The 48,603-nt window shown below is 63.4% G+C and carries 43 protein-coding genes and 2 pseudogenes (1 of these 45 running past the window's edge); 18 read left to right on the top strand and 27 right to left on the bottom strand.

Annotated features, from left to right (window positions below; translation table 11 throughout):
- Window positions 1-200 precede the first annotated feature (200 nt).
- Window positions 201-1,202, bottom strand: coding sequence for a DUF58 domain-containing protein (locus B7X65_RS02660; RefSeq protein ID WP_293592430.1), 1,002 nt, complete (start codon window positions 1,200-1,202; stop codon window positions 201-203).
- Between the two features lie 82 nt (window positions 1,203-1,284).
- Window positions 1,285-2,205, bottom strand: coding sequence for a MoxR family ATPase (locus B7X65_RS02655; protein WP_293592429.1), 921 nt, complete (start codon window positions 2,203-2,205; stop codon window positions 1,285-1,287).
- 29 nt (window positions 2,206-2,234) lie between these two features.
- Between B7X65_RS02655 and B7X65_RS02650 the strand changes: the two genes are divergently transcribed.
- Genes B7X65_RS02650 through B7X65_RS02640 form a run of 3 tightly spaced genes read left to right on the top strand, consistent with a single transcriptional unit; the run spans window position 2,235 to window position 5,347 of the window.
- The gene (locus B7X65_RS02650; RefSeq protein ID WP_293592428.1) at window positions 2,235-3,188 is read left to right on the top strand and encodes a histone deacetylase family protein; all 954 of its coding nucleotides are present in this window, start codon (window positions 2,235-2,237) and stop codon (window positions 3,186-3,188) included.
- Window positions 3,189-3,242: 54 nt separating this feature from the next.
- Window positions 3,243-4,031, top strand: coding sequence for an enoyl-CoA hydratase (locus tag B7X65_RS02645; protein ID WP_293592427.1), 789 nt, complete (start codon window positions 3,243-3,245; stop codon window positions 4,029-4,031).
- Window positions 4,016-5,347: a mechanosensitive ion channel domain-containing protein gene (locus B7X65_RS02640; RefSeq protein WP_293592426.1), complete on the top strand. Its 1,332-nt coding sequence runs from the start codon at window positions 4,016-4,018 to the stop codon at window positions 5,345-5,347. The genes B7X65_RS02645 and B7X65_RS02640 overlap by 16 nt, the downstream gene beginning before the upstream one ends.
- 40 nt (window positions 5,348-5,387) lie before the next feature.
- Here B7X65_RS02640 and B7X65_RS02635 read toward each other — a convergent pair whose 3' ends face one another.
- The 3 genes from B7X65_RS02635 to B7X65_RS02625 form a co-directional block, all read right to left on the bottom strand.
- Entirely contained in the window at window positions 5,388-6,680 is a 1,293-nt protein-coding gene (locus B7X65_RS02635) for a TRAP transporter large permease (protein WP_293592425.1), read from the bottom strand.
- On the bottom strand, window positions 6,677-7,162 hold the full coding sequence (locus tag B7X65_RS02630; RefSeq protein WP_293592424.1) for a TRAP transporter small permease: 486 nt from the start codon (window positions 7,160-7,162) through the stop codon (window positions 6,677-6,679). Before B7X65_RS02630 ends, B7X65_RS02635 begins: the two co-directional genes overlap by 4 nt.
- An 84-nt stretch (window positions 7,163-7,246) precedes the next feature.
- On the bottom strand, window positions 7,247-8,257 hold the full coding sequence (locus tag B7X65_RS02625) for a TRAP transporter substrate-binding protein (protein ID WP_293592423.1): 1,011 nt from the start codon (window positions 8,255-8,257) through the stop codon (window positions 7,247-7,249).
- A 378-nt stretch (window positions 8,258-8,635) separates the two neighbouring features.
- Here B7X65_RS02625 and B7X65_RS02620 point away from each other — a divergent pair, with 378 nt between their 5' ends.
- From B7X65_RS02620 to B7X65_RS02595, 6 genes are all read left to right on the top strand, one after another.
- Entirely contained in the window at window positions 8,636-9,385 is a 750-nt protein-coding gene (locus B7X65_RS02620) for an electron transfer flavoprotein subunit beta/FixA family protein (RefSeq protein ID WP_293592422.1), read from the top strand.
- Between the two features lie 106 nt (window positions 9,386-9,491).
- Window positions 9,492-10,424 (top strand): FAD-binding protein, encoded by a 933-nt coding sequence (locus B7X65_RS02615; RefSeq protein ID WP_293592421.1) that lies wholly within the window; start codon window positions 9,492-9,494, stop codon window positions 10,422-10,424.
- A gap of 93 nt (window positions 10,425-10,517) precedes the next feature.
- The gene (locus B7X65_RS02610; RefSeq protein ID WP_293592420.1) at window positions 10,518-12,308 is read left to right on the top strand and encodes an acyl-CoA dehydrogenase; all 1,791 of its coding nucleotides are present in this window, start codon (window positions 10,518-10,520) and stop codon (window positions 12,306-12,308) included.
- A 103-nt stretch (window positions 12,309-12,411) separates the two neighbouring features.
- On the top strand, window positions 12,412-13,365 hold the full coding sequence (locus B7X65_RS02605) for a nitronate monooxygenase family protein (RefSeq protein ID WP_293592419.1): 954 nt from the start codon (window positions 12,412-12,414) through the stop codon (window positions 13,363-13,365).
- 12 nt (window positions 13,366-13,377) lie between these two features.
- On the top strand, window positions 13,378-14,475 hold the full coding sequence (locus tag B7X65_RS02600) for an acyltransferase (protein WP_293592418.1): 1,098 nt from the start codon (window positions 13,378-13,380) through the stop codon (window positions 14,473-14,475).
- 158 nt (window positions 14,476-14,633) lie between these two features.
- Complete coding sequence (locus tag B7X65_RS02595) at window positions 14,634-15,722, top strand: PA0069 family radical SAM protein (RefSeq protein ID WP_293592417.1); 1,089 nt, start codon at window positions 14,634-14,636, stop codon at window positions 15,720-15,722.
- A gap of 4 nt (window positions 15,723-15,726) precedes the next feature.
- Here the strand turns inward: B7X65_RS02595 and fghA are convergent, their stop codons facing one another.
- The 16 genes from fghA to B7X65_RS02515 form a co-directional block, all read right to left on the bottom strand.
- Complete coding sequence (gene fghA, locus B7X65_RS02590) at window positions 15,727-16,596, bottom strand: S-formylglutathione hydrolase (protein ID WP_293592416.1); 870 nt, start codon at window positions 16,594-16,596, stop codon at window positions 15,727-15,729.
- A complete protein-coding gene (locus B7X65_RS02585) occupies window positions 16,593-17,507 on the bottom strand; it encodes an alpha/beta hydrolase (protein WP_293592415.1) in 915 nt (304 codons plus the stop codon). The genes fghA and B7X65_RS02585 overlap by 4 nt, the downstream gene beginning before the upstream one ends.
- 16 nt (window positions 17,508-17,523) lie before the next feature.
- Window positions 17,524-18,630, bottom strand: a complete 1,107-nt coding sequence (locus B7X65_RS02580) for an S-(hydroxymethyl)glutathione dehydrogenase/class III alcohol dehydrogenase (RefSeq protein ID WP_293592414.1) — start codon at window positions 18,628-18,630, stop codon at window positions 17,524-17,526.
- A gap of 238 nt (window positions 18,631-18,868) precedes the next feature.
- Complete coding sequence (dnaJ, locus tag B7X65_RS02575) at window positions 18,869-20,014, bottom strand: molecular chaperone DnaJ (RefSeq protein WP_293592413.1); 1,146 nt, start codon at window positions 20,012-20,014, stop codon at window positions 18,869-18,871.
- A gap of 114 nt (window positions 20,015-20,128) precedes the next feature.
- Window positions 20,129-22,066: a molecular chaperone DnaK gene (gene dnaK / locus B7X65_RS02570; RefSeq protein ID WP_293592412.1), complete on the bottom strand. Its 1,938-nt coding sequence runs from the start codon at window positions 22,064-22,066 to the stop codon at window positions 20,129-20,131.
- A gap of 136 nt (window positions 22,067-22,202) precedes the next feature.
- Window positions 22,203-22,763 (bottom strand): nucleotide exchange factor GrpE, encoded by a 561-nt coding sequence (gene grpE, locus B7X65_RS02565; RefSeq protein ID WP_293592411.1) that lies wholly within the window; start codon window positions 22,761-22,763, stop codon window positions 22,203-22,205.
- A gap of 255 nt (window positions 22,764-23,018) precedes the next feature.
- A complete protein-coding gene (locus tag B7X65_RS02560; RefSeq protein WP_293592410.1) occupies window positions 23,019-23,342 on the bottom strand; it encodes a winged helix-turn-helix transcriptional regulator in 324 nt (107 codons plus the stop codon).
- A gap of 187 nt (window positions 23,343-23,529) precedes the next feature.
- Window positions 23,530-24,009, bottom strand: a complete 480-nt coding sequence (locus B7X65_RS02555) for a MarR family transcriptional regulator (RefSeq protein WP_293592409.1) — start codon at window positions 24,007-24,009, stop codon at window positions 23,530-23,532.
- 5 nt (window positions 24,010-24,014) lie between these two features.
- Window positions 24,015-25,724 (bottom strand): acyl-CoA dehydrogenase family protein, encoded by a 1,710-nt coding sequence (locus B7X65_RS02550; protein ID WP_293592408.1) that lies wholly within the window; start codon window positions 25,722-25,724, stop codon window positions 24,015-24,017.
- 4 nt (window positions 25,725-25,728) lie between these two features.
- Window positions 25,729-26,472: an ABC transporter ATP-binding protein gene (locus B7X65_RS02545; RefSeq protein ID WP_293592407.1), complete on the bottom strand. Its 744-nt coding sequence runs from the start codon at window positions 26,470-26,472 to the stop codon at window positions 25,729-25,731.
- A gap of 5 nt (window positions 26,473-26,477) precedes the next feature.
- Window positions 26,478-28,244 carry a branched-chain amino acid ABC transporter ATP-binding protein/permease gene (locus B7X65_RS02540; protein WP_293592406.1) on the bottom strand — a complete coding sequence of 589 codons (1,767 nt, stop codon included), beginning with the start codon at window positions 28,242-28,244 and terminating at the stop codon, window positions 26,478-26,480.
- Window position 28,245: 1 nt separating this feature from the next.
- Window positions 28,246-29,286, bottom strand: coding sequence for a branched-chain amino acid ABC transporter permease (locus tag B7X65_RS02535; RefSeq protein WP_293592405.1), 1,041 nt, complete (start codon window positions 29,284-29,286; stop codon window positions 28,246-28,248).
- Between the two features lie 87 nt (window positions 29,287-29,373).
- On the bottom strand, window positions 29,374-30,513 hold the full coding sequence (locus B7X65_RS02530; protein ID WP_293592404.1) for an ABC transporter substrate-binding protein: 1,140 nt from the start codon (window positions 30,511-30,513) through the stop codon (window positions 29,374-29,376).
- 82 nt (window positions 30,514-30,595) lie between these two features.
- Window positions 30,596-31,360 carry an SDR family NAD(P)-dependent oxidoreductase gene (locus B7X65_RS02525; protein ID WP_293592403.1) on the bottom strand — a complete coding sequence of 255 codons (765 nt, stop codon included), beginning with the start codon at window positions 31,358-31,360 and terminating at the stop codon, window positions 30,596-30,598.
- Window positions 31,357-33,240 (bottom strand): feruloyl-CoA synthase, encoded by a 1,884-nt coding sequence (locus tag B7X65_RS02520; RefSeq protein WP_293592402.1) that lies wholly within the window; start codon window positions 33,238-33,240, stop codon window positions 31,357-31,359. Before B7X65_RS02520 ends, B7X65_RS02525 begins: the two co-directional genes overlap by 4 nt.
- 29 nt (window positions 33,241-33,269) lie before the next feature.
- Window positions 33,270-34,064 carry a crotonase/enoyl-CoA hydratase family protein gene (locus tag B7X65_RS02515; RefSeq protein WP_293592401.1) on the bottom strand — a complete coding sequence of 265 codons (795 nt, stop codon included), beginning with the start codon at window positions 34,062-34,064 and terminating at the stop codon, window positions 33,270-33,272.
- Window positions 34,065-34,188: 124 nt separating this feature from the next.
- Here B7X65_RS02515 and B7X65_RS02510 point away from each other — a divergent pair, with 124 nt between their 5' ends.
- Window positions 34,189-35,067, top strand: a complete 879-nt coding sequence (locus tag B7X65_RS02510; protein ID WP_293592400.1) for an amidohydrolase family protein — start codon at window positions 34,189-34,191, stop codon at window positions 35,065-35,067.
- Complete coding sequence (locus B7X65_RS02505; RefSeq protein ID WP_293592399.1) at window positions 35,064-36,905, top strand: AMP-binding protein; 1,842 nt, start codon at window positions 35,064-35,066, stop codon at window positions 36,903-36,905. The genes B7X65_RS02510 and B7X65_RS02505 overlap by 4 nt, the downstream gene beginning before the upstream one ends.
- 4 nt (window positions 36,906-36,909) lie before the next feature.
- Here B7X65_RS02505 and B7X65_RS02500 read toward each other — a convergent pair whose 3' ends face one another.
- Together B7X65_RS02500 and B7X65_RS02495 are read right to left on the bottom strand one after the other, a co-directional pair.
- Window positions 36,910-37,533 carry a 2-hydroxychromene-2-carboxylate isomerase gene (locus tag B7X65_RS02500; RefSeq protein ID WP_293592398.1) on the bottom strand — a complete coding sequence of 208 codons (624 nt, stop codon included), beginning with the start codon at window positions 37,531-37,533 and terminating at the stop codon, window positions 36,910-36,912.
- A 374-nt stretch (window positions 37,534-37,907) separates the two neighbouring features.
- Window positions 37,908-39,413 (bottom strand): glycine betaine ABC transporter substrate-binding protein, encoded by a 1,506-nt coding sequence (locus tag B7X65_RS02495; RefSeq protein WP_293592454.1) that lies wholly within the window; start codon window positions 39,411-39,413, stop codon window positions 37,908-37,910.
- 252 nt (window positions 39,414-39,665) lie between these two features.
- On the opposite strand from B7X65_RS02495, the gene B7X65_RS02490 reads away from it, so the two are divergent.
- Both B7X65_RS02490 and B7X65_RS02485 read left to right on the top strand, forming a co-directional pair.
- Window positions 39,666-40,295 carry a glutathione binding-like protein gene (locus B7X65_RS02490; protein ID WP_293592397.1) on the top strand — a complete coding sequence of 210 codons (630 nt, stop codon included), beginning with the start codon at window positions 39,666-39,668 and terminating at the stop codon, window positions 40,293-40,295.
- Window positions 40,296-40,921: 626 nt separating this feature from the next.
- Window positions 40,922-41,098, top strand: a pseudogene (locus tag B7X65_RS02485) (glutathione binding-like protein); the annotation flags it as partial.
- A gap of 33 nt (window positions 41,099-41,131) precedes the next feature.
- Here B7X65_RS02485 and B7X65_RS02480 read toward each other — a convergent pair.
- Window positions 41,132-41,623 carry a hypothetical protein gene (locus B7X65_RS02480; RefSeq protein ID WP_293592396.1) on the bottom strand — a complete coding sequence of 164 codons (492 nt, stop codon included), beginning with the start codon at window positions 41,621-41,623 and terminating at the stop codon, window positions 41,132-41,134.
- A gap of 227 nt (window positions 41,624-41,850) precedes the next feature.
- On the opposite strand from B7X65_RS02480, the gene B7X65_RS02475 reads away from it, so the two are divergent.
- Both B7X65_RS02475 and B7X65_RS02470 read left to right on the top strand, forming a co-directional pair.
- Window positions 41,851-42,201 (top strand): nucleotide pyrophosphohydrolase, encoded by a 351-nt coding sequence (locus tag B7X65_RS02475; protein ID WP_293592395.1) that lies wholly within the window; start codon window positions 41,851-41,853, stop codon window positions 42,199-42,201.
- 56 nt (window positions 42,202-42,257) lie between these two features.
- The gene (locus B7X65_RS02470) at window positions 42,258-44,690 is read left to right on the top strand and encodes a DNA/RNA helicase domain-containing protein (RefSeq protein ID WP_293592394.1); all 2,433 of its coding nucleotides are present in this window, start codon (window positions 42,258-42,260) and stop codon (window positions 44,688-44,690) included.
- Between the two features lie 116 nt (window positions 44,691-44,806).
- On the opposite strand, the gene B7X65_RS02465 is transcribed toward B7X65_RS02470, so the two are convergent.
- Both B7X65_RS02465 and B7X65_RS02460 read right to left on the bottom strand, forming a co-directional pair.
- Window positions 44,807-45,316 carry a hypothetical protein gene (locus B7X65_RS02465; protein WP_293592393.1) on the bottom strand — a complete coding sequence of 170 codons (510 nt, stop codon included), beginning with the start codon at window positions 45,314-45,316 and terminating at the stop codon, window positions 44,807-44,809.
- A gap of 19 nt (window positions 45,317-45,335) precedes the next feature.
- Window positions 45,336-46,289, bottom strand: coding sequence for a hypothetical protein (locus B7X65_RS02460; RefSeq protein ID WP_293592392.1), 954 nt, complete (start codon window positions 46,287-46,289; stop codon window positions 45,336-45,338).
- 183 nt (window positions 46,290-46,472) lie between these two features.
- On the opposite strand from B7X65_RS02460, the gene B7X65_RS02455 reads away from it, so the two are divergent.
- The 3 genes and pseudogenes from B7X65_RS02455 (at window position 46,473) to B7X65_RS02445 (ending at window position 47,630) form a co-directional block, all read left to right on the top strand.
- Complete coding sequence (locus B7X65_RS02455) at window positions 46,473-46,745, top strand: hypothetical protein (protein WP_293592391.1); 273 nt, start codon at window positions 46,473-46,475, stop codon at window positions 46,743-46,745.
- A pseudogene (locus tag B7X65_RS02450) lies at window positions 46,742-47,185 on the top strand (DUF1801 domain-containing protein). Before B7X65_RS02455 ends, B7X65_RS02450 begins: the two are co-directional and overlap by 4 nt.
- A gap of 37 nt (window positions 47,186-47,222) precedes the next feature.
- On the top strand, window positions 47,223-47,630 hold the full coding sequence (locus B7X65_RS02445; RefSeq protein ID WP_293592390.1) for a DUF1801 domain-containing protein: 408 nt from the start codon (window positions 47,223-47,225) through the stop codon (window positions 47,628-47,630).
- A 26-nt stretch (window positions 47,631-47,656) separates the two neighbouring features.
- Here the strand turns inward: B7X65_RS02445 and B7X65_RS02440 are convergent, their stop codons facing one another.
- On the bottom strand, window positions 47,657-48,603 hold the 3' portion of the coding sequence (locus B7X65_RS02440; protein WP_293592389.1) for an alpha/beta fold hydrolase. The gene runs 82 nt beyond the window's last position; 947 of the gene's 1,029 nt are visible here — the last part of the coding sequence; the start codon falls outside the window, past its right edge — the gene reads right to left on this strand; it ends in the stop codon at window positions 47,657-47,659.

The following is a 48,603-nucleotide window of genomic DNA, read 5'->3' as shown; positions in this document are numbered from 1 at the left end:
GCGGAGGGACCCAGACCATCGGGTCGCCTTCTCTTTGCTTACTTTCTCTTGGCGAAGCAAGAGAAAGTGAGTCGCCCGCCGGGGCGAGACCCGGCTTGCTGGCAAACCACGAGCAGCGGAGGCAAAGACGGCTTCAACCAGCCCAGCCCAGACAAGTGGAGACAGCACCCAGGCCGGGTTCGCTGACAGGCCAGCGGCGCTCAACATAAAGCCAACGCCTCCAGACACTGCCGTTTGTGCGCCTCGCCACCGGACGGCTTGATCTCCAGCCCCGGCAGGCGCAGGCCGTACCGCAGACCCAGCCTGTCGGCCTGCAGCACCCAGGCGCACAGCCGCGACAGCCGCGCTTCGGTGCCCAGCGAGCCGGCCTGAGCGAAATCGAGCCAGAGTTCGTGGCGCTGGGCCTGCTGGGTGTCGCGCACCACCAGGCCATTGCCCTGGTCGTCGGCCTTGGCGGCTTTTTTCCACATGACGAGTTTGAGCGGGTCGCCGCGGCGGTAGCCGCGTACGCCGTCGAACTCACCGGCGCTTTGCCAGCGGGCCGAGGCGTCGGCGCCGCCCGAGCGCGGCTCGCCGGGGGGCAGGGGCGGCGGGCGCAACTCCGGCGCCGGGTAGACCAGTATCTGCGCGGCGGGGCGCCAGATGGTCCAGACGCGAAAGGTGCCGAGTGGGAAGCGGGTTTCGGCGGTCAGCGTGGGCAGGCGGTGCAGGCCGCGGTGCTGGGGCGTGAAGGCGACCTGCACCGTGGCGCTGTTCTGTGCCGGCACATCGGTCCAGGCCCAGTGCGGCTGGCCAGTCCCGCCGGGTGCGGCCAGCACGCTGATGCCGATGCCGTGCCGCACCGAGCGCCGGCTGTTCGTGAGTTTGACGTCAAAAATGGCTGCAGTGCCCGCGAAATGGGCGGGAGGTGCTATCAAATTCATGGCAAGCCCGCGCAGGGTGCCATGGCACACATGCATGCCGGTGAGGGCGCTGCCGGCCAGCAGAAAGGTCAGCAGGTAGCCCAGGTTGAGCTGGTAGTTGATGGAGGCAACCAGCAGCACCATCAGCGTGAGCGCCAGCATCAGCCCGGGGCGCGTCGGCAGGATGTAGACATTGCGCTGGGTCAGCAGCACGCTGTCGGTCAGCGGCAGGCGGCTTTGCCACCATTGCTGAAAGCGGCCGCGCACAAAGGTCAGGGGGTTGAGGACGGCCGCGTTCATGGACGGGTGGCCCTGCCATGCAGCACGTCGCAGGCCCTTGCCGCCGTGGATTGCGGGTCGGGCACGCAAGGAGAGGGCCGCCTCATGGCAAAGGCACGGCCTCGATCATGGCGCGTACCTGCTCGACCGAGCCGCGCCCGGCGTCGCTGACCGGGATCAGCCGGTGCGCCACGGTTTGCGGCAGCACGGCCACGATGTCGTCCGGTGCCACGTAGTCGCGCTCACTCAGGAAGGCCTGGGCGCGTGCGGCGCGGACCAGCGCGATGCCGGCGCGCGGGCTCAGGCCCTGCAGGAACCAGCGGCCCGAGCGGGTCGCCGCGATCAGGTCCTGCAGGTAGTTGAGCAGGGGCTCCGACGCATGCACCTGCTGCACCTGCTGCTGCAGGTCCAGCAGGTCATGCGGCATGAGCACGGTGGCCAGCTTGTCCACCATGTCGCGGCGGTCGCCGCCGCCCAACAGTTCGCGTTCGGCGGCGCGGTCCGGGTAACCCAGCGAGATGCGCATGTGAAAACGGTCCAGCTGCGACTCGGGCAGGGCATAGGTGCCCAGCTGGTCGTGCGGGTTCTGGGTGGCGATCACAAAAAACGGCACGGGCAGGGGACGGGTTTCACCCTCGACGGTGACCTGCTTTTCTTCCATGGCCTCGAGCAGGGCGCTTTGCGTGCGCGGGCTGGCGCGGTTGATCTCGTCGGCCAGCAGCACCTGGGCAAAAATCGGCCCGGGGTGGAACACGAAACTTTCCTTCTGGCGCTCGTAAATCGACACGCCGGTCAGGTCGCTGGGCATCAGGTCGGCGGTGAACTGCACCCGTGAAAACTGCAGTCCGAAGGAGCGCGACAGCGCGTGCGCCAGCGTGGTTTTGCCGACGCCCGGCACGTCTTCGATCAGCAGGTGCCCGCCGGCCAACAGGCAGGCGACGCAGTCCTGCACCTGGGCCGGCTTGCCCACAATGACCGTGTTAAGCTGATTCAAAAGCGTTTGAATTTTTTGTTTCGCGTTCATGCCATCAACCTTACCGCAAAATTTCTCCTATGAACGGCACCGCGTACTTCACCCATAAAGACTGCTGGAAACACGAGATGGGTGCCGGCCACCCGGAGTGTCCGGAGCGGCTCGACGCGATTGAAGACCGCCTCCTGATCACCGGCGTCGGCGATGCGCTGGACCGGCGTGAAGCGCCGCTGGCGTCCACCAGCGACCTGGAACTGGCGCATGGCCGCATGTTGATCGCCTCGCTGCGCGGCCTGAGCGACCAGCTCGCCGAAGAGATCCTGGCGGGCGGCCCGACCCACGCGCAGATTGACCCCGATACCTCGATGAACGTGCACACCTGGACAGCGGCCCTGCGCGCGGCCGGCGCCACCCTGGCCGCCACCGATGCGGTGCTGGCGGGCGAGGTTGAAAACGCTTTTTGCGCGGTGCGTCCGCCCGGCCACCACGCCTGCCGCGACAAGGCCATGGGCTTCTGTTATTTCAACAACATTGCAGTGGCGGCCAAATACGCACTGGAGCGGCACGGCCTGCACCGCGTGGCAATTGTCGATTTCGACGTGCACCACGGCAACGGCACGGAAGACATCATCCGCGGCGACGACCGCATCCTGATGGTGAGTTTTTTCCAGCACCCGTATTACCCCTATACCGGCGCCGAGACGCAGGCCCCCAACATGGTGAACCTGCCGGTGCCGGCCTACACCAAGGGCATGGACATCCGCGAGCTGATCGAGATGATGTGGATGCCGCGCCTGGAGGCGTTCAAGCCGGAGATGATTTTCATCAGCGCCGGTTTTGACGCCCACCGCGAAGACGACCTGGGCCAGATGGGCCTGACCGAGCAGGACTACGCCTGGATCACCATGCGTATCAAGGACGTGGCCAGTCGTTACGCCAAAGGCCGCATCGTCTCCTCGCTCGAAGGCGGCTACAACCTGGGCGCGCTGGCACGCAGCGTGGAGGCGCACATCCGCGTGCTTGCCGATTTATAGACCTGCAGCCTGTCGCTCTTGCCTGTTGCTTTTCCTACCCTGTAGAGTCCTGCCATGAATGATTCTCCGGCCCCCGTGCTGCATACCCGCGATGACCGCGGCGTGAACTGGCTGACGCTGAACCGTCCCGCCGCCTTCAACACCCTGAGCGAAGAGATGCTGGCCGCCCTGCAGGCCGCGCTCGATGCCGTGGCTGCCGACCCGGCTGCGCGCATCGTGGTGCTGGCCGCCGAGGGCAAGGCTTTCTGCGCGGGGCACAACCTCAAGGAAATGCGCGCGCAACCCGAACTGGCCTATTACCAGAAGCTGTTTGCGCAATGCACCCGCATGATGCTGAGCATCCAGGCCCTGCCGGTGCCGGTGCTGGCCCGTGTGCAGGGGGTGGCCACGGCCGCCGGTTGCCAGCTGGTGGCGCAGTGCGACCTGGCCGTGGCCGCCAGCCATGCCAGTTTTGGTGTCAACGGCATTGACGTGGGCCTGTTCTGCGCCACACCCAGCGTGCCGCTGGTGCGCAACATTCCCGCCAAGCAGGCGATGGAGATGCTGCTGACCGGCGGCTTCATCAGTGCCGAGGAAGCGCGCGTGCGCGGCCTGGTCAACCGTGTGGTGGCGCCCGAGGCGCTGGACGCAGAAATCGAGCAGATGTTGCAGGCCATTCTGGCGAAACCGCGCGAGGCCATTGCCATGGGCAAGGCCCTGTTCTACCAGCAACGCGAAACCGGCATCGCGGCCGCCTACCAGCTCGCCGGCCAGACCATGGCCTGCAACATGGTCCACCCGGTGGCGCAGGAGGGCGTGCAGGCCTTCATCGACAAAAGGAAGCCCCAATGGCCGGCCCTGTGAGCTCCCGGGCGGCGGCGTCAGTCCGGATCGATACGATCGACGAATGGTTTGCCGCACTGGCCCAGCCCACGGCGCTGACCGAGCTGGCAGCGCTGATCGCCTGCGTACTGCTGGCCTGGCTGCTGGTGCGGATGGCCAGCCGCGCCCACCTCGTGGCCGACGGCAACTCCATCCTGTTTGGCCGGCGCGTGGTCGACGGTGTGCTGTTTCCGCTGCTGCTGCTGACTTTTGCCTACGCCGCCCAGACCCTGCTGGCGCGGCTGTTCCCCGTGGCGGTGTTCAAGGTGGCGGTGTTCAAGGTGGCGGTTCCGGTACTGCTGGCGCTGGCGGTGATTCGCCTGGGCGTCAAGGTGCTGCAGGTGGCCTTCAAGGAGGCCCCGTTTGTGCGGGCCCTGGAGCGCACCATCTCGTGGCTGGCCTGGCTGGCGATGGTGCTCTGGGTCAGCGGCCTGCTGCCGGTGATTCTCGAAGAGCTGGACGACATCAAGTGGAAGGTCGGCAACTCGACGCTGTCGGTGCGCACCATGCTCGAGGGCGCGGTGACGGCCGGGGTGGTGCTCCTGATCACGCTGTGGATTTCCGCGGCGATTGAAACGCGCCTGTTGCGCTCGGCTACCGGCAACGAGCTGTCGCTGCGCAAGGCCATCAGCAACGCCACCCGCGCGATGCTGATGTTTGTCGGTCTGCTGATGGCGCTGTCGGCGGTGGGCATCGACCTGACGGCCCTGTCGGTGCTGGGCGGAGCGATCGGCGTGGGTATAGGCTTCGGCCTGCAGAAACTGGCCGCCAATTACGTCAGCGGTTTTGTGATGCTGGCCGAACGCAGCGTGCGCATCGGCGACAACGTGCGGGTCGACAACTTCGAGGGCCGCGTCACGGACATCAACGCGCGTTACACAGTGGTGCGGTCGCTGGGCGGCCGCGAGTCCATCGTGCCCAACGAGATGTTCATCAGCAACCGGATTGAAAACCTCTCCCTGGCCGATCCGCGCGTGCTGCAGTCCACCGTGGTGTCGGTGGGCTACGACAGCGACGTCGAACTGGTGATGCGTTTGCTGACCGAGGCGGCGCTCGCCCAGGACCGGGTGCTGCGCGACCCGGGCCCGGGTGTCAACCTGACCAACTTCGGTGCCGACGGCCTGGAGTTCACGCTGAACTACTGGATGACGGATCCCGAGAACGGCCAGCAGAACCTGCGTTCCCGCATCAATCTCGCCATCCTGCAGTCCCTGCGCGACAACGGCATCGAGATCCCTTACCCGCAGCGGGTGATTCACACGCGGGCCCTGCCGGTGCAAGACGTCAAGACTCCCTGAGGTCTCCCGTGCCGCGCCGGTCCCGGCGCGGCGCTTGCCTTTATTTCATGAAAGAGGGCAGCCAGAGGCTGAGCCCGGGGAAGGCCAGCAGGATGCCCAGCGCCACCACCTGCATGACCACAAAGGGCCAGACGCCGCGGAAGATGTGGCTCAGTCCGACCTTGGGCAGCAGGGTGTTGAGCACAAACAGGTTCATGCCCACGGGCGGCGAGATCAGGCCGATCTGGATCACCATCACGATCAGCACGCCGAACCAGACCGGATCGAACCCCAGCGACACCACAATCGGGAAAAACAGCGGAATGGTCAGCAGCACCATGGTGAGTTCTTCCATCACGGTGCCCAGCAGCACGTAAATCATCATCATCGCGGCGACGATCATCACCGGCGACAGGCCCAGGTGGGTGATCCACTCCTTGAGGTCATTGGGCATGGAGGTGAAGTTCATGAAGTTGGCAAAAATGGTCGCAGCGATCAGCAATGTGAACAACATGGCCGTGGTGCGCGCCGATTCCACCAGCACTTCGAACGTGGCTTTGACCGTCAACCGGCGCCGCGCCAGTGCAAACAGGAAGGCGCCCGCCGCACCGATGCCCGCGCCCTCGGTGGCGGTGAACACACCGCCATAAATGCCGCCCAGCACCAGCACCACCAGCACCAGCACCCCCCAGATGCCGCGCAAGGCCTTCCAGCGCTCGGACCAGCTCGACTTTTCGGCGGCCGGTGCATGCTCCGGGTCCATGAAGGTCATGAAAACCACGGCCACCATCAGCAGCAGGGCGATCAGGATGCCCGGAATCACGCCGGCCGCAAACAGCTTTCCGATGTTGGTTTCGGTCACGATGCCATAGATCACCAGGATGGTCGAAGGCGGAATCATGATGCCCAGCGTGCCGCCGGCGGCAATCACGCCGGTCGAGAGCGAGTCGCTGTAGCCCAGCCGTTTCATTGACGGGTAGGCGACCTTGCTCATGGTGGCGGCGGTTGCAATCGACGAGCCGCAGATCGCACCAAAACCGGCGCAGGCCGCGATGGTGGCGTGTGCCAGCCCGCCGCGCAGGTGGCCGATGAAGGCGTACGCGGCATGAAACAGCTCATGGGCCAACCCGGCGCGCGCGACAAAATTGCCCATCAGGATGAACAGCGGGATCACCGACAGCGTGTAGGCAAAACCGGTTTCATGGACGACCTGGGCCGTGCTGGCGAGAGCCGGGTACCAGCCGCGCGTCAGGCCCATGCCGGCAATGCCGACCAGCCCCATCGCAAAAGCCAGCGGCAGGCGCAGCAACGCCAGCACAAAAATGGCGGCAAAACCAAGCAGGGCTTCGGTCACAGCGTGGCTCCTTCACCCATGTCGGCATCGGAGGCCGGGCGAAACGCCATGCCCAGGTGGATCACGCCGGCCACGGCGCACAGCAAGGCCATGCCGTAGATGAACGGTGCCTTGAGGATTTTCAGCTGGGCGGTGGTTTCGCCGGTTTCCAGGTACTGGCCGCCGGTTTGCCACATCAGCCAGCCCAGGGCCAGCAGGACAGCCCCGCAGATCAGCTGCATCAGGGCGCGCTGGACCTTGCGGACGGTCTCGGGCAGGTAATGGTCCAGCGAGTCGAACACCACATGCTCGCCGCGCAGCGAGACCAGCGGCAGGGCCGCAAAAATCACCACCACCATCAGCAGCTCGGTGAGCTCCAGGGAGCCGGTGATGGAGTTGGAGAGCAGCTTGCGGCCCCCGACGTCAAAAAAAGTCAGCGCCATGATGGCGAACAGGGCAAGGGCGGCCAGCAGGCCGCAGACCCTCTCGATGAGCTTGTTCAATCTATGTGCCTCAATCCATGAAAAAAAGCGCGGCCCTCATTGTCCATGAGGCCGCGCCGGGGCTGGCGTTCGGACGTCAGCCGGTTATTTTTCCTGGCGGGCTATTTCCGCGCGGAACTCGGCCAGCACCTTGGCGGCGTCCTTCAGGCCCTTGGCTTCGGCGTCCTTGATCCACTTCTGCTCCAGCGGGGCGGTCTTGGCCTTGACGTCGGCGACAAACTTCGCATCGGCCTTGACGACCTGTACGTTGTTGGCCTGCATCAGGCCCATGGCGCGACGATCCACGCGGTCCCAGCCGCGACCGTAAATACGCGCAGCCACTTCGCCGGAGATGGCGTCAACGGCTTTCTTCTCGTCGGCCGGGAGCTTGTCGTATTTGGCCTGGTTCATCATGAAGACAAAGCTGGTGTTGTACAGGCCACCGGGGAAGGTGGTGGCGTGTTTGATCAGTTTGTCGATCTTGAACGACTCGGTGGACTCGGCCGGGAACAGCGTGCCGTCCATGACGCCGCCGGACAGCAGCTCGTACGAGTCGGGTGCCGGCTTGAGCGTCACGTTCATGCCCAGCGTTTTCGCGATCTCGTTGACCATGCCGCCGCCGACGCGCCACTTCAGGCCGCCCAGCTCGGCCACGTTGGTCACGGGCCGTTTGGTGTTGAAAACAATCCCGGGGCCGTGGGTGAAGAAGGACAGGACCTTCACGCCCTGGTGTTCCGCCTGGAACTGCGGGTTTTTCATGGCCACCTTGTTGAAGGCCACGGAAATCGGCTCGGAAGTGTTGCCCAGGAAGGGGAACTCGGCCATCTGGGTGTAGAGGAAGCGCCCCGGGGTGTAGCCGTGCACGGTGTAGGACACGTCGGCCAGGCCGTTCTTGACGGCGTCCATGGTGCCGGGCGCTGCGGTGACGCCGCGCGGCAGGATGTTGCACTTCATCTTGCCGGCGGTGTTTTTCTCCAGCAGGTCGCACCATTCCTTCTGGGCCATGCTCAGAGTGTGGGTCGGTGGCAGCCAGCTGGAAACGGTCAGCACGGTCTGGGCAGAAGCAAGGCCGCTGCAGACGGTGAGCAGGGCGGCGGCAATCGGTTTGATTTTCATAAACACTCCGGACGGTCAGAGGGCTGACCGGATGACGTTGTTGAGGGCTGACTCAGTGGCGGGGTTGCCCTGATTCATTCGGAACACCCACTTTAAGTCAGTGATGGGCGCCAGTCTGTCCATGCTTACCCCAATTAACCGACCAAACGGTCTGTTAATTTCGCGCGCAATTGTCGCCCGGGCAACAGTGCTTTGGGTCGGCAGCTCTAATTCAGGGGCAAGGGGTCTTTATAATGAAATAGAACGATCGTTCTTTTTTTAATCTGTCCTGTCGGTGCGCCTCACTCCCCAAAGCCTGTGCTTCAGGAAGGCCGGTAGCCGCAGCATAGAATCAAGTGCTTTACGTACACGTCAATTCAATCAACTCTGGAGTCCTGCATGAAGGTCTTGGTACCCGTCAAACGCGTTGTGGATTACAACGTCAAAGTCCGCGTCAAATCCGATGGCACCGGTGTCGATATCGCCAACGTCAAGATGAGCATGAACCCGTTTGACGAGATCGCCGTCGAAGAGGCCACCCGGCTGAAGGAAAAGGGCGTCGTGACCGAGGTGATTGCAGTGAGCTGTGGCGTGGCGCAGTGCCAGGAAACCCTGCGCACGGCCATGGCCATTGGCGCCGACCGTGCCATCCTGGTGGAAACCGCCGAAGAATTGCAGCCGCTGGCGGTGGCCAAGCTGCTCAAGGCCCTGGTGGACAAGGAGCAGCCACAGCTGGTGATCCTGGGCAAGCAGGCGATCGACGACGACTGCAACCAGACCGGCCAGATGCTGGCGGCCCTGCTGGGCTGGCCCCAGGCCACGTTTGCCTCCAAGGTCGATGTGGCCGACGGCAAGGCCGTGGTCATGCGCGAGGTCGACGGCGGCATGGAAACCCTGAGCCTGAGCCTGCCGGCCATCATCACGACCGACCTGCGCCTGAACGAGCCGCGCTACGTGACCTTGCCCAACATCATGAAGGCCAAGAAAAAGCAGCTCGACAACGTCAAGCCGGAAGACCTCGGTGTCGACGTCAAGCCGCGCATCAAGACGCTCAAGGTCAGCGAGCCGCCCAAGCGCAGCGCCGGCATCAAGGTGCCCGACGTCGCCACGCTGGTGGACAAGCTCCGCAACGAAGCCAAAGTCATTTGATTCGCCCCGGACGAGGGGCCCCGCGCAGCGGGGATCGAACGGTCGGCGAATCAAATTTGAAGCGTCGGCACAACGTAGACATAAACAGTTTTCCAGGAGTCACACCATGACCGCACTCGTCATCGCAGAACACGACAACGCCAGCATCCGTCCCGCCACCCTCAACACCGTCACCGCGGCCGCCCAGTGCGGCGGCGAGGTGCATGTGCTGGTGGCCGGCCTGAACGCCGGTGCCGCCGCCCAGGCCGCCAGCCAGATCGCTGGCGTGGCCAAGGTCATCCACGTGGACGGCGCCCACTTCGAACACGGCCTGGCCGAAAACATGGCCGCCCAGGTCATCGCGCTGGCCGGCAGCTACTCGCACATCCTGTTCCCCGCCACAGCCTCGGGCAAGAACATTGCGCCGCGTGTGGCGGCCTTGCTGGACGTCGGCCAGATCTCCGACATCACCAAGGTCGATGCGGTCGATACCTTCGAGCGCCCGATTTACGCCGGCAATGCAATTGCCATCGTGCAGAGTTCGGACGCGACCAAGGTCATCACCGTGCGCACCACCGGTTTTGACGCAGCCGCCGCCAGCGGCGGCTCGGCCGCTGTGGAAACCGTGAGTGGTGTGGCCGACAGCGGCAAGTCGGTGTTTGTCGGCAGCGAAATCGCCAAGAGCGACCGACCCGAACTGACCGCCGCCAAGATCATCGTCAGCGGCGGCCGCGCCCTGGGCAGTGCCGAAAAATTCAGCGAGGTCATGACGCCGCTGGCCGACAAGCTCGGTGCCGCACTCGGCGCTTCGCGTGCTGCGGTCGATGCCGGTTATGCGCCGAACGACTGGCAGGTCGGCCAGACCGGCAAGATCGTCGCGCCCCAGCTCTATATCGCGGCCGGCATCAGCGGCGCGATCCAGCATCTGGCCGGCATGAAGGACAGCAAGGTCATTGTGGCGATCAACAAGGATGCCGAGGCGCCGATTTTCAGCGTGGCCGACTACGGCCTGGAGGCTGACCTGTTTGTGGCGGTGCCCGAACTGGTCGCCGCCCTGTAATCGGGCGGAACGAACAGGGCATCGCTGGCGGTGCCCTTTTTTTGCGCCGGATGACCGGCCAATGGATTGACACCTGGACACTGGAGACACGACATGAGCTACAAAGCCCCCCTCAAGGACATGCTGTTTGACATCAAACACCTGGCCAACATCGATGCGGTGGCGCAGATCCCGGGCTTTGAGGAAGCCGGCTTTGACACCGCGCAGGCGGTACTCGAAGAATGCGCCAAGTTCAATGAGGGCGTGTTGTCTCCGCTGAACTGGGAGGGCGACAAGAACCCGTCGAGCTGGAAAGACGGCGTGGTCACCACAACGCCCGGCTTCAAGGAAGCCTACAAACAATATGCCGAAGGTGGCTGGCAGGGCCTGCAGCACCCGCTGGACTTTGGCGGCCAGGGCCTGCCCAAAACGATTGGCGCCGCCTGCGGCGAGATGCTCAACTCGGCCAACATGAGTTTTGCGCTGTGCCCGCTGCTCAGCGACGGCGCGATCGAGGCCTTGCTGACGGCCGGATCGGACGAGCTCAAGGCGGTCTACCTGGAAAAACTGGTGAGCGGGAAGTGGACCGGCACCATGAACCTGACCGAGCCGCAGGCCGGCTCCGACCTGGCCATGGTGCGCAGCCGTGCCGAGCCGCAGCCCGACGGCACCTACAAGGTGTTCGGCACCAAGATTTTCATCACCTACGGTGAACACGACATGGCCGAGAACATCGTGCACCTGGTGCTGGCACGTGTGACCGGCGCGCCCGAAGGCGTCAAGGGCATCAGCCTGTTTGTCGTGCCCAAGTTCATGGTCGGCAAGGACGGCGCTCTCGGTGCGCGCAACGACGTGCACTGCGTGAGCATCGAACACAAACTCGGCATCAAGGCCAGCCCGACCGCCGTGCTGCAGTACGGCGACCACGGCGGCGCGGTCGGTTACATCGTCGGCCAGGAAAACCGCGGCCTCGAGTACATGTTCATCATGATGAACTCGGCGCGTTACGCCGTCGGCATGCAGGGCATTGCGATTGCCGAGCGCGCTTACCAAAAGGCCGTGACCTTTGCGAAAGACCGCGTGCAGAGCCGTCCGGTCGATGGCTCGATCGCTGCGAGCGCGCCCATCATCCACCACCCCGACGTCAAGCGCATGCTGATGACCATGCGCGCCTACACCGAAGGCTGCCGCGCCATGGCCTCGGTGGCCGCTGCGGCTTATGACGCCTCGCATCACCACCCGGACGCCGACGTGCGCAAGCAGAACCAGGCCTTCTACGAATACATGGTGCCTCTCGTCAAGGGCTACAGCACCGAGATGAGCCTGGAGGTGACCTCGCTGGGCGTGCAGGTGCACGGCGGCATGGGCTTCATCGAGGAAACCGGCGCAGCGCAGTATTACCGCGACGCCAAGATTTTGACGATTTACGAAGGCACGACCGCCATCCAGGCCAACGACCTGGTGGGCCGCAAGACCGCGCGTGACGGCGGCCAGACGGCCAAGGGCATTGCTGCGCAGATCGAAACCACCGAGGCGCAATTGCTCAAGCAGGGCGGCGCCGCAGCGAAGACCGTGGCCAGGCGCCTCAAGGCCGCGCGCGAAGCTTTTGTGGATGTGGTGAACTTTGTCGCCGGCAATACCAAGGCGTCACCCAATGCCGTGTTTGCAGGCAGCGTTCCTTACCTGATGCTGGCCGGCAACGTGGTCGCCGGCTGGCAGATGGCGCGTTCGCTGCTGGTGGCCGAAGAACATCTGGCCCGTGGTGAAGACACCGCCTTCATGCAGGCCAAGATCACCACCGCGGTGTTCTACGCCGACCATCTGCTGAGCAAGGCGCCCGGCATCCGTGACAGCATTGTCGAAGGGGCCGACAGCGTGACCGCGCTGGCGCTCGAGGCCTTCTGATTCATTTGTATCGCTATAAATTCGATAGCGACTGTCGCCCGATTGACAAGGGCCAGGCCCACTTTTCGCTCAGAATTTCACAAAAACCATCATCGGAGACACCATGTCCAGACTTCCCGCCCCGCTGAACGCGTTGCCGCTGCCCATCATCGGCTCGCCGCTGTTCATCATCAGCAACCCCAAGCTGGTGATTGCCCAGTGCATCGCCGGTGTGGTCGGCGCCATGCCCTCGCTCAATGCGCGTCCGGCGTCGCAGCTCGACGAGTGGCTGGCCGAGATCACCGAAACGCTGGCGGCCTACAACAAGGCCCATCCCGACAAGCCGGCCGCGCCGTTTGCGATCAACCAGATCGTGCACAAGTCCAACGAGCGGCTCGAGCACGACATGGAAATGTGCGTGAAGTACAAGGTGCCCATCTACATCACCTCGCTGGGCGCGCGCGAGGACATCAACGCGGCGGCACACAGCTACGGCGGCGTCGTGTTGCACGACATCATCAACAACAAATTTGCCCACAAGGCGATTGAAAAGGGCGCCGACGGCCTGGTGGCGGTGGCGGCCGGCGCCGGCGGCCATGCGGGCGTCAAAAGCCCGTTTGCACTGATCCAGGAAATCCGCCAGTGGTTCGACGGCCCGGTCGCGCTGTCGGGTGCCATCTCCACCGGCGGCGCCGTGCTGGCTGCCCAGGCCATGGGTGCCGACTTCGCCTACATCGGCTCGGCCTTCATTGCGACTGAAGAAGCGCGTGCCTCGGACGCTTACAAGCAGGCCATCGTCGACAGCAATTCCGACGACATCGTCTACAGCAACCTGTTCACGGGCGTGCACGGCAACTACCTGGCCCCGTCGATACGCGCAGCCGGCATGGACCCCGACAACCTGCCCGAGAGCGACCCGAGCAAGATGAACTTCGGCGGCGACAAGTCCAAGGCCTGGAAAGACATCTGGGGCTGCGGCCAGGGCATTGGCGCGATCAGCAAGGTGCAGAGCACGGCCGACTTTGTCGCGCAACTCAAGCGCGAGTACCAGGAAGCGCGCCAGAGGGTCTGCGCTTAAGCTTTCTGCCGCATGAAGCCGCCGGTTGCTGCCCTGACACCGTCCACGCAGCGCCTGCCCGGCATTGATGCCCTGAAGGCGCTGGGCTGCGTGCTGATCGTCTGGCACCACCTGGCGTTTTACGGCCCCATGAGCGACGTGGTCCACACCGCGGCGCCGGGGCTGATGAACTGGCTTTACGACTACGCCCGCATGGCGGTGCAGGTGTTTCTGGTGGTGGGCGGTTTTCTGGCCGCCAGCGTGCTGGCGCCCCAGGGCGTTGCGGTGTTCCGGCAACCCGGCCGCCTGATCCTGCGTCGCTACCAGCGGCTGGCGCCGCCTCTCTTCGTGGCCCTGTTGGTCACCACGCTGGTTGCGGCGCTGGTGCGGCCATGGCTGCCGCATCCTTCGGTGCCCGACATTCCCAGCCTCTGGCAGGTGCTGGCCCATGTGTTTTTGCTCCAGGACATCGTGGGGCAGGAGGCCCTGTCGGCCGGCATCTGGTACGTGGCGATTGATTTTCAGCTGTTTGTGATGACGGTGCTGCTGTTCACGCTGGCCAGCCACACCCACAGGCGCTGGCCCGGCCTGCCGGCGCAGGCCGGGGTCATGGGGGTGGCGCTGCTCGCAGCCGCGTCGCTGGCGGTGTTCAACCGGCACACGGCGCTGGACATGACGGGGCTGTATTTCTTTGGCGCTTACGCCCTGGGCATGCTGGCCTGGTGGGCATCGCGCAGCCCCCGGCCGGCGCGCTGGCTGCTGGTCATTGTGGTGCTGGGCGTGCTGGCGCTGGTGCTCGACTTCCGGGGCCGGCTGCTGGTGGCGCTGGTGGTGGCTTTGGGGCTGGTGGTGCTGCAGCGCCGCCGACCGCTGGCGCGCTGGCTGGAGGCGCCGTGGCTGCTGCAACTCGGGCAGATGTCCTACTCGGTGTTCCTGATTCACTTTGCCGTGCTGTTGGGGGTCAATGCCGTGGTCAGTCAGCTCTGGCCCACGCAGCTCGTGGCCAATGCGCTGGGCATGCTGGCGGCCTTCGGCCTGTCGCTGCTGGCAGGCAAGGCGCTGTACCTGGGCGTGGAGTCGCGGCGCCGGCCGGCGCGTGTGCCGCCCCGGGTGGGCGTCAGCGTCTCCTGAATCCCCTGATTTTTAATGAAAAGTGCTTCCAGCCCTTGAAGGATGGGCGCAAGCCGCTATTGAATAAGTAGCGCTTCAGCCTGCAATTGGTGACGGGCGGCAGGACGGCGGCGGAGTGACTATACTGTTTGTTTGTACAGTATTTTCTGTGCGTACTCATGACCGAAGTCACCATTCCCCTGCACGCCATCAAGGGCCGCGGTACGGCCACGCGTCTGGCCCACCGGTTCGAGAAAGACACGCGGGCCGCTTATGACGACGGCTGGGGCACGCTCGAAGAGTCAGCCGCGAACCAGGCGCCGATAGCGACCGAGGTGGTGTTCGAGGACGCACGCAGTGCCATCTGCCGCAATGATTCGCCCGACATCTACTTCGACTATTCGGTCAACCCCTACCGCGGCTGCGAACACGGCTGCGTCTACTGTTACGCGCGGCCGACGCACAGCTACCTCAACCTCTCGCCGGGCCTGGACTTTGAAACAAAAATCATCGCCAAGCGCAACATCGCCGCCATGCTGCGCGCCGACCTCGGCAAACGCAGCTACGTGCCCAAGCTGATCAACATCGGTTCGGCCACCGATTGTTACCAGCCGGTCGAACGTGAGCTGCGCCTGACGCGCGGCCTGATCGAACTGATGCAGGAAGTGCGGCATCCGCTGGCACTGGTCACCAAGTCCAGCGGCGTCGAGCGCGACCTGGACCTGCTGGCGCCCATGGCGGCCGACCGTCTGGCCGCGGTCTATGTGACCATCACCACGCTGGACGGCGAACTCGCGCGCAAGCTGGAGCCGCGCGCGGCCGCGCCGCACCGGCGCCTGCGCACCATCCGGGCGCTGGCGGACGCGGGTGTTCCCGTGGGTGTGAGTGTGGCCCCGCAGATTCCGTTCGTGAACGACGACATGGAGCAGGTGCTGCAGGCCGCCTTTGAGGCCGGCGCGCGCACGGCGTTTTACACCGTGGTCCGCCTGCCCTGGGAAGTGGCGCCGCTGTTCAAACAGTGGCTGGAACTGCACTACCCGCAACGTGCGTCGCGCATCATGGCGCGTATTCAGGAGATGCGCGGCGACAAGGACTATGACAGTGACTTTGCCTCGCGCATGAAAGGCAGCGGCCTGTGGGCCGACCTGATCAAGCAGCGTTTTGAAAAAACCTGCCACCGGCTGGGTCTGAACCGGCAGCGCACCGAGCTGGACTTCAGCCAGTTCAGGCCGTCGGTGCGGCCCTCTGCGCAGGGCAGTCTTTTTTAGGCATTTACTCCGACAGCTGCCGCGCGTGGTGGTTCAGGTGGTCGGCCATGAAGGTGCTGATGAAGTAATAACCGTGGTCATAACCCGCATGCCGGCGCAGTTGCAAGGCCTGGCCGGCCTGGGCGCAAGCGGCTTCGAACAGCTGCGGGTGCAACTGCTCCGACAAAAACTTGTCGGCCAGGCCCTGGTCGATCAGGATGCCGCCCGGGTAGGGCGCGGTGTGCAGCGCGGCCATCAGCGCCGTGGCGTCGTGCGCCGACCAGGTGGCGCTGTCGGCACCCAGGTAGCCGGTGAAGGCCTTGTGGCCCCAGGGGCACTGGCTGGGTGCGCAGATCGGCGCAAACGCCGACACTGACTTGAACAGGCCGGGGTGGCGCAGCGCCAGCGTCAGCGCACCGTGCCCGCCCATCGAATGGCCGAAGATGCCGATGCGGCTGGCATTGAGGGGTAAGGTGTCGGTCAGCAGTGGCAGCAGCTCGGTGGTGATATAGCTTTCCATGCGGTAGTGCTGCGACCACGGTGCCTGCGTGGCATCAAGGTAAAAGCCGGCGCCGACGCCGAAGTCCCAGCTCTCGGCGTCGCCGGGAAGGTTCGCGCCGCGCGGGCTGGTGTCGGGTGCGATCAGCGCCAGGCCGAGGCTGGCGGCCAGGCGTTGCGCGCCGGCCTTGACCATGAAGGTTTCCTCGTTGCAGGTCAGTCCCGCCAGATAGACCAGCGCGGGCACGGTGCCGCCGGCGGCGTCTATCGCGGCCTGCGGCGGCAGGAACACCGAAAACTTCATCGGCAGGCCGATGGTGTTGGAGGCATGCTGGTAAAAGCGCTGCACACCGCCGAAGCAGGCGTGCTCACTGAGGAGTTCGGGGTTTGTGTTCATGTCTGGAGTCCCTGCTGCACGAGTTCAAGCACGGCGTTGGCAAACAGCTGCGGCTTTTCCTGCGGCAGGTTGTGGCCGGCGCCGGGCACGATGCGGTGTGAACGCGGCCCGGTGAAGAGGCGTGCGTGTTGTGCGGCGGTAGCGGGTGGGCGCACCCCGTCGTCGGTGCCGTCGAAGGTGATGCTGGGCACGGTGATGGGCGGCTGCGCCGCCAGGCGGCTCTCGATGTCGGCCAGCGCCGGATCACCGGCGACCAGGCCGAAGCGATGGCGGTAGGAGTGGATGACAACCTCCACAAAGTCCGGGTTGTCGAAAGCTGCGGCGCTGCGCTCGAAGGTGGCGTCATCAAAGGTCCAGGTCGGCGACCACAGTTTCCAGAGCAGGCGGCAGAAGGCGCGCCGGTTGGCCGCCAGACCCGCGCGGCCGCGCTCGCTGTGGAAGTAATACTGGTACCAGAGACTGTGCTCGTTGTCCGGCGTGTCCGGCACCATGGCTTTGGCGATGTTCTGGATGTTGTAGCTGTTGAGCGAGACCAGGCCGGCGCAGCGTTCGGGCCAGAGGGCTGCCACCACGCAGGCGGCGCGGCCGCCCCAGTCGTAACCCGCGAGCACCGCGCGTGGCACGGCCAGCGCATCCAGAAGCGCCAGCAGGTCGGCGCCCAACGCGGCCTGCTGGCCCGAACGCGGTGTGGCGTCGCTCAGGAAACGCGTGGCACCGTAGCTGCGCAAACTCGGCACATAGACCCGGCAGCCTTGCGCCGCCAGCAGGGGCGCCACCTCGGCGTAGGCATGCATGTCGTAGGGAAAACCGTGCATCAGGAACACCGGCGGGCCGTCCGCCGGGCCGGTTTCGTACAGCGCCACGTCCAGCACGCCGGCGGTGATGTGGCGAAGCGGCTGGAGCGTGTTCATGGGCGTGGCGTCCTTTTTAGTAGAGCACCACGCCGCGGATCGACTCGCCGCTTTTCATCAGCTCGAAGCCCTTGTTGATGTCCTCCAGCGGCATGGTGTGCGTGATCAGGTCGTCGATGTTGATCTTGCCTTCCATGTACCAGTCCACGATCTTCGGCACGTCGGTGCGGCCGCGCGCGCCGCCGAAGGCCGAGCCTTCCCACTTGCGGCCGGTGACGAGCTGGAAGGGGCGGGTGCTGATCTCGGCGCCGGCTTCGGCCACGCCGATGATGATGCTGCGGCCCCAGCCCTTGTGGGTGCATTCGAGTGCCTGGCGCATGACCTTGGTGTTGCCTATGCACTCGAAGCTGTAGTCGGCCCCGCCGTCGGTGAGCTGCACGATGGCATCGACCACGTTGTCCACTTCCTTCGGGTTGATGAAATGCGTCATGCCGAATTTGCGCGCCATTTCCTGGCGCGCCGGGTTGATGTCCACGCCAATGATCTTGTCGGCGCCGACCATCTTCGCGCCCTGGATCACGTTCAGGCCGATGCCGCCCAGGCCGAACACCACGACGTTGGCCCCGGCTTCCACCTTGGCGGTGAACAGCACCGCGCCAATGCCGGTGGTCACGCCGCAGCCGATGTAGCAGACCTTGTCGAAGGGGGCATCTTCACGGATCTTGGCCAGCGAAATTTCCGGCGCCACCGTGTAGTTGCTGAAGGTCGAGGTGCCCATGTAGTGGAAGATGGGTTTGCCGTCCAGGCTGAAGCGGCTGGTCGCATCGGGCATCAGGCCCTTGCCCTGGGTGCCGCGGATCAGCTGGCACAAATTGGTCTTGCGCGAGAGGCAGAACTTGCACTGGCGGCACTCGGGCGTGTACAGGGGAATGACGTGGTCGCCCTTTTTGAGCGTGGTCACGCCGGGGCCGACATCGACCACGATGCCCGCGCCTTCATGGCCGAGGATGGCCGGGAAGATGCCTTCCGGGTCGGCGCCCGACAGCGTGTAGTAGTCGGTGTGGCAGATGCCGGTGGCCTTGATCTCGACCAGCACCTCGCCGAATTTCGGGCCCTCGAGGTCAACGGTTTCAATAGTCAGGGCTTGGCCTGCTTTCCAGGCGACGGCTGCTTTGGTTTTCATGGGGGCTTGTCTGTAGGGGATGAGGAGGAGAAGGCACTATATGCCAGCTCCCGCACGACCGCAGCCCAGGCGGCGCATGACCCGCCGCTTGGGCGTTTCATTTTGAGAATGATTGCGAGGCCGGAGGCAGAGGCCGTGTACAAACCTGTTTTCGCCACTTTTATGGCAAAAACTGCCTCCAGCCCTTTCCGGTCGGCCGCAGGCAGCTATCGGTTTGATAGCGGCCCGCGGCGTGGCATCAGGCGCTGAAAAAGCCCTTGAGCTTGTCGGTCCAGCTTTCTTCGGTCGGCGAGTGTTTGGCACCGCCTTTTTTCAGGGACTCGTCGAGTTCCTTGAACAGCTTGCGCTGGTGCTCGGTCAGCTTGACCGGCGTTTCCACCGTGATGTGGCAGTACAGGTCGCCGGGGTAGCTGGAGCGCACGCCCTTGATGCCCTTGCCGCGCAGGCGGAACTGCTTGCCGGTCTGCGTGCCTTCGGGGATGTCGATGGCGGCCTTGCCGGCCAGCGTAGGCACCTCGATCTCGCCGCCCAGCGCAGCCGTCGGCATGCCGATGGGCACCACGCAGTGCAGGTCGTCGCCGTCGCGCTCGAAGATGTCGTGTTTCTTCAGGCGGATCTCGATGTAGAGGTCACCCGGCGGGCCGCCATTGGTGCCCGGCTCGCCGTTGCCGGTGGAGCGGATGCGCATGCCGTCGTCGATGCCGGCCGGAATCTTGACTTCCAGGGTTTTGGTGGTTTTGGTCTTGCCGACGCCGTGGCAGGCGACGCAGGGCTCGGGAATCAGCTTGCCGGTGCCCTTGCACTGCGGGCAGGTCTGCTGCACGCTGAAAAAGCCCTGGCGCATCTGCACCACGCCGTGGCCGTGGCAGGTGGTGCAGGTGACCACCTTGGTGCCGGGTTTGGCGCCGGTGCCGTGGCAGGTGTTGCAGTCGTCCCAGCTCGGGATGCGGATCTGCGCGTCCTTGCCGGTGGCGGCTTCTTCCAGCGTGACTTCCATCGCGTAGCTGAGGTCGCCGCCGCGGTAGACCTGGCGGCCGCCGCGCTGTCCGCCGCGGGCCTGCTGGCCGCCGAAGACATCGCCAAAAATATCGCCGAAGGCTTCGGCAAAACCGCCAAAACCTTCCGCACCGGGACCGCCGCCGCGGTTCGGATCAACACCGGCGTGGCCGTACTGGTCGTAGGCGGCGCGTTTCTGGGCATCGGAAAGCATCTCGTAGGCTTCCTTGGCTTCCTTGAATTTCTCCTCGGAGGCCTTGCTGGCGCTGCCCTGGTTGCGGTCAGGGTGGTGCTTCATCGCCAGCTTGCGATAGGCTTTCTTGATGTCTTCGTCGCTGGCGTTTTTCGGAACACCCAGCGTGTCGTAGTAGTCTTTTTTGATGGCCATGGGAATTGCGTGTTCAGTGGAAAGGATTCCTGTGCCCCGGATGCGGCAAAGCGGAATGCGGGGAAAGCCCCCGATTCCGCTTCGCTGCCCGGAGGCGTTGCATCAAAAAGGGGATCAGCCCTTCTTGACTTCCTTGACTTCGGCGTCCACCACATTGTCGTCGGCGGCCGGTTTGGCGGCTGCTTCTTCGCCGCCCGCCGCGCCGCCGGCCTGTGCGGCCTGCGATGCCTGCATGTCGGCGTACATTTTTTCACCGAGCTTCTGGCTGGCTTCCATCAGGGCGGCGTTTTTCGCGTCGATGGCGTCCTTGCTCTCGCCCTTGAGCGCTTCTTCCATGTCCTTGATGGCGGCCTCGATCTTTTCCTTCTCGCCGGCGTCGAGCTTGTCGCCGTACTCGGTCAGCGATTTTTTCACGCTGTGCACCATGGCTTCAGCATTGTTCTTGGCCTGCACGAACTCGACCCGCTCCTTGTCCTCGGCGGCGTGGAGTTCGGCGTCCTTGACCATCTGCTGGATCTCGGACTCCGACAGACCCGAGTTCGCCTTGATGGTGATCTTGTTTTCCTTGCCGGTACCCTTGTCCTTGGCGCCCACGTGCAGGATGCCGTTGGCGTCGATGTCGAAGGACACTTCGATCTGCGGCGTGCCGCGTGCGGCAGGCGGAATGCCCTCGAGGTTGAACTCGCCCAGCGCCTTGTTGCCCGAGGCGATCTCACGCTCGCCCTGGAACACCTTGATCGTCACGGCCGGCTGGTTGTCTTCAGCGGTCGAGAAGGTCTGCGCGAACTTGGTCGGGATGGTCGTGTTCTTCTTGATCATCTTGGTCATCACGCCGCCCATGGTTTCGATACCGAGGGACAGCGGGGTCACGTCGAGCAGCAGCACGTCGGAGCGGTCGCCCGACAGCACCTGGCCCTGGATCGCAGCACCGACGGCCACGGCCTCGTCGGGGTTCACGTCCTTGCGCGGCTCCTTGCCGAAGAATTCCTTGACCTTCTCCTGCACCTTGGGCATGCGGGTCTGGCCACCGACCAGGATCACGTCGTGGATGTCGCCGCCGCTGATGCCTGCGTCCTTCATTGCCACGCGGCTCGGGGTGATGGTGCGCTCGACCAGCTCTTCGACGAGTTGCTCCAGCTTGGAGCGTGTCATCTTGATGTTCAGGTGTTTCGGACCCGACGCATCGGCCGTGATGTAAGGCAGGTTGATGTCGGTCTGCGCGCTCGAGGACAGCTCGATCTTGGCCTTCTCGGCGGCTTCCTTCAGGCGTTGCAGGGCCAGCACGTCGTTCTTGAGGTTGACGCCGGATTCCTTCTTGAATTCGTCGATGATGAAGTCGATGATGCGCTGGTCAAAGTCTTCGCCGCCCAGGAAGGTGTCGCCGTTGGTGGACAGCACTTCGAACTGCTTTTCGCCGTCGACATCGGCAATCTCGATGATGGAGATGTCGAAGGTGCCGCCGCCCAGGTCATAGACCGAGATCTTGCGGTCGCCCTTTTCCTGCTTGTCCATGCCGAAGGCCAGCGCCGCAGCGGTGGGCTCGTTGATGATGCGCTTGACGTCCAGGCCCGCAATGCGGCCGGCGTCCTTGGTGGCCTGGCGCTGTGCGTCGTTGAAGTAGGCAGGCACCGTGATCACGGCTTCGGTGACCGGCTCGCCGAGGTAGTCTTCGGCGGTTTTTTTCATCTTGCGCAGGATGTCGGCGCTGACCTGCTGCGGCGACATCTTCTTGCCGTGCACTTCGACCCAGGCGTCGCCGTTGTCGGCGGCCACGATCTTGTAGGGCATCAGGTCGATGTCCTTTTGCACTTCTTTTTCAGTGAACTTGCGGCCGATCAGGCGCTTGACCGCGTAGAGCGTGTTCTTGGGATTGGTCACGGCCTGGCGCTTGGCCGAGGCACCGACCAGTACTTCACCGTTTTCGAGGTAAGCCACGACCGACGGCGTGGTGCGCGCACCTTCCGAGTTTTCGATGACGCGGGGGACGTTGCCCTCCATCACAGCCACGCAGCTGTTGGTGGTGCCCAGATCGATACCGATGATTCTGCCCATGATTTACTCCTAGATTTTCTTGGTTAAGTTGGTGAAGACGGGGAGGCCGAAGATTTCAGCCGCTGGTCACAGGACCATGTTGATGACTTGTGGATAACTTTCGACGTTTCAAGTGCAACATCGCAAATCAGCTCATTTATTTGGCTGCCGCCACGGTGACCAGCGCGGGCCGCAACACGCGGTCGGCGATCAGGTAGCCTTTTTGCAGCACGCCGACCACGGTGTTGGCTTCCTGCTCGGCCGGCACCATGCTGATGGCCTGGTGTTGGTGCGGATCGAAGCGGGTCCCGGCAGCGGGGTTGATCTCGATCACCTTGTTGCGCTCGAGCGCGCTTTTGAGCTGCTTGAGCGTGGCTTCGGTACCTTCGCGGATCTGGGCGGCCGTGGCGTCCGGCTGCTGCAGGCCGGCTTCCAGGCTGTCGGTGACCGGCAGCAGGCTTTCGGCAAAACTCTCGACGGCGAACTTGCGCGCCTTGGCGATTTCATCGTCGGCACGGCGGCGGGCATTTTCAGCCTCGGCCTTGGCGCGCAGGAAGTTGTCGGCCAGTTCGGTGTTTTTGGCCTGCAGCAAGGCCAGTTCGGTCTGGGCCGCGCTCAGTGCATCGGCCTCGTTGGCGGCCTGGGCGGCCTCCAGCTCTTCCGGGCTGGGGGCACCGCTCAGGTCTTGATTTTGTTCGGGTTGTTTGTGGTCGGACATGGTCGAAGGCGGTTGTTCTGAAGGACAAGAGGGCAGCTTGGGGCAGCAAAGCCCTTTTCAAGACAAGGAATTGCAGCCTGGTGCTGCGCGGGTGGGCGCCGTCTGCTGGCTGGCCGGTGCTATCAAATAAATAGCTGTTCGCGCAAGCTGTAAAAGGGCTGAAGCCCGATTTTATGCCTTAAATCCGGCCTTGAAAGGGCCCGCCCCAAATAAAAAGACAGGCGCAGGGCCTGTCTTGGTGGGGGCGGCAGCGCCTTATTTTTTCTTGACGGCCGTGACCTTGGTCTGGCTGGCCGACCATTTGGCGGCGAAGGCCTGCACGTCGTTCAGGCGTTTGAGCAGGTCGGCACCAAGGGCGGTGACGATGTAGCCGTCGTTGCCGTGACCCATCAGGCCGGCGGCGCGCAGTTCCTTGATACGGGTGTTCAGGGTGTTCGGGGTGATGCTGCCCACGCTGTCCTGCAGCAACCGGAAAGTCTGCGGATGACCGTCTTTGAGCGCCCACAACACACGCAAGGCATAACGCGATTCAAGCAGTTCAAACAGCTGTCCGACGGCGGCATTTTCTTTGGCACTCATGGGGGGCATCTCCTGGTCACGATTTTTGTCAGAGTTGATCGGCAAGCATGGGCTTGGAAGGCGAATATAGCGCAAATTCCCGACTGCTACTAGTTTTATAGCTGCCTGCGCCCGCAGGGTGTAGCTTCACAGCCAAAAGGGCTTGAAAAGTTGGAACGAATGCGTTAGGGGTGGGGGCAACCGGGCGTCACAGGTAGATCTTTTGCAGCAGCCGCAGCAGGGTTTTCGTCTCACTGGCCGTGAGCCGGGCGGCGACGTCGGCTTCCAGCGTTGCCGCGGTGTGTTCGGCGTCGCGCATCAGCTTGCTGCCGCTGGCGGTGAGGTGCAGGCCCATGGCCCGGCCGTCGCGCGGGTGCGGCTTGCGTGCGATCAGCTCGCGTTTTTCCAGGCTGTTGACCATGGCCACCAGGTTGGGCGGCAGGATGCCCAGCGCGGTGCAGAGTTGGCGCGAGGTGATGCCGGGGTTGTGCGTGACCAGCGACAGCACCGAAAAATCCACGACCCGCAGGTCATAAGGCGCCATGCGTTCCATGAACACCTCGATGACCGACAGCGCCGCGCGCCTGGCGTTGTAGCCGATCAGGCTTTGCAGGTAGCTGGTATCGACCTGGTCCACCGTGGCCGTGGCGGCCGGGTCGGGAGGTTTGGGAAGATCGCGAGCGCTCATGGGGTTCAGTTCAGCACGGGGACAGGTTTGCATTGTCCTTCAATTGTTTTGACACGCATGTCGAATTCGGGCAACACGCGCAGGTGCAGCGCGGCGCTGGCCTGGCGCCAGCGCGGGGCGTCGTCCGCGACCCTGTCGATGCGGCTCCAGGCCCAGGCCAGCAGGGCGAGGGCGACCGCGCGCAGGTAGTCGTCGGCGGCTTCGTAGGCCAGCACCGGGTCGGTCTGGCTGGCCTTGGCCAGCAGGGCTGTGAGGTTGCACAGGTCGGCAAAGCGGCGCAACACGTCGGCGTCGCCCGGGTGGCCGGCATCCAGGCCGGTCTGCAGGTCCTGCAGCAGCGCGGTCATGCCGGCGCCACCGTCGGCCAGCACCTTGCGCACCAGCAGGTCAATGGCCTGGATCTCGTTGGTGCCTTCGTAAATCATGGGCACACGCGCGTCGCGCACGATTTGCTCGATGCCCCATTCGCGCACATAGCCGTGGCCGCCGAAAACCTGCAGGCAGTCGCTGGCGCCGTAAAAAGCCTGGTGGGTGAAGGCCGCCTTGAGCACGGGGGTGACCAGGCTGCACCAGCGTTGCGCGCTGGCCTGCCGGGTGGCGTCGGGATGGTGTTTTGCGATGTCCAGCTCCATCGCCGTGCGGTAGGCGAGCACACGGCCGCCGTCTATCCACGCGCGCTGCGTGTCCAGCAGGCGGCGCATGGCGGGGTGGCCGCTGATGGCATCGGCCGGCTCCTTGTTGTCGCGCGGGCCGGGCACGCGCATCTGCCGGCGTTCGGCGGCATAAGCATCGGCCTTCTGCCACGCGGCCTCGAGCAGGCCAATCCCCTGCAGGGCCACATGCAGGCGCGCCGCGTTCATCATCACGAACATCGCTGCCAGGCCGCGGCCCGGCTCGCCGACGATCCAGCAAGTGGCTTCGTCAAAACGCATCACGCAGGTCGGGCTGCCGTGCAGGCCCATTTTTTCCTCGATGCGATCGCAATGAACGGTGTTGCGCTGGCCATCCGGCAGGACCTTGGGTGCCAGGAACAGCGACAGGCCCTTGGGGCCGGGCGGCGCATCGGGCAGCCGCGCGAGCACGAGGTGAACAATGTTGTCCGTCAGGTCGTGTTCGCCGCCCGAGATGAAAATCTTGGTGCCGCTGAGGCGGTAGCTGCCGTCGGCCTGGCCCACGGCCCGGGTGCGCGCCAGGCCGAGGTCGCTGCCCGCGTGCGGTTCGGTCAGGCACATGGTGGCCAGCCACTCGCCGGTCGCCACTTTTTCAAGGTAGCTCGCCTTCAGGGCGTCGCTGGCATGGTGGCGTATGCATTCGTAGGCGCCGTGCAACAGGCCGGGCGCCATGGTCCAGCCGTGGTTGGCGGCGCTGAGCATCTCGTACAGAATCGCCTCCAGCACCGCGGGCAGGCCCTGGCCGCCGTCCTCCGGCGCGCAGGCCAGCGCCGGCCAGCCGCCTTGCCAGAAGGCGGCATAGGCGGCCTTGAAACCGGGCGGGGTGGTGACCAGCCCCTGGTCCCACGTGCAGCCGATCTCGTCGCCGGTGCGTTGCAGCGGTGCGATCTGTCCGGCCACGAATTTGCCGGCTTCGCTGATGACCTGTTCCATGAGGTCGGCATCGGTGCCGGCAAAAGGCGCGAGCGCCTGCAATTGCGCCGGGGCGTCCAGCACCTCGTTCAGGATGAACCGGATGTCGTCGAGGCGGGGCTGGTAGTCCATGGCCTCAGGCGGTGGCAGCCGGTTTGCGCGACGCGCCCAGGTAGGTGTCCACCACGCGCGGGTCCTTCGCGAGGTCGGCGGCCGGGCCGCTCAGGCCGATCTCGCCCATCTCCAGCACGTAGCCATGATCGGCCGCGTCGAGGGCGGCGCGCGCGTTCTGCTCCACCAGCAGGGTGGTTACGCCGGTCTGGCGCAGCGCCTCGATGGTGTGGAAGATTTCCCGCACGATCAGCGGCGCCAGGCCCAGGCTGGGTTCGTCGAGCATCAGCAGGGTGGGACGCGACATCAGGGCGCGGCCCAGCGCCAGCATCTGCCGCTCGCCGCCGGAGAGTGTGCCGGCCTCCTGCGCGCGGCGTTCCTTCAGGCGCGGAAACAACTCGAACACCACCTCCATCTGGTCGCGCCAGGCCTTGTTGCGCAGACGCACCTGGCGAAAGGCGCCAAGCACGAGGTTGTCTTCCACCGACATGCTGCCGAACAGCTCGCGTTTTTCGGGCACCAGGGCGATGCCGAGCATGACGCGTTCTTCCAGCGGCAGGCCGATGATGGAGCGGCCGGCGTATTCGATGCTGCCGGTGGCAGGCAAGACCCCCATGAGCGCATTGAGCAGGGTGGACTTGCCGGCGCCATTGGGGCCGATGACGGTGATGATGCTGCCGGCTTCGGCCTGCAGGGCGATGCCGCGCAGGACTTCGGCCTTGCCATAGCCGGCGTGGAGGTTGTTGACGGTGAGAAGAGGGGTGGTCATGCTGGTCAATGTTCCGTGCCGAGGTAGGCGGCGCGTACCGCCGGGCTGGCCTGGATTTCTTCGGGCGTGCCTTCGATCAGGCGCGTGCCGAACTCCATCACCACGATGCGGTCGGTGACCTGCATCACCAGGTCCATGTCGTGCTCGACCAGCAGGATGCTCATGCCCTCGGCCTTGAGCTGGCGCAGCACCTCGATCAGCGCCTGCTTTTCGAGGTAACGCAGGCCGGCGGCGGGCTCGTCGAGCAGCAGCAGGGCCGGGTCATTGCACAGCGCGCGCGCAATCTCCAGCAGCCGCTGCTGGCCCATGGCCAGGTTGCCGGCCAGTTCATGCAGGTGGTCGCCCATGCCGACGCGGCGCAGCTGCTGCTCGGCCTCGCGCAGCAGGCGCTGTTCTTCCGCCCGGTCCAGCCGCAGCATGGCCGACGGCGCGCCCTTGCTGCCGCGCAGGTGCGCGCCCAGCGCCACGTTTTCGAGCACCGTCATGTCGGCAATCATCTTGACGTGCTGGAAGGTGCGCGAAATGCCGCGTTTGGCGATTTCGCGCGAGGGCAGGCTGCTGATGGTTTCACCGCGGAAGGTCACGCTGCCGCGTGTCAGGCTCAGCACACCGGTGATCAGGTTGAAGGTGGTGGACTTGCCTGCGCCGTTCGGGCCGATCAGGCCGACGATCTGGCCCGAGGCCACCGAGAAGTTGATGTCGTTGACTGCCACCAGGCCGCCAAACTCCTTGCGGATGTTGCTGGCCTGGAGGACGATCTCGCCGGCGGCCGGCTTGGCGCGGTGCGGCAGCGGGGCGGCATCCTGCCAGTCCACCTTGCGCGCGGCCTTGGGCAGCTTGCGGTCCACAAAGGCCCAGATGCCGTCAGGCGCGTACTTGAGCGTGAGCACCAGCAGCACGCCGAACACAATGGTCTCGTAGCTGCCGCTGGTGCCTATGAGCATGGGCAGCAGTACCTGCAGCTGGTCGGCCATGAGTTTGGTGATCGCCACGCCGGTGATGGCGCCCCAGACATGGCCGGCGCCGCCGAGCACGGCCATGAACAGGTACTCGATGCCCACATGCACGCCGAACGGCGAGGGGTTGACCGAACGCTGGAAGTGCGCAAACAGCCAGCCGGACACCGAGGCAAACAGCGCGGCAATCAGGAAGATGCCGATCTTGAAGCGCAGGGTGTCGATGCCCATGGATTCGGCCATCTGCGAGCCGCTCTTGAGCGAGCGGATGGCGCGGCCCACGCGCGAATCGAGCAGGTGAATCAGCGCCAGCGTGCCCAGCAGCACCAGCGACCAGGTCAGCAGCAGGTAGACCCGCCCCTGGCCCAGCTCCCAGCCGAACAGCGACAGGCCGGTGACACCGAGAATGCCGTCGTATTTGCCCAGCGCGTCCAGGTTGCCCATGGTGTAGTACAGCGACAGGCCCCAGGCCAGTGTGGCCAGCGGCAGGTAGTGACCGGACATGCGCAGCGTGATCCAGCCCAGCACCACGGCGCAGGCCGCGGTCAGGCCCAGGCCGACCAGCAGCGTGACCCAGGGCGAGAGCCCTGCGTTCACCGTCAGATAGGCGCTGGTGTAGGCACCGATACCGACAAAGGCCGCCTGCCCGAAGGAGGTCAGGCCGCCGACGCCGGTCAGCAGGATCAGGCCCAGCACGGTCAGGCTGGAAATGCCGATGTAGTTGAGCTGGGTGATCCAGAACTCCGGCACGGGCAGGACACAGACCAGCAGCAGTGCAGCGACCAGGACCCACGGGCCCCATTTACGGAGGGTCATGTCAGTGCTCCTCGTCCGAGTGCCCGCCCTTGAGCGAGCGCCAGAGCAGCACCGGCAGGATCAGCGTGAAGACGATCACTTCCTTGAAGGCGCTGGCCCAGAAGGAGCCGAAGGCTTCGATGATGCCGACGGCAAGCGCGCCTATGGCCGCGCCCGGGTAGCTGGCCAGGCCGCCGATGACGGCCGCCACAAAACCCTTGAGGCCGATGAGAAAACCCGAGTCGTAAAACACGGTGGTGGTGGGGCCGATCAGCAGGCCCGACAGCGCGCCTATCAGCGCCGCCATGGCCAGGGTCAGCTGGCCCGCGGTTTGCGAGGAGATGCCCATCAGGCGCGCGCCCAGGCGGTTCACCGCGGTTGCACGCAGGGCCTTGCCGTACAGCGTGCGCTCAAAAAACAGCCACAACATCACGATCAACGCCATGGATGCCAGCGCAATGATGATCGCCTGGCCGGACAGGTTGACCGCCCCCAGGCTGAAGCGTGCGTCCCAGAACGGCGGGTTGCGAAAACCCTCGGCGCCAAAAAACAGCAGGCCCAGGCCGGTCAGCGCAAAATGCACGCCCACCGACACAATCAGCAGCACCAGCGAGCTGGCATCAGCCAGCGACTGATAGGCCAGCCGGTACACCAGCGGCCCGAAACAGGTGACGATGCAGACCGAGAGCAGCGCCTGCACCAGCAGCGAAAACTGCTGCGGCGCGGCCCACAGCGTGACCAGCGACACCACGACAGGGGCGACCAGCACCTTGAGGCCGGCCAGCAGCGCGGTGCCGGCAAGCCGGTAACGCTTCCAGGTTTGCCAGGCCTCGGCCAGCGCGGCCAGGCCGGCCAGCAGCATCAGCAGCCAGATCGTGCCCGGTACCTTGCCGGTCTGCAAAATGGCCAGCGTCAGCGCACCATAGGTGACGAACTCGCCCTGCGGAATGAAGATGACGCGGGTCACGGCAAACACCAGCACGGTGGCCAGCCCCAGCAGCGCATAAATCGCGCCATTGGTCAGGCCATCGACCAGCAGGATGCTGGCAATTGAAAAATCCATAAATACCTTCAGGGAGCCCGTGAAACGGTAGGCGCCGGTCGGGGGCAGCCAGAGGCCGCCCCGACCGGGAGTGCCCGGAATGCCGGCTTATTTGGCCTGCAGCTTCCAGTCGCCATTGACGATCTGCATGATGATGCCGGTGTCGTCGGTGTAGCCTGCGTGGTTGGTCGCGGTGTAGTTCACGGTGCCGTGAAACAGCGCGATCGGGCCGGCGTTTTCAAGGGCGGCCTTGAGCGCACCGCGGAACTCCTTGGTGCCGGGCTTGGCGGTCTTGAGGGCGATGGGAATGATCTTCTGCAGGATCACGGACGCGTCATAGGCGTGGCCCGCAAACGGGTTGCGGCTGTTCGGGCCGTAAATCTTTTCCCAGGCCGTCACGTGGGTCATGGCCACCTGCTTGCTGGGATGGTTGGCGGGCAGCTGCTCGGCCACGACGCCCGGACCGGCCACGACAAACGCACCTTCCACGTCCTTGCCACCGACACGCATCAGGTCGCGCGAGGCCGCGCCGTGGGTCTGGTAGATCTTGCCCTTGTAGCCGCGCTCGATCAACGCCTTGTGCGGCATGGCGGCACCGCTGCCCGAGGCGACGATCAGGATGGCGTCAGGATTGCCGGCGGTGACCTTCAGGGCCTGGCCGGTGACGCTGGTGTCGGTGCGGGCAAAACGCTCTTCGGACACAAACTTCATGTCGGTTCCGGCCATCTTGATCTTCATGTCGCGCAGAAACAGCTCACCAAAGGCGTCGGCGTAGCCGAGGAAACCGACCGTCTTGACGCCGGTTTTTTTCATGTGGGCCGCGATGGCGTGCGACATCACCAGCGTGGACTGCGGGGTGTTGTAGGACCAGGGGGCCTTGCCGATGGATACGTCGATGGGCGCAAAGGTCATGTGCATGGTGCCGGTTTCCGCGGCGACGGCGGCGACCGCATTGGCCGGCGGCGTGGCGGCAGAGCCCATCAGGATGTCGACCTTGTCGTCGGTGACGAAGCGGCGTGCGTTCTTCGTGGCATTGGTGGGGTCGGTGGCGTCGTCAAGAATGATGACATTGATTTTTTCCCCGCCAATGCTGGTGGGCCACAGGGCAATGGAGTTCTTGATCGGGATACCCAGTGCCGAGGTCGGCCCGGTCAGCGGCAGGCTGACGCCAATGTTGATGTCGGCCAGGGCGGCGCCAGCCGCCGAACCAGCCAGGGCAATGGCGAGGATGGATTTGGTAAAGGTCATGCTAGGTCTCCGGTTGTAAAAATGGGCTGTCAAAAATCACGTGATCACGAGTTGTTGCAAGGGGGAACGTATGGCGCCTGTTTCAGCGCGGCGCCATGCGCAGGGCGCCGTCGAGCCGTATCACTTCGCCATTGAGGTGGGTATTGGTGACGATATGGCATGCGAGCTGCGCGAACTCTTCGGGTTTTCCCAGGCGCGGCGGAAACGGGATCGATGCGGCGAGCGATTGTTGCACCGGTTCGGGCAACTGCTTCATCAGCGGCGTGGCAAACAGGCCGGGCGCAATGGTGCAGACGCGGATGCCGTGCTGCGCCAGGTCGCGCGCCATCGGCAGGGTCATGCCGACCAGGCCGCCTTTGGAGGCGCTGTAGGCTTGCTGGCCCACCTGGCCGTCGAAAGCGGCGACCGAAGCGGTGAACATCATGACGCCGCGCTCGCCATCTTCCAGCGGGTCCAGCTTCACGCAGTCGGCCGCAAACAGCCGGCTCATGTTGTAGCTGCCGATCAGGTTGACGGTGATGACCTTCGCAAAGTCTTCCAGCGGCGCGGCCTGGCCGTCCTTGCCGACCACACGTTTGGCCGAGCCGATGCCGGCGATGTTCATCAGGATGCGCGCCGGGCCATGGACGGCTGTGGCCTTTTCCAGCGCTGCAGCCACGCTGTCGCTGCTGGTGATGTCGCACTGGCAGGCCACGCCGCCGATGTCGGCCGCCACCTTTTCGGCCAGCGCGAGGTTGACGTCGAGCACCGCGACCTTGGCGCCCAGCCGCGCGAGTTCTCGCGCAGTGGCTTCGCCCAGACCCGAAGCTCCACCGGTGACGAGTGCAGCTTGTCCGTCGATATTCATGGCTTGTCCTGTTGCGGCTGGATCGTGAAAGGCAGCGTGCCGCCGTGCATCGCATCGGCGAGCGCTGCGCGGTGTTTGAGCACGGCGCGCTGGTTGATGGAGCCCTTGTCGGTGACCTCGCCCTTGTCGATGGACGGCGGCGCGGCCATCAGGTGCAGCCGGGCCACGCGGCTGGAGCTGCCGGTGGCACCGGCGGCCAGCGTGTTGGCCACTTTCTGGAAATGTGACTGCACTGGTTCGCTTTCCAGCACCTGCTGCAGAGGCGCATCGTCCGGCAGGCCGGCCAGCTTGCGCACCGCCGGGGTCGGAAAAATCAGCGCACCGACTTCATTGAGGTTGATCCCGGTGATCACGGCGTCCTGCACATAAGGTGCGCCGGCGGCAATGATCTTCGCCCGCAGCGGCCCCACGCTGACAAAGGTGCCCGTCGCGAGCTTGAAATCTTCGGCAATGCGGCCATCAAAACGCAGGCCCAGGTGCGGGTCGTTTTCGTCGATCCACAACACGGCATCCCCCGTCGAGAAAAAGCCTTCCTCGTCGAAGCTCTCGCGGGTGGCTTCGTCATTGCGCCAGTAGCCCGGCGTGATGTTCGGGCCTTTGTAGCGCACCTCGGTCTTGCCGTCGACAGGCACCAGCTTGAGCTCCAGCCCGGGTGTGGGAACGCCGAGGTGGCCGGCCTTGACGTTGGGGTTGGTGACGAACACCGCAAAAGGCGAGGACTCGGTCATGCCCAGGCCGGTGCCCATCACGATGCGTTCACCGATCTCGCGTTCCTGGGTCTCGTGCAGCGCATCCCACACGGGCTGGGCCAGTGCCGCACCGGAGTAGAAGAACATCTTCACGCGCGACAGCAGGTTTTTGCGCAGAACGTCGTCGGTCTTCATGGCGTTGGCAATCGCCTCAAAGCCGGTCGGCACATTGAAGTACAGCGTGGGCGCCACCTCGCGCAGGTTGCGCAGGGTTTCGCCCATCAGTGCCGGCGTGGGTTTGCCGTCGTCGATGTACAGCGTGCCGCCGTTGTACAGGGTCAGCCCGACGTTGTGGTTGCCGCCGAAAGTGTGGTTCCAGGGCAGCCAGTCCACCAGCACGGGCGGCTCGTCGGCCAGCACCGGCATCGACTGGCGCATCTGCTGCTGGTTGGCGCACCACATGCGGTGCGTGTTCACCACCGCCTTGGGCATCTTGGTCGAGCCCGAGGTGAACAGGAACTTGCTGATCGTGTCCGGCCCGGTCGCCTGCATCGCGGCGTCCACCTGCGCGGTGGGTGTGGTGGCCAGCAGCGAGGCCAGCGACGTTGTCGGCCGGCCCTCGAGCGAACCTTCGTGCAGCACCACTTCCACGTCGGCACCGACGGCCGCCTGGATCGCCTTGCCGTAACGCGCCGCATCCGTGGCAAACACCAGTCCCGGGGTCAGCGTGTCAAGAATGTGGCGCAGCTTGTCATAGTCCTGGCTGACCAGGCAATAGGCCGGCGAGGCCGGGCAGTAGGGAATGCCGGCGTACAGGCAGCCCAGCGCCAGCTGCGCATGCTCCAGCCCGTTTTCGCTGAGGATCACCACGGGGCGGTCGACACTCAGGCCGCGGTCCAGCAGCGCCTGCCCGAGAGCGCGTGCGCTGGCCAGCGCCTGGCCATAGCTCAGGTGCTGCCAGTCGCCCGTGCTGCCGTCGGCCTGGCGGACCCGGCGCGCCAGAAAACTGCGCTCCGGCACGGTTTGTGCCCAATGCAGGAAGCGGTCCGTGATGCGCGCCGCGTAGTCGCCCAGGGGCTGGTCGGCCTTGATGTAACGGGTTCCGCCATCGCCCTCGCGAGCGGCGATACGTGTCACGCCGAAGGTCAGGGGCCGGTAGCGGGGGGCGGAAGTGGGTTTTGTCTCGCTCATGTCTTTTCTTGTCGGGGCTGGGGAGGGGATCAGTCCTTGCTGACCTTGTTGGCCTTGCCATCGAGGAAGGCCTTGACCCGGGCTTTCGCCTCGGGCGCGCTCTGCGCGATGGCGGCCATCAGGGACTCGGTGAAAAAGCCCTGGTCGGCCGGTTGTTCGGCGATGCGGGGCAGGGCGTGCATCAGCGCGTAGTTGGTCAGTGGGGCATTGGCGGCGACCCGCTGCGCCAGCTCCAGCGCCTTGTCGAAGGCCTCGCCCTCGGGCACCAGGTACTGCGCAAAACCCGCGCGTTCACCATCCTCGGCGTTGTAGACCCGGCCGGTCAGCATCATGTCGGTCATGCGGGCGACACCTACCAGCTTGGGGATACGCACAGATCCGCCGCCGCCGACAAAAATGCCGCGCGAGCCTTCTGGCAGCGCATAAAACGCGGACGCATCGGCCACGCGGATGTGGCAGGCGCTGGCCAGTTCCAGTCCGCCGCCGACCACGGCGCCGTGCAGCGCGGCAATCACCGGCACCGGGCCGTACTGGACCCGTTCCAGCGCCGCGTGCCACATGCGGGAGTGGTGCATGCCCTGGCCGGCGTCGCGTTCCTGCAGCTCGCCGAGGTCCAGGCCGGCGCAGAAATGGGCGCCCTCACCGTGGATCACGGCCGCGCGCACCGTGGCCGGCAGGTTGTCAAACATGTCGCGCAGCGCCAGAATCAGCCCGTCGTTGAGGGCGTTGCGTTTGGCGGGGCGGCTCAGGCGGATCACGGCGATCTCCTGGTGGTCGCCGCGAAGTTCAAGCTGGAGGTCGGTGGGGGTTTTTTTGGTGCTCATGGGAGGTTTGCAAGTTGCATCGATTATTGTTATAAACAATAACCAATTCAATTGACTTTGCCGCCTCATTTCTCAGTGTTAACCCGAATGAGGTGTGCAACAAGTCGAACCACCAGGAGACAGCATGGACTACGAGAACCTCATTGCGATTGACATTCACACCCACGCGGAGGTCAGCTGCTGGAACCCGTTCGACAACTACGGCGAGGAATACGACCGCGCCGCCGACAAGTACTTCAAGAACAGCCGCCGGCCGACGATAGAAGAAACCGTGGCCTATTACCGCGAGCGCAAGATCGGGCTGATCATGTTCACGGTGGATGCCGAGACGCAGATGGGCCGGCGCCGCATTCCCAACGAGGAAATCGCCGAAGCCGCCAAGAAAAACAGTGACATGATGATGGCCTTTGCCAGCATTGACCCGCACAAGGGAAAAATGGGCGCCCGCGAGGCACGCCGGCTGATCGAGGAACACGGCATCAAGGGTTTCAAGTTCCATCCCACAGTGCAGGGCTGCTACCCCCAGGACAAGATGGCCTGGCCGATTTACGAGGTGATTGCCGAATACAAGATGCCGGCCATCTTCCATACCGGCCACAGCGGCATCGGCAGCGGCATGCGTTGCGGCGGCGGGCTGCGGCTCGAATACTCCAACCCCATGCACCTCGACGACGTGGCGATCGATTTCCCGGACATGCAGATCGTCATGGCGCACCCCAGCTTCCCCTGGCAGGACGAGGCGCTCAGCGTGGCGACCCACAAGCCCAACGTCTGGATCGACCTGTCGGGCTGGAGCCCCAAGTATTTCCCCAAGCAGCTGGTGCAATACGCCAACACGCTGCTCAAGGATCGCATCCTGTTCGGCAGCGACTACCCGTTGATCACGCCGGACCGCTGGATGAAGGATTTTGAAGACGCCGGTTTCAAGCCGGAAGTGATGCCCGGCATCCTGAAAGGCAACGCCATGCGGCTGCTGGGCTTGGGGCAAGCTGCCGCCGCATGACCACGACCGCCATCCGGGGGCTGGCCGACATCGAGGCGCTGGAGCGCACGCCTTATGACCAGGCGATCCCGGCGCGCACCACCTACGGCCTGATCGCCCAGGCGGCGCGGCGTTTTGCCGGCCGTGATGCGTTTCGCTACCTGCCCAGCGGCGACCTGCAGCAGCCGGCCGTGGCCGTGCGTTACGCCGAGCTGCTGGCGCAGATCCACCGGGCGGCCAACCTGTTCCGCGCCATGGGCGTCGGGCCTGACGATGCCGTGGTCATTCTGGCGCCGAACATTCCCGAGACGCAATTTGCACTGTGGGGCGCTCAACTGGCGGGCAAGGCCTGTCCGATCAACTACCTGCTGCAGCCCGAACACATTGCGGCCCTGCTCGAAGCGTCGGGCGCCAAGGTGATGGTTGCGCTCGGTCCCAACGACGAGCTCCCGCTCTGGCCCATGGTCGAGAAAGTGCTGGCGATCCGGCGCCTGCCGGTGCTGCAGATCCGCGTAGGTAGCAACGCGGCGCCGGGCGTGCCGGTGTTCCAGGATCTGCTGGCGCAGGCCGGCGACGTGCTGGCGTTTGACCCACAACTCACGCCCGACCGCATTGCCGCCTGCTTCCACACCGGCGGCACGACCGGCTCCCCCAAACTTGCGCAGCACACCCACGGCAACGAGGCGCACACCGGATGGTTTGCCCATCGGTTTTACGGCTTCGACGAACACACGGTGGAGCTCAACGGTTTTCCGCTGTTTCATGTCGCCGGGGCTTTTGTCTACGGGCTGTCCATGCTGGCCATCGGCGCGGCTCAGGTCCTGCCCACGCTCAGTGGCATGCGCAACCCCGCCTTTACCAAAAACTACTGGAAGTTCTGCGAACGTGAACGCGTGACCGCGCTGGCCTGCGTGCCGACCATTCTCGCGACGCTGGCCAACCTGCCGGTGGATGCAGACATCTCGTCAATCAAGGTGGCCTATACCGGCGGCTCGCCGCTGCCCGCGGAACTGGCGGCGCAGTTCGAGCGCAAGCCCGGGATTGCGGTGCGCAACATCCTGGGCATGACCGAGTGCGCGGGCCTGGTGTCCATCGAGCCGCTGGCGGCGCCGCGTGTGCCCGGCTCCACCGGCCTGCGCCTGCCTTACACCGAGGTGCGTGCCGTGCCCTGGCAGGGCGGCGTGGCGCAACTGGGCCAGACCTGCGCGACCGGCGACACCGGCGTCATCGTGCTGCGCGGCCCGCATGTGAGCCCGGGCTACACCGAGGCTGCGCGCAACGCCGGCATGTTCGAGGGTCCGTGGCTGGTCTCCGGTGATCTTGGCCACATCGATGCACAGGGCTATATCCACCTGACCGGCCGCGCCAAGGACGTGATCATTCGCGGCTCGCACAACATCGACCCCGGCCTCGTCGAAGACGCTTTCCTGGCGCACCCGGCGGTGGCCCTGTGCGCCGTGGTCAGCGAGCCCGACGCCTATGCCGGCGAGTTGCCCGTGGCCTTTGTCACGCTCAGGCCTGGGATGTCTTGCGACCCGGCCACGCTGCTGGCCGACGTGGTGCCCCATGTGTACGAGCGGCCCGCGGCGCCCAAACGTGTGACCATCATCGAGGTGATGCCGGTCACGGCCATCGGCAAGATCTACAAGCCGGCGCTGCGCCTGCGTGCCATCGAGGTCAAGCTGGCCGAGATGCTGGCCGACATAGCCGGCGCCACCGTGCGGGGCGAGGAGCGCGGCGGCAGCCTGTCTGCCGTGGTGGCGATTGCGTCCACGCGTGATGATGCGCTGGAGCGCCAACTGCGCGAGCGTCTGGCCGCGATCGCGGTTCCGGTGGAATTCGTTTTCTCTGCAGCCTGAGCGCTTACCAGCCGCCGCTGTCCAGCCACTGTTCCACCAGCCCCAGGTTTTCCACACCCCAGAACGGCTCGCCATCCACCACCACGGTGGGTGAGCCGAAAATGCCGGCTTGCAGCGAGGCTTCGACCGCGCTGCGCAGCAGCTGCCTGGCTTCCTCGCTTTCAATGCCTTCGCGCAGGCGCTGTGCGTCCAGGCCCTCAGGCAGGGCTATGGCCGCAACCGCCTCCGCGGTGGACAGGTCCCGGCCTTGCGCCCAGTAGGCGTGGTAGATCGCGTGCGCCAGCGGCGCGGCCAGGGCCGGGTGGTGCTGCTTGACCCAGTAGAAGGCACGGCCCGCAGCGCGCGGGTCCATCACCGCATCATCCAGATCACGTTTCACCTCCAGGCCGTGGCGGCGCATGTAGCGCCTGGCATCGCGGCGGATGTAGTCGCCCTTGAGCGGCGTGTCCAGCAGGGGCTTGAGCCCCATCACCTTCAGCACCGACACCCCCAGCAGCATCGCGTGCCATTCGACGGTGCGGCCGTGCCGCGCCGCCAGCGGCTCAATGCGCAGCGACGCGAAGTAGCCGAAGGGCGAGATGAAGTCGAAGTAGAAATGCAGCGGTGCGGGCGTGGGCGAGGGGGTCATGGCCCCAAGCGTAGCCGAAAGAGCCGTGGTCGGTTCGGCACCCGCAGGACTTGCGCGGCGTGGCCCTGCCGGCCTCTTCGCCATGCCTGCTGGCTCAAGTTGTTGCGCTCCGGTCATCAGAAAGAAGAGCCGGGGTGCTGCCGCCGCAAGCTGCACGGGAGTGTTATGTTGCTCCTGATTTGATAGCTGCTAGCGAACGCAGGTATTGGGCTGGAGGCCGATTTTGCTTGTAAAAAGCAGGCGGTCAGGCAGTCCGGGCTGGTTGGACTCCCTCTCCCCCCGGGAGAGGGCAGGGGTGAGGGCAGCCGGCTCTGACCCTCACCCCACCCTCTCCCGCAGGGCGAGGGGGCAGGAAAGCGCAGGCTCTGGGGCGCTCAGCCGGCCCGGCGCCGCCGCATCAGCCAATCCACGCCTTCAAACAACGCCTCGCTCAGCAGCGCCAGCAAGGTGGCGGGCAGGGCGCCGGCCAGCAGCAACTGGCCGTCGTTCAGCGCCAGGCCGGTGACGATGCGTTCGCCATACCCGCCCGCGCCGATGAAGGCCGCAATCGTCGCCGTGCCAATGGCAATGGCGGTGGCCGTGCGCACGCCGGCCACAATGGTCGGCAGCGCCAGCGGCAGCTCAATGTGGCGCATGCGCTGGCCGGCCGTCATGCCCAGCGCCTGCCCGGCCAGCCGCAGGCCGGGCGACACCTCGCCCAGGCCCGCCACCGTGTTGCGCATGATGGGCAGCAGCGCGTAGAGCGCCAGCGCAATCAGCGCCGGTACGGTGCCGATCACGCCCATCAATGAAATCAGCATCGCCAGCAGCGCCAGCGAAGGCACGGTCTGCATCAGCCCGGTGGCGCCCAGCACCAGCGCGCGTAGGCGCGGGTGCGGAAACACCCACACCGCCAGCGGAATGCCGATCAGCGCCGCCAGCCCGACCGAGATCAGCGTCAGCGCCAGGTGCTGCCGCGTCAGCCGCGCCAGATCCGGGCCGAACAGCTTGGCCCAGAAGCCGCGCTGGCTGGGGTCTTGTGTTGTGTTGGTTGCAGCAGGCGCGCCGCCGGCCCTGGCAGCCAAATGGTCGCGGGCAATCACATCAAACGCCACACCCTGCAGCTCGGCCCGCGCGTTCATCGCAATCATCGCGTTCTCGTCGATGCTGCCGCCCAGCTTCTGCAACGCCGCCCAGGCCTGCGGAAAACGCTGGGGCACATCCAGCCGGTGCAGCAGCACCGCGTCATACCGCGGAAAGTAGGCCTGGTCGTCCTTCAGCACGCGCAGGCCCAGGTGGCCAATCTTGGCGTCGGTGGTATAGATGTCGATCACATCCACCTGCTTTTGCGCGATCGCGTCATAAGCCAGCCCGTGGTCCAGCGCCACCGGCGTCTGCGGCGCGCCATAACGCTGCGCCAGCCCCTTCCAGCCGTCGGCCCGGCCAAGGAACTCGTTCGACAGGCCCAGCTTCAGCTCCGGGTGCTTGACCAGATCGCTGAGCGAGTTGATGCCCAGGCGCTGGGCCGTGTCTTCACGCATGGCCAGCGCGTAGCCGTCGTTGAAGCCCAACGGCACCGCCACACCCAGGCCCAGCGGCGCCAGCGCGGCGTTCATGGCCGCCGTTGTCATGCCCGCATCACCCTTGAGGATCTCCTGGCTGATGGTGCCCACGTACTCGGGGTAAAGGTCAATGCTGCCCGAACGCAGCGCCTCATAAACAATGGCCGTGTTGCCCAGGCCTTGCAGCACCGAAGGCGGCGTGGGCGTGTGCGGCGCCGCCGCCTGCGCCAGCACCTGCGCCAGGATGTAAGACTCGGTGAAGCGTTTGGAGCCTATGCGCAGCGTGTCGTTGGCCGGCGGCGCGGCGAGGGCGAAGCTGCTGACAAGGGCCAGCAGCATAGCGGTGCAGCAGGCGGCAAGGGCGGGGAGGCGCGTCATGGGCCTATTGTGTCTTCCATGGCGCACGACAGGCAACTTCTACCGTTCGCCCTGAGCTTGTCGAAGGGTCCCCGCCTCGTCGTTGTCATCCCGGACTAGATCCGGGATCCATGCCCCCGACCCCGCACCCATCCCCGCATCCGCGCGCCCAGCACCACCGCCCACCCTGTGGCAGACTGCATCCCGAACCCACCACCCAACAAGACCAACCCCATGCCCATCCAGCTCTACGCCTTCGACACCCCCAACGGCCGCAAGATCAGCGTTGCCCTCGAAGAAATGGGCCTGCCCTATGAGGTGCACGTGGTCGACATCACCCAGGGCGAGCAGACCGCGCCCGAGTTCCTGAAGATCAGCCCCAACAACAAGATCCCCGCCATCATCGACCCCGACGGCCCGGGCGGTGAACCCATCAGCATCTTCGAGTCCGGCGCCATCCTGATCTACCTGGCCGAAAAGACCGGCCAGTTTTTGCCCAAAAACCCGCGCGCCCGCGTCGCCGCTTTGGAGTGGCTGATGTTCCAGGTGGGCGGCTTCGGCCCCATGCCCGGCCAGGTGCACCACTTCATCGCACTCAAAGACGAAGCCGACCGCCGCTACGCCCTGGAGCGCTTCATGGCCGAAACGAAGCGCCTCTACGGCGTGATGGACCGCCGCCTGGCCGACCACGCCTTCTTCGCAGGCGAAGAAATCTCCATAGCCGACTTCGCCATCGTCGGCTGGGTCTGGCGGCATGAGCGGCACAAGATCGATCTGGCGGATTTTCCGAATGTGTTGAGGTGGTACCGGGGGATGATGGCGCGGGATGGGGTGGGGCGGGGGTTTGGGGTGGCGTTGAAGTGATTCTGTAGGTCTCGGCAAGCTTAGGAGGCAAAAAGATGCTTCACCGTTTTTGGCTGAATCACAACTACAAACTGTGGTGGGTAATCGTAGTAAGCGTATTAGTCGGGTACCCCATGGCTGTTATGCATCTGAATCCGCCTCCGGCGGAGGCAAATACAGAAGTCGTGCATGGGAAGATTCTTAGAGTTCACCGAGATCAGCCGCATATAAGACTCGAACTCCTTGACGGCCGAACTGAGAGCTTCAACTTTCCTGATGACCTCCTGCACCTTGCAACGCGCAAAGGGCTGCTATTCACAGAGGCTACAGATTACGAGCTCAAACAACTTCATGGATGCCTGGCTGAGCTGAAAGTTGAACGCATCCGTTACCTCGTCCTTCCTTCCGACCGCCGTATTTGGAGCGTCAGATGCGACAAAGGCATTACGCTACCGTATAGCCGAATCGTCTCTCACTATCAAAGCGCGATCAGCTTAACGGCTGGTCGTTGGGTGATGTTTGGCGGTATGGCCCTGTTACTTCTGGCTTCAGCAATCGGGGATAGGAGAGTGGCAAGGGAGCGGCAACAGAGAGTTGGCAACTCGGGAGCGCGGGTGCCGTAAGGTAGCGACAGGACCAACGTCCCTGTGGCAGGCGATGAAATCTCAATAGCCGACTTCGCCATCGTCGGCTGGGTCTGGCGGCATGAGCGGCACAAGGTTGATCTGGCGGACTTTCCGCATGTGCAGCGGTGGTACCGGGGGATGATGGGACGGTATGGGGTGGGGCGGGGGTTTGGGGTGGGGTTGAAGATGACGGAGTAGTGGGCCAACGTCCGTCGTCGATTGCCTCGACTTCTACAGCGTGTCAACTCGGGAGTGAGAGAACAACCAGCTAGGTGGGATAACGTCTTCGTGACCCGCACCAACGCCGCGACTATAGGCGTGTTTCTCTTTGAGTGTTGTCCGCGCGTGTCCGCCGCGTGTGGTGCGCATGTGCTGGACAATTTCTAAGGGACGAGCTAAATAGCATCTAGGTGCGGCACCAACCGGCACGTTTTTGAACTGCACAAATACGTAAACCACGTCTTCCAATTCCCGGGCCAGCCATGCATCAAGTGCGCCATGGTAATCCGCATCTTTCAGATTTCCCTGGAAGAGGCCCCATCCGCCGGTCTGGCTTCCCTTTACCTGAAGTTTAAGAGTCCGTGATCCCTTTGTTGCAAGGATGTCCCAATCTGGTTGAGTTGTTCCGTATTGCATCGCTACGTCATATCCGGCCTGTGACATAACTACGCAGGTAAAGGCCTCGGCGGCTACGTTGACTTGATAGGGAGTCAGTTTAGGCATGGCTTGCAACTGTTGAGAAAACCCAGTTATACCGCTTGCTATGCGTGTACAGGATCCTCTTAATAGGGGATGGCAACTCGCAGGTGGTCACCTAGAATGGTCTGCATTCAAGGGCGATGGCGCCATGGGTCAACTTTCACGCGGTGAATCACAGTGACTATCTTCTTTACCAGCTTCCAGCCTTTGACATCTTCATCAGGATCGAAATTTCCTGACGCAGGTCTCGCATGAACACCGAACTTGAGTCCATCACACAAGCCCTTCGCGCCTTTGCCAAGGAGCGTGAATGGGAGCAGTTCCATTCGCCCAAGAATCTCGCGTCGGCGCTTACGGTGGAAGCATCGGAACTGCTGGAGCATTTCCAGTGGCTGACGGAAGACCAAAGTCGCAATCTTCCCTCCGAGGCGAAAGCTAAAGTCGCTGCAGAGGCCGCCGACGTGCTCCTGTATCTACTGCAGCTCTGCGACAAGCTTCAGATCGACTTGGTGGACGCGGCTCGGACCAAACTAGCTGTGAACGCCGAAAAATATCCGGTCGATCGTCCACTGGGTTCCAGCAAAAAATATACGGAGATATGAGTTGCTGACCGGATACCCTGCCGGCACTTATCAAAAATAGGAATGGTGCAACCCAAGTGATCGTCTATCAGGCAACCAAATCAAAGTTTCTTGAGCAAGTGCACAGCACCGCCATCGAGGTGGTTGTCAGCAACGCCTTTTTCCAGAAACTTGGACACAGGGTTGGGCCCTCAGAAATCAATTCCTGGCGCTCTTCTCTCGTTTGCATGGCGCGCGTCCTCAACGACGACGGTATTCCAGCCGATGCCGGGGTAGCGATTGAGTACAACATCCCGCAAAGCGGAAAACGGGTTGACTTCATCCTGACGGGATTGGCTGAAGACAGGTCGCCCCAAGTCATCATTGTCGAGCTGAAACAATGGGAGACTGCCAAGCTGACGAAAATGGACGGCGTCGTTTCCACTTACACCGGTGGCGCACATCGGGAGGTCAGTCACCCCTCGTATCAGGCTTGGTCGTACGCAGCCCTGCTGGATGGATTCAACGAGGCCATCCATGAGGGTGGAGTGACGCTCCAGCCTTGTGCCTATTTGCACAACTACCTGCCTGACGGTGTGATCGCGCATGACTTTTATGCAGCCTATATCGAGCGCGCTCCGATTTTTCTGAAGGGCGACGATGAGCGGGACAAGCTGCGAGCGTTTATCAAGAAACACGTGAAGCACGGCGATAGCATTGAGCTGCTCTACAAGATCGAGAACGGAAGAATTCGTCCATCCAAGATGTTGGCCGATAGCCTGGTCAAGATGCTCAAGGGGCAGGAAGAGTTTGTGCTGATCGACGATCAGAAGGTCGTTTATGAAAGCGCGCTGGCTGTGGCACGACACGCGGAGCCGCAGAAGAAGCACGTGATGATCGTTGAAGGCGGTCCGGGAACTGGGAAGTCAGTGGTCGCCATCAATTTGCTGGTTGCCCTTACCAAGACGGGACAGAACTGCAAGTACGTTTCGAAAAATGCCGCTCCGCGCGCTGTGTATGAGAGCAAGTTGGTGAAGCACTTCAGGAAATCCGTCATATCCAATTTCTTCTCCGGGTCTGGCGCCTTCGTCGATAAGGATCCAGGTATTTTTGACACGCTGATCGTGGACGAGGCGCACCGCCTCAACGAGAAGGGCGGCCTTTACGGCAACCTTGGCGAGAACCAGATCAAGGAACTCATCAGTGCTGCAAATTGCACGTTCTTCTTTATTGACGAAGACCAGCGCGTCACGCTGAAGGATATTGGTGGCAAGGCCGCGATTGCTGCATGGGCGGAAAAGGCGGGGGCCAAAGTCTCAGTGATGGAGTTGGCGTCCCAATTTCGCTGCAATGGCTCAGACGGATACCTGGCCTGGCTGGATAACACGCTCGGTGTCCGGCCCACCGCAAATCCTCTCTTAGAGGGAGCGGCCTTCGACTTTCAGGTGTTCGACTCACCCACTGAACTGCACCAACGCATTGTGGAAAAGAACAAGGGCAACAACAAGTCGCGTGTTGTGGCCGGCTATTGCTGGAAGTGGCCCAGCAAAACGAATCCCGAGGCGTTTGACGTTGTGATTCCTGAGCATGGATTCAAGAAGCGCTGGAATTTGGTGGAGGACGCCAGCTTATGGATTGTTGCGTCCGACTCGGTGGAAGAGATCGGTTGTATTCACACCTGCCAAGGCCTTGAAGTCGACTACATTGGCGTGATCGTCGGCGACGACTTCGTGGTCCGGAATGGTGAAGTGGTGTGCCGGCCTGAGAAACGGGCTTCCTCCGACAAGTCAATCTTCGGCTGGAGGAAGCTTCTGAGGGAGGAGCCGGTCGAGGGTAAAAAACGGCTCGATCTGATCATCAAGAACACCTACCGGACCTTGATGACTCGCGGCATGAAGGGCTGCTACATCTATTGCACAGACACGGAAACAGCGGACTACTTTCGTTCCCGCATGGGTGCCCAGACTTCCGGTCCCGTTGCTGATGTTGTCGCAGCCGCGTCTGTTAGCCCGCCCCCGGCTCAGACCAATGTGTTGCCGTTCAAGCCATTGGACCGAAAACACGTCAAGCCATTCAAGAATGCGGTTCCGGTGGTTGCCCTCAAGCTCGCTGCCGGCATGTTCAGCGAAGTGCAGTCCTTCGACAACGATGCAGTCGAATGGGTAGCGCTGCCAGATATTTACCGCCCTCGGCCAGGCATGTTCATTGCGCAGGTTGTTGGCGAGTCCATGAATCGCCGGATACCGAATGGCAGTTGGTGCCTCTTCAGAGCAAATCCCCAAGGGACCCGAGCAGGGAAGGTGGTTGTTGCGGAGCACCGATCCATTGAAGATCCTGAGTCGGGCGGTTCGTACACCGTCAAGATATATTCAAGCGAGAAAACTCAGTCTGCGGACGGAGGTTGGTTTCACTCTGTTGTGAAGCTATCGCCTGACAGCACGGATCCGGGTTTTAAGCCAATGGTTTTTGATGCTGAGTCGGCGGGCGATGTGAAGATCATTGCTGAAATGATCACCGTCATAGATCTATAGAACTTAGTCACACATAGTCAATGGATCTTTTGAAGGACTGCGTAGCAGCTGGGCTTTTACCTTTGTAGGATCAACGGCAGGTGGCCGAGGAGTACTTGGAAACTTCCTACGTCGTGCTATTGCTTTAAATCAAACTGGATAATCGCATAGCATCGCTTCAAAACTATCAACAAGCATAGTATTGTTGAAGTTCCGATATATACAGTGGATAGTCTTCCTAGTACTGATATTGGCGCCCATTGGGACAGAATCAAAAATGAAGAAATTACTAACGTAATGCACAGAAGAACGCTGTAGGAAATTGACGCAATAGTTTCAGAAGAAATATTCTTAAAGTCAGAAAAATTTGATATCGGCTTTGCACCATTTTTTGCGTTATAGACTAAGGTGTAAATTAACACCATGAGATTGAGCATCAATCCAGCAACAATGGATGCGGCAGATACGATAATGCCCACGACATTCTCAGAAATGTCCCTCACTAGCAAATAGTGCAGTCCGGAGAGGGCTGCTGGAAAAAACAAGTGAAACAGAATCTCCCCTATCGATAGCTGCTCTGTATCGTATCGTTTCAGCGAGCAGAAATGCGCTTTAACAATCCCGAACGGGTTCAGTTTGGTAAGCATGATTGACTAGCGAAAAATTCTAAAGCCTTGATTGCCACGTCATTCCCTTAACGCCCCAAGATTTCACGATGCTTGAAGCGAGATCGTCTGCCTCTCCTAGCCAGCTTTTTGCATCTGGATGTCCATTGGTGTGAACTTTGACACTGGAAATTTCAATGTTGGATGAAAGCTTTCCTGTATTGCCGAGATCTACTATGCGAGGGTGTCCGTCTAATTGGATTTCGAGCTTGATATTGTCATGATTGAACCCGGGAATCGTGACAATATCTCGGGGGTGCGTCTTCGCCTCAACAGCCCTTATCAACCAATCGATATCGCTAAATGAGGACTTCCGCTTCGTTCGTATAACCATTTCGATCTCGCTGACTTTCTCTTTGTCTTCACTGGAAAAGACGTCAGCGAGGTCACTGGGTAGAATTTTCTTCACCAAGCGGATTGTTTTTAGTGTTCCTTGACTCATAAGAGTTTCTAACACGATGCTAGGAACGACTCTGTTTATTTCCAGAGAAAATTCCGGAAATCGGTTTTTGAAATGCTTCTGTAGATGTGGGAGTGTCAGCTGACGAACTCCGAGAGTGTTGAATCTCCCCAAAAGAAGCAAACCTCGCTTACGCTGGCCTGAAGTTGTTTGTTGGGGCATGTAAAAAGAAAAATTGAAGGGCATCATGTCAGCCTCGTCACTTTGGCGATTGTGCGCAATTGTTTTCTTTGTGGTGCTGTAAATGTCCGATTCGAATCCAAAAGCCCCGGTTTGATATATGCCGGTGACTGAGGTGGGTGTCCCTTTGAAGAGTTTTGCGACGAGGAACATCTTTTTGCCCTTATTCGGCGCAACCTGATAGTTACCTAGCTGGGTCTTGTAATAGTCAAGAAGAACTGTTCGCAGGTTTTGTTTGTTATAGAAATCCCACAAATCCTGCGGCTGCTTTTTTTCGTCCTTAACTTCGACAAGGTATGGCGCTATGGCAAACATAAATGGTGATTCTTTCGCTCAGGTGTATGTGGCAGAACTTGTAAAGGTCATAGTAAGAGGTTTGATAAAAATCTTCCTCATCTAATTGGAGGATGCGCCGCGAAATCCGGCGCCGCGACCGTCTGGTATGGTGCATTTCCCTGGCGCGCTCACAAGTGGATCTCATTTCACGGGAAAACCAGCATGCAATGCAGAAACTTAGTCCTGGCCGCCGCCTTTACAGCAGGCGCCGTCGGCGCCCACCACACCCTGCTGGTCGCCCCATCCTCCCCCGACCCTTATGCCAGGCTACAGGGCGGCGTGCCGCACCACATGACGCCCGAGCAGGAGAGCCAGCGCGTCACAGACAGCCCGGCGCCGGCGGGGCCGCGCGGGCGCCGGGTGGCGCGGGCTGCGCTGCCTATTCCACGCAGCGAGATGGCCTGGGCCACGGCGGCCATTGGGCGCATGCAGTGACCAAAGCAAAACCGCAACCCACAGCGAAAACCAGCAAGCCGGTGCTGCTTTCCGGCGGCAACCCGCAGATCCCCAAGGGCGAAGGCGATGCACCGGTGTTGGCCTATCTCGCGGCCATGCCGGGCTGGAAGCAGGATATCGGGCGCCGGCTCGACAAGCTGGTGGTGGCTGCCGTGCCCGGCGTACGCAAGGCCGTCAAATGGAACTCGCCGTTTTATGGGACGCCGGGGCAGGAGGGCTGGTTCCTCAGCTTTCATTGCTTCACGAAGTAGGTCAAGGTAACCTTCTTCCGCGGGCAGTCGCTGTCGCCGATGCCACCCGGTGCATCGAAAAGCCAGGACACGCGTTATCTTGACATCCGCGAGGATGCGGAGATCGACGAAGCCCAGTTCGTCGCCTGGATCAAGCAGGCCAGCCAGTTGCCGGGCGAGAAAATGTGACACGCCAGTTGTCTGGCATCAAGAAGGAGGCACCCTCATGAGCAAAGAGCAAGGCAAGACCAAGCAGGACACAGCGGCGGAGTCCCCGTCGCAACTCATAGACGCAAAGATCAAGTCCCTGGACGACTGGCGGGGCCAGACGCTCGCCCATGTCCGCGCGCTGATCCAGCAGGCCGACCCGGCGGTGGTCGAGGAGTGGAAGTGGAGCATTCCGGTCTGGTCGCACGGCGGCATTCTCTGCACCGGCGAGACCTACAAGGTCAAGGTGAAGCTGACTTTCCCCAAAGGCGCTTCGCTCAAGGACCCTTCAAAGCTGTTCAACGCCAGCCTGGAAGGCAACACCCGCCGCGCCATTGATCTGGGGGAGGGCTACGCCCTTGACGAGGCGGCCTTCAAGGCGCTGATACGCGCTGCTGCAGCGCACAACGCCAAGCCGGCGCGCTAGGCGAATCCGGCGCCGCACGGTGCCTGTCAGTTCAAGGCCTTGTCAAAAAACGCTGGAAGCTCGCGCTGCAGCTGGCCCAGAAACGCAGCGCGGTCAAAACCGGGCGGATTGGCGCCAATGTCGCCGTCTTCGGAGGGGATGGGCATGGTGGGCATGTCCTGAAACGCGAAGTGCCAGGCATTGGGCACGCGGTGCATTTCTACGCCGGGCACATTCGCGGCCACCCATTCGGCATGAAAGCGCGGCACCAGAAAACGGTCTTGCTGCGCTTCATACAGCGCCACCGGGACGCGGATTTGCGCCAGCGAAGCGGCGCTGAACAAGGCCCCCATCGGCGCCAGGGCCACCACGGCCCGCACGCGGGTGTCGGTCAACGTCGGAATGGCCGGCGCTGCGGCGCCAGGGTGGGTGGCCGATGTGCGCTCTTTGCCGGTGTTGCAAAAAATCGGGTCCTCGGCGCGCTCGGTGTTGCAATGCGCGTCGAAGCGTGCCGGCTCGAGCCGCGCACCTGCCAGGGCCAGCACGGTGTAGCCCCCGGCCGAATGCCCCACGGCGCCCACGCGTGGCCCCCTGGCGTCGCTGGCGATGCGGTCCTTCCATTGCGGGTCGTTGAGCAGGGCGTCGATCACGCGTGAAACCTGCCGCGGCCGCTCGGTGGCATAACGTTCCAGGCTGCCCTGGCGCAAGGAGCGGTCCTGCCAGTTGTCGCCGGGGTGGCGCAGTGCGGCCACCAGGTAGCCCTGCTGCGCCAGCGCCTCGGCCAGGCTGCTGTGCGCAAGTTCACTGCCGCCGGTGCCGTGGCTCAGCACGATAAGGCCCTTGACCTTGGCCTCTGGCGCGGCCTGCATGGCCACGTTCACGTTGAACGGCCCCATGGCGATCGTGCGCGCAGCCGCCTGCGTGGGGTAATACAGGGCCGCCACGATGGGCGCGGCATCGGCCGCGGTGGCTGGAATGGTGATCTGGCGCCAGC

Origin of the sequence: Polaromonas sp. 39-63-25 (genome assembly GCF_002278925.1) — a bacterium.
Taxonomy (GTDB): Bacteria; Pseudomonadota; Gammaproteobacteria; order Burkholderiales; family Burkholderiaceae_C; genus Polaromonas.
Note: the sequence above shows the minus strand (reverse complement) of the source record. Positions and strands in the feature narration are given on the sequence as shown.

Bases quoted from the DNA above. Each gene is read 5' to 3' on its own strand.
- B7X65_RS02660 (WP_293592430.1), bottom strand. From the start codon at position 1,202: ATGAACGCGGCCGTCCTCAACCCCCTGACCTTTGTGCGCGGCCGCTTT.
- B7X65_RS02655 (WP_293592429.1), bottom strand. From the start codon at position 2,205: ATGAACGCGAAACAAAAAATTCAAACGCTTTTGAATCAGCTTAACACG.
- B7X65_RS02650 (WP_293592428.1), top strand. From the start codon at position 2,235: ATGAACGGCACCGCGTACTTCACCCATAAAGACTGCTGGAAACACGAG.
- B7X65_RS02645 (WP_293592427.1), top strand. From the start codon at position 3,243: ATGAATGATTCTCCGGCCCCCGTGCTGCATACCCGCGATGACCGCGGC.
- B7X65_RS02640 (WP_293592426.1), top strand. From the start codon at position 4,016: ATGGCCGGCCCTGTGAGCTCCCGGGCGGCGGCGTCAGTCCGGATCGAT.
- B7X65_RS02625 (WP_293592423.1), bottom strand. From the start codon at position 8,257: ATGAAAATCAAACCGATTGCCGCCGCCCTGCTCACCGTCTGCAGCGGC.
- B7X65_RS02620 (WP_293592422.1), top strand. From the start codon at position 8,636: ATGAAGGTCTTGGTACCCGTCAAACGCGTTGTGGATTACAACGTCAAA.
- B7X65_RS02615 (WP_293592421.1), top strand. From the start codon at position 9,492: ATGACCGCACTCGTCATCGCAGAACACGACAACGCCAGCATCCGTCCC.
- B7X65_RS02610 (WP_293592420.1), top strand. From the start codon at position 10,518: ATGAGCTACAAAGCCCCCCTCAAGGACATGCTGTTTGACATCAAACAC.
- B7X65_RS02605 (WP_293592419.1), top strand. From the start codon at position 12,412: ATGTCCAGACTTCCCGCCCCGCTGAACGCGTTGCCGCTGCCCATCATC.
- B7X65_RS02600 (WP_293592418.1), top strand. From the start codon at position 13,378: ATGAAGCCGCCGGTTGCTGCCCTGACACCGTCCACGCAGCGCCTGCCC.
- B7X65_RS02595 (WP_293592417.1), top strand. From the start codon at position 14,634: ATGACCGAAGTCACCATTCCCCTGCACGCCATCAAGGGCCGCGGTACG.
- fghA (WP_293592416.1), bottom strand. From the start codon at position 16,596: ATGAACACAAACCCCGAACTCCTCAGTGAGCACGCCTGCTTCGGCGGT.
- B7X65_RS02585 (WP_293592415.1), bottom strand. From the start codon at position 17,507: ATGAACACGCTCCAGCCGCTTCGCCACATCACCGCCGGCGTGCTGGAC.
- B7X65_RS02580 (WP_293592414.1), bottom strand. From the start codon at position 18,630: ATGAAAACCAAAGCAGCCGTCGCCTGGAAAGCAGGCCAAGCCCTGACT.
- dnaJ (WP_293592413.1), bottom strand. From the start codon at position 20,014: ATGGCCATCAAAAAAGACTACTACGACACGCTGGGTGTTCCGAAAAAC.
- dnaK (WP_293592412.1), bottom strand. From the start codon at position 22,066: ATGGGCAGAATCATCGGTATCGATCTGGGCACCACCAACAGCTGCGTG.
- grpE (WP_293592411.1), bottom strand. From the start codon at position 22,763: ATGTCCGACCACAAACAACCCGAACAAAATCAAGACCTGAGCGGTGCC.
- B7X65_RS02560 (WP_293592410.1), bottom strand. From the start codon at position 23,342: ATGAGTGCCAAAGAAAATGCCGCCGTCGGACAGCTGTTTGAACTGCTT.
- B7X65_RS02555 (WP_293592409.1), bottom strand. From the start codon at position 24,009: ATGAGCGCTCGCGATCTTCCCAAACCTCCCGACCCGGCCGCCACGGCC.
- B7X65_RS02550 (WP_293592408.1), bottom strand. From the start codon at position 25,724: ATGGACTACCAGCCCCGCCTCGACGACATCCGGTTCATCCTGAACGAG.
- B7X65_RS02545 (WP_293592407.1), bottom strand. From the start codon at position 26,472: ATGACCACCCCTCTTCTCACCGTCAACAACCTCCACGCCGGCTATGGC.
- B7X65_RS02540 (WP_293592406.1), bottom strand. From the start codon at position 28,244: ATGACCCTCCGTAAATGGGGCCCGTGGGTCCTGGTCGCTGCACTGCTG.
- B7X65_RS02535 (WP_293592405.1), bottom strand. From the start codon at position 29,286: ATGGATTTTTCAATTGCCAGCATCCTGCTGGTCGATGGCCTGACCAAT.
- B7X65_RS02530 (WP_293592404.1), bottom strand. From the start codon at position 30,513: ATGACCTTTACCAAATCCATCCTCGCCATTGCCCTGGCTGGTTCGGCG.
- B7X65_RS02525 (WP_293592403.1), bottom strand. From the start codon at position 31,360: ATGAATATCGACGGACAAGCTGCACTCGTCACCGGTGGAGCTTCGGGT.
- B7X65_RS02520 (WP_293592402.1), bottom strand. From the start codon at position 33,240: ATGAGCGAGACAAAACCCACTTCCGCCCCCCGCTACCGGCCCCTGACC.
- B7X65_RS02515 (WP_293592401.1), bottom strand. From the start codon at position 34,064: ATGAGCACCAAAAAAACCCCCACCGACCTCCAGCTTGAACTTCGCGGC.
- B7X65_RS02510 (WP_293592400.1), top strand. From the start codon at position 34,189: ATGGACTACGAGAACCTCATTGCGATTGACATTCACACCCACGCGGAG.
- B7X65_RS02505 (WP_293592399.1), top strand. From the start codon at position 35,064: ATGACCACGACCGCCATCCGGGGGCTGGCCGACATCGAGGCGCTGGAG.
- B7X65_RS02500 (WP_293592398.1), bottom strand. From the start codon at position 37,533: ATGACCCCCTCGCCCACGCCCGCACCGCTGCATTTCTACTTCGACTTC.
- B7X65_RS02495 (WP_293592454.1), bottom strand. From the start codon at position 39,413: ATGCTGCTGGCCCTTGTCAGCAGCTTCGCCCTCGCCGCGCCGCCGGCC.
- B7X65_RS02490 (WP_293592397.1), top strand. From the start codon at position 39,666: ATGCCCATCCAGCTCTACGCCTTCGACACCCCCAACGGCCGCAAGATC.
- B7X65_RS02480 (WP_293592396.1), bottom strand. From the start codon at position 41,623: ATGCCTAAACTGACTCCCTATCAAGTCAACGTAGCCGCCGAGGCCTTT.
- B7X65_RS02475 (WP_293592395.1), top strand. From the start codon at position 41,851: ATGAACACCGAACTTGAGTCCATCACACAAGCCCTTCGCGCCTTTGCC.
- B7X65_RS02465 (WP_293592393.1), bottom strand. From the start codon at position 45,316: ATGCTTACCAAACTGAACCCGTTCGGGATTGTTAAAGCGCATTTCTGC.
- B7X65_RS02460 (WP_293592392.1), bottom strand. From the start codon at position 46,289: ATGTTTGCCATAGCGCCATACCTTGTCGAAGTTAAGGACGAAAAAAAG.
- B7X65_RS02455 (WP_293592391.1), top strand. From the start codon at position 46,473: ATGCAATGCAGAAACTTAGTCCTGGCCGCCGCCTTTACAGCAGGCGCC.
- B7X65_RS02445 (WP_293592390.1), top strand. From the start codon at position 47,223: ATGAGCAAAGAGCAAGGCAAGACCAAGCAGGACACAGCGGCGGAGTCC.